The sequence below is a fragment of the Alkalilimnicola ehrlichii genome (assembly GCF_003399765.1).
In the GTDB taxonomy this organism is placed as follows: domain Bacteria; phylum Pseudomonadota; class Gammaproteobacteria; order Nitrococcales; family AK92; genus AK92.
This window is the reverse complement of record NZ_NFZV01000012.1, coordinates 1-57,671: the sequence shown is the minus strand read 5'-3', so window position 1 is coordinate 57,671 and position 57,671 is coordinate 1. Positions and strand designations below refer to the sequence as shown.

The window sequence follows — 57,671 nt, the reverse complement described above, 5'->3', positions numbered from 1 at the left end:
TCGGCCCGCTGCCCGACCAGTCCATGCACGAGAAGACTTCCGTGCCGGAGCTGATCGAAGAGCTCTACACCTTCCTCAAGCAAGCCGACGCCCGGGAATTGAACCACCTCTTCCGTGAGCTTGACGCTGCGCGCGATAAGGGTGACGAGGCTGCTGCGAAGGCGATCCAAGATAAGATCGACAATTTCCAGACCCACGTAGTGCCGATTATTGCCGATATCGATGCCGGTTTCGGTAACGAAGAGGCTACCTACCTGCTGGCTAAGAAAATGATCGAAGCGGGTGCCTGCTGCATCCAGATCGAAAACCAGGTTTCCGACGCTAAGCAGTGCGGTCACCAGGACGGCAAGGTGACGGTTCCGCACGAAGACTTCCTGGCTAAGATCAACGCTGTTCGTTACGCGTTCCTGGAGCTGGGTGTCGACGACGGCGTTATCGTTGCGCGGACCGACTCCCTGGGCGCCGGCCTGACGCAGAAGATTCCGGTTTCCAACGAGCCGGGCGACTTGGCTTCCAAGTACAACTCCTTCTTGGAAGTGACCCCGGTTGAGTCTGCTGACGACGTTGCAGAAGGCGACATGGTTCTCAAGCAAGACGGTAAGCTGGTTAAGCCGGTTCGTTTGCCCAACGGCCTGTATCAGTTCCGCAAGGACACCGGTTTCGACCGCGTTGTTCTCGACTGTGTTACCAGCCTGCAGAACGGCGCCGATCTGCTCTGGATCGAAACCGAGAAGCCGCACGTTGGTCAGATTGCCGAGATGGTCGACGCTATCCGTAAGGAAGTGCCGAACGCTAAGCTGGTTTATAACAACAGCCCGTCCTTCAACTGGACCTTGAACTTCCGTCAACAAGTGTTCGACGCTTGGAAGGCCGAGGGTAAGGACGTTTCCCAGTACGATCGCGAGAAGCTGATGAGCGCCGAGTACGACAGCACGGAGCTTGCTGCGGAAGCCGATCGCTGGACTCAGAACTTCCAGAAGGATGCTGCTGCCAAGGCTGGTATCTTCCATCACCTGATCACGCTGCCGACGTACCACACGGCCGCTCTGTCCACGGACGACCTGGCTAAAGGCTACTTCGGCGACCTGGGTATGCTGGCTTATGTGGAAGGCGTTCAGCGTCAGGAGATCCGCAAGGGTCTGGCGTGCGTTAAGCACCAGGACATGGCCGGCTCCAACATCGGTGACGATCACAAGGAGTACTTCTCCGGTGAAGCTGCACTGAAAGCTGGCGGTTCTTTGAACACGATGAACCAGTTCTAAAGCCTGCTAGGCATTCAACGGTCAGTCTTGGCTGGCCGAAATTCGAAAAAGCGAACCCAATCGGGTTCGCTTTTTTTGCAGACCTCATAAAACGACGTTCGCACTCGCGTCTTTGCCTCGATTGGTGCTCGGGCAGCGTCCACGCGCTGCAACGGGGAGTGGCCGTTGCTGCTGCATCTTCTAGTATTGCTTAACGGAAGCTTTGCGGTCTCTTGGCGATATAGCGAAGGGTTTCGGTTGACGGCATGGTCGTCGTTTAGACTGTAGTCAGTTGTAATGGCCGACTGCCTTTCGCTTTACTGGTTCGGCGGATTTGGGCACACCCAAAAGGAGTGCCAGTTCTGGCCCCTACCAGGGGCGACGGCCATTGCCGGTAGGACACGTCTAGCCAGGAGCCGGGGCGGTCCTCTAAACCGACAGACTAAAAGGCGATCGGCTACTAGTGCTAGTGCAGTTCGCTCACAACGGCGACTGTCCTTATAATGTTTGCAGTAATAAGCCTGCGATTTGCATTAGCCCATGGGGTGAAATGCCCTGTTTGGCATGCAAGGAGTCGCAAGCGGATTAGTGGCGTACGCTAGGGATTGGTCCGATTGGCTCGTTGCTGGCGGTCTTTTAAAATGGAGCGGGTGCACTCAATACAATGGGTGTGAGGATACTATGACGGATCCGAGCAAACACGATTACGATGAGGGCTTGTCGGTCGAAGAGGCAAAGCCCAGACTAAAGCAGCCTCCGTTGTATCGGGTTGTGTTGCTTAACGACGATTACACGCCGATGGAGTTCGTCGTCGAGGTGCTTGAGCGGTTCTTTTCCATGAGTCGTAGCAAAGCGACTCAGGTTATGCTGCATGTACACACGCGGGGGAAGGGTGTCTGTGGTGTCTTTAGCCGGGACGTGGCTGAAACCAAAGTGGCCCAGGTCAATGACTTCTCAAGGCAGCATCAACATCCCTTGCTGTGTACTATGGAGGAGGCGTGAGAGCACCGGGGCGTGAATGCGGGAACTCCGATTGTGAGAACCAGTCCAAGCTTTGACCGCCGCGGCCTAAGACAGGAACGTGTCGCGTGACAACTGAGGTGATGGCGCATGTTGAGTAAAGAGTTGGAGTTCACGCTAAATTTAGCCTTTAAAGAGGCGAGAGAGAAGCGGCATGAGTTTCTCACGGTCGAACACCTCCTGCTGGCTCTGACCGATAACCCGGCGGCTGTCACCGTGTTGCGCGCTTGTGGCGCGGATCTTGACCAGTTAAGGCGAGATTTGGAATCGTTCTTAGATGAGACGACACCGCTCTTGCCAGCGAACGATACCCGCGAAACCCAACCGACTTTAGGGTTTCAGCGGGTCTTACAAAGAGCCATTCTGCATGTTCAGTCAGCGGGTAAAAACGAGGTAACAGGGGCGAATGTTCTGGTCGCGATTTTTAGCGAGCAGGAATCTCAGGCTGTTTACTTTCTGCACAAACAAAATATCTCCCGGCTGGACGTCGTTAATTACATCTCTCATGGGATATCGAGCGTATCCGGCGAGGAGCAGGGCAGTAGCATGGGATCGTCCGAGGAAGAGGTAGTGCAGGAGTCTGGTGCCAAGAGCCCCCTCGAGAGCTTTGCCACCAACCTCAATGAGCGGGCTCAGGAGGGTTTGATCGATCCACTCATCGGTCGCCGACACGAAATCGAGCGTACGGTTCAGGTGCTGTGCCGGCGGCGTAAGAACAATCCGCTTTTCGTGGGCGAAGCAGGTGTCGGTAAGACGGCGATTGCCGAGGGTTTGGCAAAAATGATTGTCGACGGGCAGGTGCCCGAAGTCCTCAAGGAAAGCACGATTTATTCGCTGGATCTCGGCGCCCTGGTCGCAGGCACCAAGTACCGCGGCGACTTCGAAAAGCGGCTCAAGAGCCTGTTGCAGCAATTGAAGAAAGATAAAGGGGCAATTCTCTTTATCGACGAAATTCATACCATCATCGGTGCGGGTTCGGCTTCAGGCGGCGTTATGGACGCCTCGAATCTCATCAAGCCTATGCTCGCGAGCGGCGAACTCAAATGCATCGGGTCGACCACCTACCAAGAATATCGTGGGATTTTTGAGAAGGATCGTGCTCTGGCAAGGCGCTTCCAGAAAATCGATGTGGGAGAGCCGAGTGTCGATGAGACGGTGCAAATTCTCAAAGGGCTGAAATCGCGCTTTGAAGCGCATCATGGGGTGCGCTATACGGAGCCCGCCCTGGTAGCGGCGGCGGAATTATCCGCTAAACATATTAATGATCGGCGTCTTCCCGATAAAGCGATCGACGTAATTGACGAGGCAGGGGCGCGCATACAATTAGCGCCCAAGGGTAAGCGGCGAAAAACGGTGGGTGTTGGCGATGTGGAGAGTATTGTCGCTCACATCGCGCGGATTCCGCCCAAGCGGGTTTCTTCCGAAGATATGCAGGTTCTCGAAGGGCTCGAACGCGAGTTGAAGAGAGCTATTTACGGTCAAGATGCGGCCATTGAGACCTTGGCGGCGACAATCAAGATGTCTCGCGCGGGCCTGGGCGCGCAGACACGTCCGGTTGGCTCCTTTCTCTTCTCGGGACCAACGGGGGTCGGCAAGACCGAGGTGACGCGCCAGCTTGCCGAAGTGCTTGGGATTCACCTGATCCGATTCGATATGTCGGAGTACATGGAGCGGCATACCGTCTCCCGTTTGATTGGTGCGCCACCCGGTTACGTCGGTTTTGACCAAGGGGGGTTGCTGACCGAAGAGGTTATCAAGCACCCGCACTCTGTGGTTCTGCTTGATGAAATCGAGAAAGCGCATCCGGATGTCTTCAACCTGCTGTTGCAGGTCATGGATCATGGAACCTTGACCGATAACAACGGGCGGCAGGCGGATTTCCGGAATACCATCTTGATTATGACGACAAATGCGGGTGCCGAGCAGATGAGTAGAGCATCGATCGGGTTTGCACCGCAGGATCATAGCTCGGATGGGCAGGAGGCTATTCGTCGCCAGTTTAGTCCGGAGTTCCGCAACCGGCTCGATGCTATCATCCCGTTCAATCCGTTGAGCACAGAGGTTGTTCAGCGCGTTGTTGACAAGTTCCTCAACGAGTTGAGCATACAGCTGAAAGAGAAACGCGTTACTTTGGATGTCGACCCCGAGGCACGGATCTGGCTTGCTGAGAAGGGCTATGATCCTAAGATGGGGGCGCGGCCGATGGTTAGGGTTATTCAGGAGCATATTAAAAAGCCGCTTGCCGAGCAGCTCTTGTTTGGCGAGTTGTCTCAAGGTGGCCATGTGCGGATAACGCACGAAGACGATAGGTTAAGCTTAGAGATAGAGCAGGAAGAGGCTGTGCACTAAGGCGAGTGCTTGTCCTTGTAATAGGCTGCCGAGCGCGATAGTCGCTCGGCAGCGCGTCTTGCGTTTTGAATGCCTGGGCAGGAGGAACGCTGCCAGAGGCGATAAGGCCCTTCCGAGCAGCCGTATTAGGCATCTCTTTTCTTGAGTGGGTGAGTGTTTATGCTTCTAGTAGGGCAGAGTTAGTTGGCGCGGCAGGCACAGTCGTAAAACGTCGCGCGAACAATAGCTTTGGGAAGCGAGGAGGGCGCCTTTTCCGCGTTCTGCGGTTAGCGCCTCCGGTCCCTGCTGTACCCATCTCGCGTTTTTTAGTTATGCGAAGCGGCCTGACGGCAGCTTCAACAGGGCTGCCCCGAGCGGCGGTGGCACATAGATGCGAAGTGGCCGACGCTGAAACCTTCCGATACGGGTCGCGTCGGTTACGCAACAGCCACGACGCCCTGCCTAGAGCGTTTTAATTAACGGGCGCGGTACGTGATACGACCTTTGCTTAAGTCGTAGGGCGTTAACTCGACTGTAACCGTATCGCCCGTCAGAATGCGGATATAGTGCTTACGCATTTTGCCGGAAATATGGGCCGTTACGATATGCCCGTTTTCCAGCTCGACGCGGAACATCGTGTTTGGCAGGGTTTCAACGATCTTACCCTGCATTTTGATAGAGTCTTCCTTCGCCATTCAACCTCTCTCTCATCACTATGAATGAACAGGCTCTCTTAGGAGAGCGGGGATTCTAACGTATTCAAGGCATTATGGGCAGTGTTTATGAAAAAACTGCTATCCGCCGCCGAGACGGGGCGAGCGGCCTAACGATCGGTTGAGCATTAGTCTACCCGTAACCAGCGGCCGTTGACGTGTATGTCATGTGGGCGGAAGTCGCTCTTATACCGCATCTTGTCGGATTCCGCTATCCAATAACCAAGATAAACGTAGCGGCGGCGGGTGCGTTTAGCCTCTTCGATAAGCCAAAGTATGGCGAGGTTACCAAGGCCTCTGCCAACCTCGGCGGGGTCGTAGAAGGTGTAAACGGCGGAAAGGCTGTTGGGTAAACAGTCGACAACCGCCACCGCGAGTAGTCTGCCCTGGTCCCGGAATTCGTAAAAGACGGTATCGGACCAATCGGCGGTGAGAAATTCCAGGTATTGCTGCGGGTCTAGGCCGTCCATTTCGCTGCCGCCGTGACGCGTATCGATATAACGTTGGTACAGGGCGAAGTGCTCGTCACGAAATTCGGCCGCGACACCATGTACTGTAACCTGCGCATTCCTCTTTATGCAGCGGCGATGTCGCCGGCTCTGGGAGAAAGCATCTACCGGAATTCGTAACGACTGACACGCCTGGCAAGCCGGACAGTTAGGCCGATAGACGTATTCGCCGCTACGGCGAAAGCCTTGCTTCATGAGCGCGTCGTAGGTAGCCGCATTAATGGATTCGCGCGGATCGAGAAACAGAGTTCGAGCAGTTCTTTCCGGTAAATAGGCGCAGCTGTGCTGGCCTGTGGCATAGACGGAAAGCTGCCGGTAGTGGCCGTTAGGTTTGTCCATATTGCGCTGCGCTATGCCTCCTCGGTCGGCTGCGGCAGCGGTGAAAAACCGGGGTCGAATTGCCAAGGCGAAGGCTGACCGGGCTCCGCCACCGCGACCTTTAAACGGGCGATAAACTCATCCCTCGATACCTCTTCGGCACCTAAGCTGAATAGGTGTGTAGAGGATACTTGGCAATCGATAAGGGCGTAATCCCAGGCGGACAACTGCCTTGTTAACCACAGTAGTGCGATTTTCGATGCGTCGCGTTGGCGGCTAAACATCGATTCCCCGAAGAACGCTTTACCTAAGCCAACGCCGTACAGCCCCCCGCTAACTCGTCGCCGTCCCATACCTCAACCGAGTGAGCGACTCCTTTCCGGTGAAGTTGAGTGTACGCAGCTATCACGTCGTCGCTGATCCAAGTTCCCGGTTGGCCGGGTCTGGGGGCGGCGCAGGCGGTAATAGTATGTTCAAAAGCTTGATCGAACGTCACCCTAAAGCCAGCGTTTTGTGCTCGCTTACGAAGGCTGCGGGTAACCCGTAGTCGCTCCGGAAAAAGCACCATTCTCGGGTCGGGAGACCACCACAGGACGGGCTGCCCTTCCGAGTACCACGGAAAAATGCCGCGCAGATAGGCCTGCTCCAGGCGCTCCGCCGAGAGGTCGCCGCCTACGGCAAGCAGCCCATTTGGCTCCTCCAGGGCCTGCCTGACATCAGGGAAGCTATCTGGGTCTTGTTCGTTCAGCCAATGAAGGCGACGCATGTTAAAGTGTACCGACTCCTACATTGATTGCGTGCTTTCCACGCTCGCCAATAGTGCCGCAGGATTCCTAGTGTACCGTTGATAATAACAAGTCTGCCCTACGATCCCATATAGTTTTCTTAAGCCTCATTGGGGAAGCTGCAACCGGAGGCATAACATGGGCGCCAGGAAAGCGTCCTCAGAGCCGGCTGCGACATGGTTTTATAAGGGTGTGCAGCGGGCACTCGGCGATACGCCGTCGATCTTCGATCAGAGGATCGCCTAACCCATGTATACTGAGCACAGAAACGGTTCTTTTATTAGCTTTGCGTTGGTCGCCATCAATCGGCGACAAGTAGTCGCGGAAAGCGGAGATAGCTATGCGAATAGCGGTGCCGAAAGAGCGCAAACCTCACGAAGGCCGGGTGGCGTTAACGCCCGAGCTGTGCCGGCAACTGATCAATGAGGGAGCGAACGTCGTACTCGAGGTTGGGGCCGGGCAGAGTAGCGGTTATCCGGATCAGTCCTACGCGGACGCCGGCGCGCGTCTGGAACGGAATGCCGAAGCCTTATGGCGGGAAGCGGATCTCGTGCTTAAAGTGAAAGAACCGTTAGCGGACGAAGTCGCTCGATTGCAATCCGGTCAGGTTCTATTCTGCTATCTGCACTTAGCTGCCGCCCCTTGGTTGGCGGAAGCGCTGTGCCGTAGCGGGGCGACGGCGGTAGCATTTGAAACGGTTACGGCCGAACATGGCGATAGTCTACCGTTGCTGGCACCGATGAGTGCTATTGCGGGGCGCTTAGCCGCGCAAGTCGGGGCGACGCTTCTACATAGCCCGCAAGGAGGCCGCGGCGTTCTACTGGGAGGCATACCCGGGGTGACGCGAGGGCGGGTCGTTGTGCTTGGGGCAGGTCATGCAGGATGGCATGCGTCTCATACGTTAGCCGGGCTAGGCGCCGAGGTGGTCGCTTTCGATTTGAAACCGGAGCGGCTTGATGTTGTCCAAGCTATAGGGCCTAACGTTACAGGCCTGTATGCGCATTCGGCAGCGATCGAGGCGGCCGTTAAAGAGGCCGATTTGGTGATCGGTGCAGTACTGGTTCCCGGCGGCAGAGCGCCGATAGTGGTTTCGGAAGCATGCGTTAAGACGATGTTGCCGGGAGCTGTCATTTGCGATATTGCGGTCGATCAAGGCGGTTGTATAGCGACTACCCGGGCTACCGACTATGAGCAACCCACTTATCGGGTTCATGACGTCGTACATTTTGCGGTAACCAACATGCCGGGGGCTGTCGCCAGGACGGCTTCTCAAGCGCTGGCATCGCGGTTGGCGCCATACTTACTACGGCTGCTTGAGCCAGAGTGGGAAAATGATTCCGGTTTGGCGAGTGGAATTAATGTCAAAGCTGGCAGGTTAGTTCACCCCGCGGTGGCTGCTGCGGTTGCAGATGCTAAGAAAAGGGGATAACTTCCAGCACTTACGCGCTATAACTAAGGAAGTACGGAAAGGCGCGGAGCTCATGCCCGCCGAGGGAAGCGTTGAAAGGTACCCGCACCGCTATAAGCGAAGGGGCGGAAAACACAATGTGCGTGTGCCGACGGCGTTTAGTCTAGCCTCTGGCATGTCAGGCGCGTACCTGCGGATAAGGAATATTGTTCGTCTTCTTACAGGTGTTGAGCTTGAATGGAACGGTTAAGTCTTTCGTGTAATGTGCTGACGTCGTTATCGAAAGCGCGTTTGACCGAATACCGTGTATGTTCCTGCCAGCATGTCTAACCGGTTCTGTACATCAGGCAATTTTAACTGTGAAAGGTTGTTGTGGATAAGACGGATGCCCGAAAGAGCTTACCGTCCCCGTTAGGACATCATGTCAGCAGGGGATTGCGTGAGGCTGCGTTATTTTTATTATTGGCGCTAGCGGCCTTCTTGATGGTTGCTTTGGTGACCTATAGCCCGACGGATCCTGGTTGGAGTTATAGTTCGTCCGGCGATCGGATTGACAATGCAGGAGGGGTCGCCGGCGCCTATTTTGCCGATCTGAGCCTGTACCTGTTCGGTTACCTCGCGTATTTATTTCCGGTAATGCTTGCCTATGCCGCTTGGCAGGCGTTTCGTTGGCAGCGTACGGAGCAACGGGCCATCCATTGGGGCGTTATCGCGTTGCGTGGCGTCGGCTTCTTGCTGACCGTGCTCTCAGGGGCCGCGCTGGCGACATTACATTTCGACGCAGTTCAGGGGACGGTCCCCTTAACCAGCGGGGGAATTTTAGGGGATCTCGTTGGAGAGGCCCTGCACTCGGCGTTCAATTTCCTTGGTGCGACCTTATTCTCGTTAGCCGCTTTTCTCGCCGGCGTAACCTTATTTACCGGTTTGTCCTGGGTCACGTTGATGGATGTAACGGGGCGACTCGCGATCATGCTAAGCAGTTTAATGGCTGCTCAGTTGCGCCGGCTTCGCGAGTACTGGCTTGGGCGCCAAGCGCGCAAAGCCCGAACCGAAAAGCGCGAGAAGCACGAACGGAAAGTTAAGGATCGCAAACCGCCGAAGATCGAAGCGTCGGCGCCGAAAGTTAAAGTCAGCAAGAGAGCTGCCAAAGAACAGCAAATGCCCTTGTTCGAAGGCCCTACCTCTGACGGCAGGCCGCCGGCAAGCCTACTGAATCCGGCTCCGGAACAACGCGTGGGATACTCCAAGGAAGCCCTGGAGGCGATGTCGCGCCAGGTTGAGTTGAAACTGGCCGATTTTGGGGTCGAGGTTGAAGTGGTCGAGGTGCACCCTGGGCCTGTTATCACCCGTTTCGAACTGCAACCTGCGGCAGGCGTTAAGGTTAGTCAGATAAGTAATCTGGCGAAGGATCTAGCGCGCGCCTTATCGGTGATCGCGGTTCGGGTGGTCGAGGTTATTCCCGGCAAATCGACCATCGGCTTAGAAATTCCGAACGAAGAGCGTCAGCTCATCGCGCTGAGCGAGATTATCCGTTCGCGCGAATACGAGCGTTCGAGCAGCCCATTAACAATGGCGTTAGGTAAAGATATTGCCGGTCTTTCCGTGGTGGCGGATCTCGCGAAAATGCCGCATTTGCTGGTTGCCGGGACGACGGGCTCCGGTAAGTCGGTCGGTGTTAACGCAATGATTCTGAGCTTGCTCTACAAGAACACGCCGGAATCGGCACGCTTGATCATGATCGATCCGAAGATGCTGGAGTTGTCGGTTTACGATGGCATTCCGCATTTGCTTGCGCCCGTTGTTACCGACATGAAAGAGGCGGCCAACGCCTTACGTTGGTGCGTGGCGGAGATGGAGCGTCGTTATCGTCTGATGGCCTCGCTAGGGGTGCGTAATATCAGCGGTTACAACAAAAAAGTTCGTGACGCGGCGGAGCGGGGGGAGCCGATATCCGATCCGTTGTTCAAGCCAGACGAAAGTGCTCTCAGCGATGAGCCACAGGAGATACCGAAGCTAGAGCCGCTCCCCTATATCGTTGTGGTGGTTGACGAGTTCGCCGACATGATGATGGTGGTAGGCAAGAAGGTTGAGGAACTCATCGCCCGATTGGCGCAGAAGGCTCGGGCGGCCGGCGTTCATCTGATTTTGGCGACGCAACGGCCGTCGGTCGATGTGATTACGGGTTTGATTAAAGCGAACATTCCGTCCCGTATTGCGTTCCAAGTATCTTCCAAGGTTGATTCCAGAACGATTCTGGACCAGATGGGAGCAGAGAATCTGCTTGGGCATGGCGATATGCTTTATCTCGCACCGGGAACCGGGTTGCCGCAACGTGTACATGGCGCTTTTGTTGCCGATAACGAGGTCCATCAAGTCGTCGAGTATTTAAAGACCTACGGCGAGCCCGAATACATCGACGAGATTTTGAACGAACCGGTCGATGCGCCGCCTATACCGGGCTTAAGTGCTGGTAATGGTGGCGGCGACGGCGAGGGCGACCCTTTATACGATCAAGCAGTGCGGGTCGTAACGGAAACGCGTCGAGCTTCGGTTTCCGGCGTTCAGCGCAGGCTTAAGGTTGGATACAACCGCGCAGCGCGCTTGGTAGAAGAGATGGAGGCCGCGGGTGTAGTCGGGCCGTTACAGCCCAATGGGTCGCGCGAAGTGTTGGCGCCGCCGCCGCCCAAAGACTAAGAGGCACTAGTCCGCAGTAAGCGAGTGAGGGAATAATGGCAAAGCGATTCCTATGGTTTTTTTAGTTTGCATCTGGCTAAGCGCGGCGAATGCCGAGCAGAGCGGACTTGAGGCCCTTCAGCAGTATTATGAGTCGGTAGAAACCCTTAGAGGGGAGTTTGTCCAGGCGACTTTCGACGAAGATGGCCGATTGCTCGAGCAGACGTCCGGCGAGCTGGTTCTGCAGCGACCTAACCGCTTTCGCTGGTCTTACGACGAACCCTTCGAGCAAGAAATCGTTGCCGATGGCCGGCGGCTTTGGGTCTACGATATCGACCTTGAGCAAGTAACGGTGCGGCCGCTAGATGAAGTCCTGGGTTATGGTCCTGCATTGCTCCTGAGCGGCGATTTCGAGGGTCTTGAATCGGCTTTCCAAATTGAGGAAGAAGGCGGCGGTTGGTTGAGCCTGGTGCCTAAGGAGTCGGACTGGGAGTTTCAATCTATTAGGATGCAAGTACTTGACGGCGTACCTCGGATTATCGAGGTGGATACCGGGCTTGGTCAAGTGACGCGGCTTGAGCTGGACGAGCTGGAGCTTAACCCTCGCGTTCCCGCGGGGCGTTTCCGGTTTGACCCGCCGGAAGGTGTCGACATTGTGGCACCCGACGGCATGGATCTGTCTGGCCGTTGACCTGTGCTAACCTGGGCACCACTTATTTTTCCTGTTAAGGACCGTTACAATGCGAGGTTTGCAGGACACTTCCGATAGCGACACGCGTGCTAATTGAGCTGCCTGCTTACGTCGGGCAGCGGGCGGGGCCGCAACAGCGAGCTCAAGGCCCGGTGAACATGGCACGTACTCGGTCGTTTTAGCGGGCTCAATAAGGTGCCGCAGCACTGACGGGCGCTTATATCGGCGAGTGTCCGTCGGTTTTAGTCGCACGCAGATATTCGTTTGCGATTATTTCCGTTTCTTCAACTTGCTAAGCGCGCGACAGCATGTCCCAAAACGCTCTTTGCTCTCGGAGCGCGTGTTTTGCTTGTTCGGCGCGTTGAAATAAGGCGATAGATACCGAATGTTGGATTCAAAACAATTAAGAAGTCAGTTGGACGATGTGGCAGCTGCGTTAGCGCGCCGCGGATTTCAGCTCGACGTTCAGCGCTACCGCGAAATCGAAGCGCAGCGAAAATCGCTGCAGGTTCGTACGCAGGAATTGCAAAACGAACGCAACCAACGTTCCAAATCGATCGGTCAAGCCAAGGCGCGGGGGGAAGATATCCAGCCGTTGCTCGAAGCGGTGGGAGACCTCACTCAGCAATTGAAAGACGCGGAACACGAGCTGAGTGCGCTGCAAGACGAGTTAGAAGCCATTCATCTTAGTATCCCTAATTTGCCCCATGAAAGCGTTCCGGACGGCGAGAGCGAAGACGATAACGTTGAAATCCGACGTTGGGGCGACCCCCCGCAGTTTGAGTTTAAACCGCTGGATCATGTTGAGCTGGGAGCGCTCAATGGCAACATGGATTTCGAAACGGCGTCGAAGATAACGACCTCCCGGTTTGTAGTGCTGAAGGGGCCGATCGCGCGTCTGCAGAGGGCACTTATCCAGTTTATGCTCGACCTCCATACTCGCGAGCATGGCTACGAGGAGGTTTATGTTCCGTATATCGTGAACGCAGAGAGTTTACAAGGCACGGGGCAGCTGCCGAAGTTTGAAGCGGACTTGTTCGGGCTGACAGGCGATACGCCGTTATACCTCATTCCCACCGCTGAAGTGCCGGTTACTAATCTGGCGAGAGGGGAGATTCTCAGCGCTGAGCAGGTTCCGGCGCGCTATGTCGCCCATACGCCGTGCTTTCGTTCGGAGGCGGGCAGTTATGGCAAAGATACCCGAGGAATGATCCGTCAGCATCAGTTTGAAAAGGTCGAATTGGTGCAGATGGTGCGCGGCGAGGCTTCTTACGAAGCCCTGGAGACACTGACAGGGCATGCTGAGGAAGTGCTCAAGCGCCTAGGGCTGCCTTATCGCGTCGTCGCGTTATGTGCGGGCGATATGGGCTTCTCGGCGGCTAAGACGTATGATTTGGAAGTCTGGTTACCTGCTCAGCAGAAGTATCGGGAGATTTCCTCGTGTAGCAACTTCGTCGATTTCCAAGCCCGCCGGATGCAAGCGCGGTGGCGAAATCCTGAAACCGGTAAGCCCGAATTGCTGCACACGTTAAACGGTTCGGGCTTGGCTGTCGGTCGCTGCCTTGTCGCTATCCTTGAGAATTATCAGGAAGCTGATGGGCGGGTCCGAATTCCCGAGGCGCTACAAGCTTATATGGGAGGCGCGGAGTACTTGGTCTGAGTATTCCTATAGCGTAGAAACCGCCCCAGCGGAAATTATTCTTCGGACGCATTCGTTCAAACGCGCCGGCAGCCAGCACCAATGGCTGCCGGCGTTTTCTCTTCTGTTAAGCGGGAAAGGCGCGCCTCGTTTCACCGGTGCTGCGCGTTTTGCTGAGTGCTTCGTAGGAAAAATCCTATTGCGTCAGAAAAAACACCTAGAGGGGTCTCGGAGGAATCTCATTTACCCGCAGAGGGTAGCAGATTATTGTTATGTCCACGGGGAGGCGACTGCCAAGGAGTGGCTGGAGACTCGGACAGGAGCTGTCTATCGCCTCGCTGACGATAAAGGAAGGATCCTTTACCCCTTAAGGCGCTTACGGAGGTCATATGGAACAGACACAGTCCACGCCAAATCTTATGAGTTCATTCGCCGAAGCCGCACGAACGGCTTGGCAGCCTTGGATAGCGGCTTCGACAGAAAGCAGCGACTCCAATGTCCTGAAACAGATCGACGATAGCTTTCAAGATAACTTGAAGGCTGGCGAACGGCTTGTAAACGACCTGCTTCAAGCTCAAGCCGAATGGCTCAAGCAAGGCCGTCAATTGACCCAGCAGGGCTCGGGCTCCATCCAGCCAATGAATGAATGGGCGGAAACGAGCTTTAAGTTAATGGACGACATGCTCGAAATGCGCCGGCAAATGTGGTCCCGCTGGTTTGAGCAGGCACGCAGTATGGATTTGGGCATATTAGCTAATCGCGACAATACGGAGAGCAATCCGATGTCCGCTTGGTTCGATATGTGCCGGCAGATGATGGAACGGCAAATGGATGTATGGCAGGGCATGTCTCAAAGCGTGCAAGCGCAAGCCGGCGATCAGAGTGCGAAGGATAGCGAAAGTGACGGCAGTAAACGGGTAGCTCGCGTTAACGCGAAGAAGAGTGCCTAGTAAGCCCGGATTTTGCAGGCAAAGGATGGCCTGTCAGAAGGGGCAAAGGAATCGCCCCTTGCATGGAAGCAGAACGGTAAGGATGCCGTAAAAGCAGTTTGACACTCCGTCACACTTTAGCCTTTAGAATAAGTACCTAAGACTAAAAGAAGAACGCGTTTGCCGAACACCGTATACGTCAGCGCCGTTACTCTTGGTACGCATTCGGATAGCAGCCGGTGTGTGCCGGCTTTCATCATTTGAAGGCTAAAGTGTGATGGAGTGTCGGTACAAGGAGAAACTGATAAGAACAGAGATAGGGATTGTCTCCAGTTCCTGACAGCCTGCTAGCGTGCCGTTTTTATCGTGGTTAGGCCGCGTTTTAAGCGGTGTTTCCCGCACCCTCGCGGCGCTATATTGGCCAGGCTCTTGCCCGGTTTTAGCATGGATGCTTGGCTGGGCGGGCTTAGCGAGGGTGGCAACAGCAAGGCCGTCTTTGGCCTTACTTAGTGCCGATGTCCGGGTCGAGCTCGGCAAAGAGCTTGACCCGTTCTTCTTTGCTTCTCAGCTGTGAGGCCCGCTCAACAATATCGGGCGTTAGGTGGGGGGCGAACAGCTGAATAAAATCATACATATAACGCCTCAAATGGGTGCCACGCCGAAACCCAATATTGGTAATGCTCGACTCGAACAAATGGCTTGCATCGAGCGCCTCTAGTTCAGTGTCCCGCTCTCGATTGTAGGCCATGCTAGCGAGTATCCCGATACCGAGCCCTAAGGAAACATAGGTCTTAATGACCTCAGAATCCGTTGCGGTGAGAACGACTTCGGGTGTCAGGCCGACCTTTTCGAACGCCTGATCCAGCTTTGAGCGCCCCGTAAACCCGAAAACGTATGTAATCAAAGGGTAGCTGGCAACTTTCTCTAGCGTCAGCGGCGGATTGCTCAATAGAGGGTGCCCTTTCGGTACCACAACGCACCGGTTCCACCGATAGCACGGCATCATGACAAGATCTTCGAATAACTCGATCGCCTCGGTGGCTATAGCAAAATCAACCTTGCCCCGAGCTGCTAGCTCGGCGATCTGCATGGGCGTGCCTTGATGTATATGCAAGCTGACCAAGGGATAGCGCTCGCGGAACTGGCGCACCACTTCCGGTAAGGCGTGTCGAGCCTGGGTATGGGTTGTCGCTATCGATAAACTGCCGCGGCTGTCGTCGTCGTAATCCTCTGCAATGGATCGTATGTTCCTTACCTGAGCGAGTATTTGTTCCGCTTCAGCGATGATCTCTTTGCCGGCGGGAGTTATATGGCTGAGGTGTTTTCCGCTGCGCGCAAAAATCTGCACGCCGAGCTCTTCTTCAAGCAAACGGATTTGTTTACTAACACCCGGCTGCGAGGTGTATAACGCTTCTGCAGCCGCAGATACATTGAGTCCGCGCCTGGCGACCTCGCAGATGTAACGGAGCTGGTTGAGTTTCATAGCGCTACCTACCTATAACTATCTGCTATATACCTAAAACATGTCATTCCTTTTGTAAATATGGGCATCACTCTATAGTGCATCGCTCACGGAGTAAAAGGATCGAATTTGCTCGCTGTTTTGCCGTTTACAGGCCATGCGTGGAAGATATGCATCGAACGGTTGGAGCCATGACGCTAAACCCATTTGGTTTGGTGCGGCTTGTATCAAGCCAGGAGCGCCAAGGAAATGCTGAGCGTCTTCTGCGCTTTCGCGATATCTTGCTATATAGCCTTTATCGGCACAGGCACGCGGAGCGTTCATTAAAGCCGGGGAACGATCAGAGTTTTGCCGATATTTCGCAAGGGGAGGGAGGTGCGCCGTGGCGCAAGAGTATGTCTGTGGCCTGCGTTTCGAGGGCGAGCGCTGTCTAGTTATTGGCAGTGGTCAGGTTGCGCTGGAAGAGTTAAAGCGTTTAACGGCGCTGGGTGCCACAGTGGCGTGGTGGCCGGCAAGCGCCGATGCGGAACCAGAGCTTGAGGAGAGCGTGGAGTATCTCGACGGGCCACTCCGTCATAGTTGGTTTGCCGAGTGCCGCTTAGCCGTTGTCGATGCACGCAACCAAGACATCAACCGCCAAGCGCTTGGGGCGGCTAAGGCTTGTGGAGTTCCAGCGCATTGTCCGGATTACCCGCTTGAGAGTAGTTTGCAATTACCCGTTAGACAAACGCGGGCAGGCGTAGACTTTGCGCTGTTCGGCTCCGATCCGGCGCCTTTGAAGCGCTTCCTTTTAGCCGAGGTGTTGCGTGGCGTTTCCAGTCGTTGGGAGCGGATAAGGGATTGGTGTCAGCATCACGACGATCTCCTACACCAACACCTGGACGATGCGGCGAGCCGTTCACGGTTTTGGGAGCAGGCATTGGCAGGTCCTTTGGGCAGTGCGATCGCCATAGGGGCAAATCGCCGAGCCGAAGAGTTATTCGAAGGCGAACTGCAGGCGCTCAAGGACAGAGCCGGCCAACGGGCAACCGGGGAGGTGTACCTGATCGGTGCAGGGCCCGGAGACCCCGATTTGCTGACGTTGCGGGCATTACGCTTGCTACAGCAAGCCGATGTCGTGCTGTATGACCGTTTAGTAGCACCGGCGATCATGGAGCTTTGCTCCGAACACGCCGAGAGAATCTACGTCGGTAAGCGGCGAGCGGAGCATGCGGTACCGCAAGAGTCGTTGAACGCAATGTTGGTGAGCCTGGCGAAAAAAGGGAAGCGAGTAGCACGGCTTAAGGGCGGCGACCCATTCATATTCGGCCGCGGCGGGGAGGAGATCGAGACGCTGATGGAAGAAGGCGTATTGTTTCAAGTCGTGCCTGGAATCACCGCGGCGAGCGGTTGTGCCGCTTATGCGGGAATCCCGTTGACGCACCGCGACTACGCGCAATCCTGCACCTTTGTGACCGGGCATCGTAAGCATGGGCGCCTAGACTTGGATTTTGCTCGGCTTGTTCGACCGGAGCAAACGGTGGTGATCTATATGGGGCTGCAGGGCTTGGCGGAATTAGCCGAAGGCCTGATGGCGCACGGCTTGAAGGCTACAATGCCTGCAGCGCTGATTCAGCAAGGCACCACGGAAAACCAGCGGGTAATCACCGCGCCGATCAGCCAACTGCCTCAAGTTGCAGCGGCCTCGGGTTTGAGGGCGCCGACGTTGGTGATCGTCGGTGAGGTGGTGAGCCTTCACGACAAGTTAGCCTGGTTCGAGGGCAACGGAGAGGGGGCTTTTTGGGGGTAAAAGAGGTTCGCCGCGCTAAGTGAGCCGAAGGCCGAAGACCAGGGAGGGTTTGAGCCAAAAGGAACTCGCTCAGGAGGGCGCAGCAGAACGCTATGCATCGCTATAAGCAATAACGGCTAGGCATAGGTTCTATAGGCAAATTCCTGCCCCCACCAAAAAAACGCCCCGCAGATGCGGGGCGTTCCTGTTTCTACACCTAATTGGCGCGCTGCTAGTTAGTCTTCGCCGAAGAAGGCCATCAGCAGGTGCAACAAGCTGGTGAACAGGTTGTAAATGGCGACATACAGCGTGATGGTCGCCATGATGTAGTTGGTTTCGCCGCCGTTGACCATTTCGCTGGTCTGGTAAAGGATCAGGCCGCACATTAGCAGCATGAACATCGCGCTAACGGCTAAGGCCAACCCCGGCATGGAGAAGAAGTAAGCCGCCAAAGCAGCGATGAAAGCTACCAGGATGCCCGCGAACAGGAAGCCGCGCATGAAGCTGAAGTCTTTGCGCGTGCTCAGCGCATAACCCGACAGGCCGAGGAAGATTACCCCGGTACCGCCAAGCGCCATCATGACCAGCTGCGAGCCGTTGGCCAACGCCTGAATGTACAGGTTAAGGATAGGACCGAGCGTAAAACCCATGAAGCCGGTTAGAGCGAATACCCCCGCCAGACCCCAGATGCTGTTGCGTAGAGCATTCGTTAGGAATAACAACCCAAAGTAACCGCCGAGCACAATGAATATATTCAGCGGCGGGATGTTTGCTGTCATCGCGAACGCGGCCATCGCCGCGCTAAACAGCAAGGTTATCGAGAGTAAGGTGTAAGTGTTGCGGATCAGTTTATTAGTCGCTAACGTTTGTTCGCGGCTAATACTGGCCACACGCATTTGTTCAGCCATGGGCAGCCTGCCTCCTTGGACTTGAATATTGTGTAGACGGTCTACTGGTTAACTTAGGTTCGTAACCAAGCTTATCACAGAGTTTAAAGCATCCCGCATTGTACTTCAGTCATAAAATCATGCGCTAGATCCCATTAACGGTTAGTCTTTGGTCCGCCGCTCTTTTGACTGCCAAATACTAATATAGCTCCATGCTTGTCTTACCGCGCCCCTAGCCGCAACTCCTAGATGATCGCCGGGGAGCGTGCCTGTTTCCCAGGCTATGTAAGGAGGTGTTGAAGAATGTGCAACGTGTGGGAGCGGATGGGAGTCAGTAAGGTTGGATTGTTACCGGCCATCGTGTTTATCGGCTTACTGCTGTTACCTTTTGGCGTACAAAGCGAGCAGGAGCAAGCGGACGTAGAACAAGAAGCGGATGAAGATACCGCGTTATTTGACGACGAACATCAGCTCGAACCGGGAGCGGAACTCTCCGAGATGACGGTAGGGGCCTTGCATGGTGCCGAAGTCGTGAATACCCAGGGCGAGGTCATCGGTACGGTAAGAGATCTAGCCGTTAGTCGCAGCGATGAACATTTGCACGCCATTGTGGACGTTGGCGGCTGGTTGGGCATCGGAGGAACGCAGCTTGCGGTGCCGGTCGAAGAGTTGGAAATACGCGGCGAAGATCAAGTTGCTTATTTGACCAATGCAGGGCAGGAAGAAATCGAAGAGCAAGCCGAAGACTACGATGAAGATCAATTCGTCTCGCTAGGCGAGGAGGATATGCGCCTCAGCGTCTATATGAAAGGGGAACGGCGCGGTTGATAAGCGGATGCCTTCGGGAGGAGTGCGCTTTCACCCGGAGGCTTTACCAACTTCCCGGTGACTGCCCCAGTCGCTAAATTCAGCTTCGGTAGGCATTGTTTGCTTGGTCGGCGTCATCGACTATGGCAGGATAGCCTTTTCTTGTTTATTGAAAGCGGTTTCTAACTTCTATGCCAACAAGCCTTGAGAATCAACTGGTTGTGGCAATTTCTTCGCGCGCGCTATTTGATATGAGCGAGAGCCATCGGATCTTCGTTGAGGAAGGCGTCGATGCATACTGTCGCTATCAAATCGAGAACGAGGACGAAGTGCTAGAGCCCGGCGTCGCCTTCGGCTTGGTCAAAAAGCTGCTAGCGCTGAACAAAAGCCGCGAGCGTACGCGAGTCGAAGTCATTTTGTTGTCGCGCAATAGTGCCGATACCGGCTTACGTGTGTTTAACTCCATCGAACATTACCAATTGGACGTTACACGAGCCGCGTTCACCAATGGCGAGAGCCCTTACCGTTACGTTCCCGCTTTTGGCGCCCATCTGTTTTTGTCCTCCGATCCCGACGATGTGGTGCAAGCGTTGAATCGGGGCTATGCGGCGGCAACTATTCTGCCCGGAGGGGCTGCTATGCAGGAGGCGGGCGCAGCCCCCGAGCAGCTGCGTATTGCTTTCGATGGCGATGCGGTCTTGTTCGCCGATGAGGCGGAGAGAGTGTTTCGTAGCCAAGGGCTTGACGGGTTCTCCGTTAGCGAACGAGAACAAGCGAAACAGCCTTTGCCTGGCGGACCGTTCAAAGGGTTCCTGGCCGCTCTGCACGCTATTCAGGCAGAAGAATCGGCAGAGCATTGCCCGATACGAACAGCGCTGGTTACTGCCCGTGGCGCGCCGGCGCACGAGCGGGTGATTCGTACCCTGCGCAGTTGGGAGATTAGAATCGATGAGGCTTTGTTCCTTGGAGGGCTGCCGAAATCCGAGTTTCTAGCTGCTTTCGGGGCCGATATCTTTTTCGATGATCAGCAAGGCCACTGTGAATTGGCGCGACATCACGTGGCAACCGGTCATGTGCCGCATGGCGTAGCGAATGAGAATGTGATTTCTCAAGCATAAGCCAGAGGTGCTTGCTAGTTTTGGCGCACTGCGCCTTGCGTGCAGGGCGGAAAAGGGCTACCTTGTGCGCCGTTTTAGGCCCGGCAGCGACAGCTTCTCGTCGTTACCTTACAAACGGCCGCAAGAAATCGACACGCCGATAATCAGGAGTATCCGGTGGAAATCGTATGCCTCGACCTGGAAGGGGTTTTGGTTCCGGAGATTTGGGTCAACTTTGCTGAGCTTACCGGTATCGACGAATTACGGGCAACCACCCGGGACGTACCGGATTACGACGAGCTGATGCAGTTTCGGTTGCGTATCCTCGACGAGCACGGACTAGGCATCAATGATATTGAAAAAGTTATTGATGACCTGCGGCCGCTTGAGGGGGCGCAGACGTTTCTTGCCGACTTGCGTCAGCGCTATCAGCTGGTCATCTTGTCCGATACTTTCTATGAGTTTGCTAAGCCCCTGATGCGCCAGCTCGATTGGCCAACGCTCTTCTGCCATCGTTTGGAGGTGGGAGAGAAAGGCCGGATCGTCGACTATAAGCTGCGGATGCAGGATCATAAGCGTAAGGCGGTAGAAGCGTTCCGTAGTCTCAATTTCCAAACCGTCGCAGCCGGCGATTCGTACAACGATACGGCCATGCTCGGCGAGGCGGACACGGGAATATTGTTCTGTCCGCCGCAGAATGTGATCGACGAGTTTCCACAATTTCCTGTTACCCGTAGTTACGACGAACTGCGCTCAGCGATCGATAATGCGTTCGCGAAGTAGATCGTTGGTTACGCAGAACCGGTTATTCTTATGCGAGTCGCGATAGTTTCCGATACCCACGGCTTTCTTGACCCGCGCATTGCAGATGTTGTTAGTTCTTGCGATGTCGCGGTTCACGCAGGGGATATCGGCGGAGCCGATGTTTTACTGGCTCTGCAGCCACGGGAGCAGGTGGTGGCGGTTAAAGGCAATAACGATGTTGCCGAGAAGTGGGCCGCACCTGAAGTGCATGTGCTCGATACACTGCCGCGGGAAGCGATTTTAGATCTGCCGGGCGGAGAGCTAGTTGTGATCCACGGCGATGATGCCGGCAGTGTTGCCGAGCGTCACCAGTGCTTGCGGGAACGTTACCCGACGGCTCGGGCGATTGCCTATGGCCATAGTCATCAACTCCTGGTCGACGACGATGAGACGCCATGGGTGTTGAATCCCGGCGCTGCAGGGCGAACCCGCACCTACGGGGGGCCTTCCTGCCTATTGCTCGATTGCACGGTTTCTGACTGGAAAATCGAAGAGTTTCGGTTGCCGCCCCGCAAGTATCGGGCATTGTAACGGAGCGGAGAGGTTTACTCTCGTGCAATGAAGGATAGATCCGCAGCGCAGGCGTTCGAGGACTTGGCTGAGCGATTGGACCACGTCATGCTCGCCCAGCGCGCCGTCTTAGGTAAGCGGCTGAACGGCCTGCGGCGCCGGGCCCGAAGCGGCCAGCCATATGATCGCGGCCTGGAAAAACTTCAGCTAGCCATAGCCGACGCCGAAGCGCAGCTCGCGACTCGACAGGCCGCTGCTCCCATTATCGACTATCCGGTCGAACTCCCTGTTAGCGAACACCGGGACAAGATTGCCGCGGCACTTACCGACCATCAAGTCGTGGTCGTGTGCGGCGAAACGGGCTCGGGTAAAAGTACCCAGCTGCCTAAGCTCTGCCTGGAGCTCGGGCGTGGCCGCCTGGGAATGATTGCGCACACCCAGCCGCGGCGGATCGCAGCGCGTTCCTTGGCCGCCAGAATTGCAGAAGAACTGGGCGAGGACGTCGGTAAGAGCATCGGTTACAAGGTGCGTTTCACCGACCGAGTAGGTCCTTATACGTTAGCGAAGCTTGTCACCGATGGCATGCTGCTGGCGGAGATTCAAGGCGATCGCGATTTACTGGCTTACGATACGATTATCATCGATGAGGCACATGAGCGTAGTCTCAACATCGATTTTCTGCTGGGTTATCTGAAACAACTCCTGCCGCGGCGGCCGGACCTGAAGGTCATCGTTACCTCCGCTACGATCGATCCGGATCGTTTCTCTCGCCACTTTGACAACGCGCCGATCATTCAGGTGTCGGGACGGACTTATCCCGTGGAGCAGCGCTATCGTCCGTTGGACGAGCGCGACCAGTCTGCGGCAATCGTTGAAGCGGTCGATGAGCTTTCGAGGGAAGGAACGGGCGATATTCTGGTGTTTCTAAGCGGCGAGCGGGAGATTCGGGACGCTGCCGAGGCTTTGCGGAAGCATCATCCGCCACATACCGAGATATTGCCGCTATTTGCTCGGCTCAGTACCGCCGAGCAGGCCCGGATCTTTAAGCCCGGCGGCCGGCGTCGCATTGTGTTGGCGACGAACGTGGCGGAAACCTCGGTCACAGTGCCGGGTATTCGCTATGTTGTGGACACCGGCTTCGCCCGCATAAGTCGCTACAGTTACCGCACCAAGGTTCAACGTCTGCCGATTGAGCCGATTTCGCAAGCCAGCGCTAATCAGCGTTCCGGGCGCTGCGGCCGCATAGCCCCGGGCATCTGTATTCGTTTATATGCGGAAGAGGATTACCTCTCGCGGCCGGAGTTTACCGAGCCGGAGATCATGCGAACCAACTTGGCTTCGGTCATTCTGCAGATGAAGGCCTGGCGTTTAGGTGACGTCGATGACTTCCCCTTTGTCGAGGCGCCGGACGGACGCTTCATTAACGACGGCTTCAAGCTGTTGTATGAGCTTGGCGCCGTTGATCGCGAGCGGGAGTTAACGGAGCTGGGCCACCGCTTAGCGCGCTTTCCTGTAGATCCTCGTATCGGGCGTATGCTGCTGGCAGCCGAACGAGAGGGCTGCCTGCGGGAGCTGTTGGTCATAGGCGCTGCGCTCAGTGTGCAGGATCCGCGGGAACGCCCGCTAGAGGCGCAGCAAGCGGCGGATGAAGCGCACGCCGCGTACCGGGACGAACGATCGGATTTTGTTAGCCACTTAAAGCTTTGGGACGACTTTCGCGAACAGGCCAAGCATTTAAGCCGGCGGAAATTGATGGCTTACTGCCGCGAACGGTTTATAGCGTTCAAAAGAATGCTCGAATGGCAGGATATCCACCGGCAGTTGAAAGAGCTGGTTAAGGGGATGGGGCTACGCGAGAACGAGCTTCCGGCGGATTATAGCCAAATCCATCGTGCGTTGCTGTCGGGGCTGCTCAGTAACGTGGCCTTAAAGGCGGAAGAAGCGGAGTACACCGGGCCGCGAAACGTCAAACTGCATATTCACCCCGGGTCGGGCTTGTTCAAGCGTAAGCCGAAATGGATCATGGCTGCGGAGCTGGTCGAAACCCGCCGCTTGTACGCGCGCGACGTCGCCGAAGTGCGCCCGGAGTGGATCGAACAATTGGCACCCCACCTAGTGCAGCGCTCATATGCCGAGCCGCATTGGCAGCCGAAAGCCGCCAGAGTGGCCGCTTTCGAGAGTGTCAGCTTGTATGGCTTGGTGCTCGTGGCGCGCCGGAAAGTAAACTTCAGCCGTATCGATCCAGTGGCGGCGCGGGAGATTTTTATCCGCGAAGGCTTGGTGTATCAGCGTTACCGCAGCCGCGGTCAATTCCAGTCTCATAACAAAAAGCTGATCGAATCGATTGAGCGGATCGAGGCAAAGGCGCGTCGGCGAGACGTGTTGGTAGACGAAGAGGCCGTTTACGCGTTCTACGACGAGCGGGTGCCGGGCCAGGTCAACAGCGGAGCTGCATTCGAGCGTTGGCGGAGCGAGGCTGAGAAAGAGACACCGAAGCTCTTGTTCATGAGCCAGGAACAGCTTATGCAGCGGCCGGCTCACGAGGTGGGGAGGGAGGCTTTCCCCGATCGGCTAAGCGTGCGCGGTATGCCGCTGCCGTTGGAATACCATTTTGAGCCTGGCGACCCGTTGGACGGGGTTACTGTCAGAGTTCCTCTCCCTGCTCTCAATCAATTGCCCGTCGAGCCATTCGATTGGTTGGTCCCGGGCCTGATTCGCGAGAAGCTTATCGTGCTAATTCGGAGTTTACCGAAGCAGTTGCGGCGGAACTTCGTTCCAGCACCGGATTTTGCCGATGCGGTGTTGGAGGCGGTAACGCCGGGGGAGGGGCGAGTTGCAGAGGTTCTTCGGCAGCAGCTAAAGCGCATTACCGGCGTCGAGGTCCCTTTGGATGCCTGGGATAAACTGGAATTGCCCGCCCACCTGCGCATGAACTTCCGTGTGCTCGGCGGCGACGGTAAGACACTGGCGCTGGGCCGCTCGCTCAATGAATTGAAGGATCGGCTAAGCGGGCATGCAAGCGAAGCGTTCTCCAGTGCTCGCGACAGCGATGGAATCGAGCAACACGGGCTACGGCATTGGAGTTTCGGCGACTTACCGGTAGCGGTCGAATCCGTTCAGCATGGCGTAACGATCAAAGGCTATCCCACCGTGATCGATGAGGGCGATAGTGTCGCGTTGAAAGTTTGCGATGCGCCGGAAGAAGCCGAGCGGGCGTTGCGAGCCGGAGTGCGACGATTGTTCATGCTGGCTTTGAATCAGCAAACGAAGTACCTCCGTCGCAACCTGCCTGGCCTGTCGGAGATGTGTTTGCGCTTTGCCAGTGTGGGCAGCTGCGAGGCGCTGCGAGAGGATATTCTAGCGGCTAGCTTCGACCGCGTTTTTATGCCCGACGGCGTGGCTTTACGAGAGGCGGCAGAGTTCGAGCGGCGGCTTGAGGAGGGGCGATCGGAGCTTGTAGCCACGAGCGAATCCCTGTGCCGAGCGGTTGCGCCAGCGCTCGAACATTTTCATCAGGTACAAAAACAGGTTAAACGGCCTTCCGGGTTTGCTCAGATGGAGAGCTATGCCGACCTTAAGGAACAGCTCGAACATTTGATTTACGTCGGTTTCGTATCGGCCACGCCGTATCATTGGCTCCAGCATCTGCCCCGCTTTCTGGAAGGCGCCGAACGCCGCCTGAATAAGCTCAGGGCTGATCCGGCGCGAGACCAAGCCGGTCTTAGCGTCATTCGCCCGCTATGGCAACGCTATCTTGAGCGGCGCGCGTTGCATGCCAAAAAAGGTATTGACGATCCCGCTTTGCAGCATTTCCGCTGGTTATTGGAAGAGTATCGAATATCCTTGTTTGCGCAAGAGCTGCGGACCAGCGTGCCGATCTCGGGTAAGCGTCTGGAGCAAGCTTGGAAAGACGTCGTGTAAAGAAAAAATGTTAAGTATAAAACTGCCGGTGCCAGGCGCAGGATTGCGGGAAGAGTGAAAAAAAGCGATAAGCTGCTGTATAAGAAACAAAAAGCAGGTGATTTTCCCCGAATGTGACAATTTGTCCTTGTTGCTTCCGCTGCCGGAAAATGATAATTAACGTTCCAATACGTCAAAGCATAACAACATTAGGCGACCACTCAGGTAAGAGGCGAGGCGCCTAATAGAACAGTCACAGCATTTCTGCAGAGCCAAGGGATGGGTTCGATTTCCAAACGCGTTCAGCAAGCCCGAGTAGGATTTCGTAGCCGTCGTATGTTCCGTCCGACGGGCCGCCCGTAGTCATAAGGGGTGTGTATGCACCGAACGCTGCTTGTTGAACGATCCGCAACGTTACGACATGTCTTGAGCAAATTGCTTGAGATGGAAGGTTTTGTCGTGACGGCAGTTGCTAGCAGCCAGGAGGCGTTAGCAGCGCTCGATATACGAGGGGAGCGGTTTGACGGCGTGGTCCTGGAGTGGCCGCTGCGAACCGATCCCATGACGGACGATCTATTAACGTACTTGGACAGCGCTAAACAACGCCCGCTAGCGGTCGTCGTGTTAAGCGAAATGGCGGACCCTGCTCAAATGAGCTGGAGCTCCCGGCGCCCGCGGACTGCGCTGGTGCTATGGCAAGACTATATGGATGTGGCCAGATCCCTTCGCAAACTCATCGAAGCGCGTTTTGAGCTAGGGAGTTGGCTGGATGAGGAGCGAAGGGAGAATGCAGTGTCGGATATACGCATGCTATTTGTGGACGACTCGCCGACCGTCCGCGGTAGCTACCGAAAACTACTGAGTCGTCACGGCTATCAGGTCGACACTGCCGCCTCCGTAGAGGAGGGTTTTGAGCTTGCCTGTTCGGGAGATTACGACATTGCCATTATCGATTACTTTATGCCCGGATCGACCGGGGATGAGCTGTGTCGACGACTAAGGGAGAATCCGGTAACGGCAGAAATGTCCCTGGCAATAATTACGGGCAGCTATCTCGATCGCGTCATTATGGATGCATTGGCGGCCGGCGCTGTCGAGTGCATGTTTAAAAGCGAGGCCGCAGCGCTTTTTCTGGCGCGAGTCGATGCGATGAGCCGGACTATTCATCACCGGCGTTCTATCGAGAAGCAGAGACAGCGCTTGCAAGGTATTTTGTGCTCTGTCGGAGACGGCGTGTACGGCGTTGATAACAAAGGCGCCATTACGTTTATGAACTCTGCGGCGCAGCGTGTTCTCGGCTTCGACACCCCAGAGCAGTATTTAGGCATCTCGCCGCGAGATCTATTCCATGGCTCGGCGGCGGACGGATCGGCGATTCCCGAGGGGGATTGTTTGCTAACGGCAGCTTACGCGCGGGGCGAACATCTCAGCGGTTGGCAAACCAGCTTTTGGACTCGCAGTGGCCGCGCCATTCCCGTCGAGTGTACGGTGCACCCGCTCTATATTGGGGGTGAAAGAGAGGGCTCTGTTGTTGCTTTTCGCGATGTATCCGAACGTAAATTGCTAGAGGAAGAGCTTCGCTGGCAAGCAAATCACGATGCATTAACGAAGCTATTGAACCGTTGCTACTTGGAGAAAGCGCTGGAGGATCGGGTCCAGCGTCTGGGGCAGGGCGATACTCGAAGCGCACTACTCTATATCGACCTTGACCAATTTAAGTACATAAACGATACCGCGGGGCATAGTGCGGGAGACCGGTTGTTAATCGACGTCGGACAGGTTTTGCAGGGACGCGTGCGAGCGACGGATACCTTGGCGCGTTTAGGGGGCGATGAGTTCGCGATCATACTCGGCGATGTCGCCGAAGAGGAGGCCGCTCAGGTGGCGGAGGAGTTTCGCCGTTTGATCGCCAGCGAAACTTTTGTGTACGCTGATAAGCGCTATAACATTAGTGCTTCTATCGGCGTTGCGCTTATCGACGAAAGTTCGGACTCTCCAGGCGAGGTGCTTGCCAATGCCGACTTGGCTTGCCATGTCGCAAAAGAGAAAGGGCGCAATTGTGTGCACGTTTACGAGCCGGAAAGCGATAAAAAACGTGCAATGGATTTGGAACTCGGATGGTCTAGTCGCTTGCACGAGGCGTTAGAAGAAGACCGTTTCGATCTGGCTTTTCATCCCATCGTTGCCATTAAGCATGTCATTGCGCCAACTGTGCCGGGTGGGCAGTGGGAGATTCCCGAAGAGCAGGTCAATCATTACGAGGTTCTGCTGAGATTGCGAGGCGCGGATGGCCAGGTTGTGATGCCCGAAGCGTTTTTACCGACGGCCGAACGTTTCAATCTAATGCCGGCGATCGACCGCTGGGTGTTACGGCGAGCGGTCGAAGAGTTAGCGATCCAACAGGCTGCCGGGCGATCCATTAATTTCTCGATCAACCTCTCCGCCCATACGATAGCCGATCCGGGTCTGGCTAATGAGATCGTTCGTCTCTTGGCCAACCACGGTGTCGATCCGAGCGCGTTGTGCTTCGAGATCACCGAAACGTCTGCGATCACTAACCTTGCTGCGGCGCGTGGCTTGATCGATCAGCTACGAGCACTCGGCTGCCGTTTCGCACTCGATGATTTCGGGAGCGGTTTTTGCTCGTTCGGCCAGCTAAAAAATCTTGCCGTCGATTTCATTAAGATCGACGGCCTCTTTACTAAAGGCGTGGTCAGCGACCCGATAGACCGGGCCGTCGTGCTCTCTATCGTAGAAATTGCGAAGGCCTCCGGGATTCGTACCGTTGCCGAATTTGTCGAAAATGCTGAGGTTCTCCGCTATCTATCGGAAAGCGGAGTCGATTTCGTGCAAGGCAACTTCATCTCCGAACCTCGTAACGACCCGCATCAAGTGGCGGTTTGTGCCTAAGCTCTTTCCCAAGACGGTCAACATAAGCTGTCCTGGTGTAGTAAGATTGCTCCCCTTCGTTTCGAGTGCGTTGTAGCTGCTGACGGCAGCGGCGCGTAGGCATTTAATTGGCCAGAAAGGGCGAGCTTATTCATGTTAGAAGTTAATACGCTTATCCAACAGATCAGCGACCTTCAAGGGCGTTACGAAGCCCTTAGGGGGTACCTTTGACTACGAGGAAAAGCACGCTCGGCTAGAAGAGGTTAGCCGCGAACTGGAGCAGCCGGATGTATGGAACGATCCCGACCGGGCACAGGCGCTCGGCAAGGAGCGAGCCTCTCTGGAGGCCGTTGTCCATGTGCTGAGCCGGTTGGCTAGCGGTTTGGATGATGCTTCGGATTTGCTTGAGCTAGCGAAAGAAGAGGGCGACGACGAGACCATCCAAGCGGTTGCCAACGATTTAGGCGAGTTCGAGCAGGAGCTTTCTACGCTTGAATTTCGCCGGATGTTCTCTGGCGAGATGGACCCCAATAACGCCTTTGTCGATATCCAGGCCGGTTCGGGGGGTACCGAGGCACAGGATTGGGCCAGCATGCTTCTGCGTATGTATCTCCGTTGGGGAGAGCGGCGCGGCTTTAAAACCGAGATGATAGAAGTCTCCGACGGCGAGGTGGCGGGCATCAAGAGTGCGACGATCAAGTTCGAAGGCGAGTATGCTTTTGGTTGGTTGCGCACCGAAACCGGCGTGCATCGGCTGGTCCGCAAGTCCCCTTTCGATTCCGGTAATCGCCGGCATACGAGCTTTGCCTCGGTATTCGTATCGCCGGAAATCGACGACGATTTCGACATCGACATCAATCCGGCCGATTTGCGTATCGATACGTACCGCGCCAGCGGCGCCGGTGGGCAGCACGTTAACCGGACCGAATCGGCGATTCGAATTACCCACAACCCAACCGGTATCGTGGTTGCATGCCAGAACGATCGTTCGCAACATAAAAACCGCGCGACCGCGATGAAGCAGCTCAAAGCCAAACTGTATGAGCTGGAAATGCAAAAGCGACGCGCAGAACAGGATAAGGTCGAAGAAACCAAAGCCGATATCGGCTGGGGTAGCCAGATCCGCTCCTATGTCCTAGATCAATCGCGTATCAAAGACTTGCGTACGAGCGTCGAGGTTGGAAATACTCAGTCGGTCTTGGACGGCGACCTTGACCAGTTTATCGAAGCTAGCTTGAAAGCGGGCTTGTAGACCGCTCCGCGGGTTGGTCGTTAGCGCTTAGCCAGTAGCGGCAGATGTCCACTGCCAAGCAGGGGCTTTCCGCCCCGCGCATTCGACACCCCTTGATGTATCACCGCGGGTTGCGTCCCGCCTCGGACTTGAGTAAAGAAGGCAGCATGAGCAGTCAGGAAGAAAACAAACTGGTCGCGCAGCGGCGGGAAAAGCTAGCCGCGATGAGAGAGGAAGGCCAAGCGTTTCCCAACGACTTTCGACGGGATTCGTTGGCGGCGGACCTGCATCGACAGTATGGCGATTGGGACGACGAGAAGCTTGAAACGGCAGCCGTTCGGGTGCGGGTCGCCGGCCGTATGATGGCTAAGCGGGTGATGGGGAAGGCAAGCTTTACCCAGCTCCAGGATATGTCCGGCCGCATCCAGCTGTTTCTCGCCCGCGACGAATTACCGGAAGGCGTTTACAAAGCGTTTAAAACCTGGGACGTGGGCGATGTTATCGGGGGCGAAGGCGTCTTGTTCCGCACCCGTACCGGCGAATTATCGGTACGCCTTGGCGAAGCGCGCTTACTCACGAAGTCTTTGCGCCCGTTACCGGAAAAGTTTCACGGCCTAACGGATCAGGAAGCGCGCTATCGACAACGCTATGTCGATTTGATTATGAATGAGGACTCGCGCCGGACCTTTGTGTTGCGCAGTCGTATCGTGGCGCATATTCGCGAGTTCCTGAATTATCGGGGCTTTCTGGAAGTCGAAACGCCGATGATGCAGCCGATACCAGGGGGCGCCACCGCGCGTCCGTTTATCACGCATCACAACGCGTTGGATATGCCGCTGTATCTGCGGATCGCGCCCGAGCTATATCTCAAGCGGCTGGTCGTCGGCGGCTTCGAGAAGGTTTACGAAATTAACCGTAATTTCCGCAACGAAGGCGTATCGACGCGCCATAACCCCGAGTTTACGATGCTTGAGTTCTATCAAGCTTATGCCGATTACCATGACCTGATGGACTTGACCGAAGCTATGCTGCGGGAGTTGGCGGTACAGGTTGTCGGTAGTGCCAAGATCGCTTACCAAGGCGAAACCTTTGATTTTGGCAAGGCCTTTGATCGGATTAGCGTTGTCGATGCGATTCTGCAACACAACCCGGATATACGCCGCGACCAGTTGCAAACGCTCGACGCCGCTCAGAGTCTGTGCGAGAGCCTTGGCATTCCGGTTAAGGACGGTTACGGCCTAGGTAAGTTGCAGCTAGAAGTGTTTGAGAAAACCACTGAACATAAGCTGCGCGAGCCGACATTCGTGATCGATTATCCGGTTGAAGTTTCGCCTTTGGCTCGGCCTAAAGACAGCGACCCGTTCGTGACCGACCGGTTTGAGTTATTCATTGGCGGGCGCGAAATCGCGAACGGCTTCTCCGAGCTCAACGACGCGGAAGACCAGGCCGAGCGTTTTCGCCAACAAGTGGCGGAGAAAGATGCCGGCGACGAAGAGGCTATGCACTATGATGCGGATTATATCCGTGCTTTGGAGTATGGCTTGCCGCCGACGGCTGGGGAGGGCATTGGTATTGACCGCCTGGTGATGCTGCTGACCGATTCGGCTTCGATTCGAGATGTGCTGCTGTTTCCGGCAATGCGTCCGGAAGTGGCTGGCGACTAAGCCCTAATCGGTGCCGACGCTTAGGGCGAGCATGGCGCATAGCACCGCTATGCGCCATCTAGTGGCCTTATTCCTGAGGAATCTCGTACGCTTGCGTTAAAAGACCGACCGGAGCTTTACCGACATGTAGGTTGGGGTCTTCGAGACGGTCTATGCGAAGTACGGCAAGCGCTTCGCTACAGCCGTCTTCGTCGCTCGGCGCGGCTAGTACCAACTCGCCCACCAAAGCATCTTTCGCATCCCGAACTTCCCCGCCGGCAGCTATTTCCTGGCTTGCGACCCTGACGCGGTACATCCGGCGCTTTAATTTGCCGAGATAGTGCATACGCGCGACGATCTCCTGCCCAGGATAGCAGCCTTTTTTGAAGTTGATGCCATCGAGCAAATCTAAGTTAACCGTTTGTGGAATAAGGCTTTCTTGAGTCGCGCCGAACACATCGGGTAGACCCGCGCGGATCATCAGCAAGCGCCATGCGGCTGTTCCTACAACGGCGGCGTCGGCAGTCAACGACGGCCAATAACGGCTCATCTCCGCGGGCTTGGCAAGTAACAGGTACAAGCGCTCAGCACTCGGCAGCCGTAGCAGGTAGGCGTTTGTGTCGCGTACTACGCCTTTGCCCTGCGGTAAGTCGCCAAAAAGAGCCTTTAACGGCGCCTCGGTGCGCGCAATACCCAGGGCCAGCATCTCTGTTTCTTCGCTAAGCGTGACTTTAGCGCGTAGCACAAACATCTTCAGGCGGGGAAGAACGGTTGCCATCAACTCCCGTTCTAGCAATAAGAGGAAGTCGTCGCCATCCCGGACAACCCGAAACAGGGCAAGCATCCGCCCCTTCGGATTGCAGTACGCGGCGAGGCACGTTTCGGCCTCGCCTAGCCCCCGGATGTCGTTGCTCAGCTGGCTGTGTAAAAACTCGGCCGCATCGGCTCCGGTTACGCGGATAACCGCTTGGCTAGGCAGCGGAGCGAGAGAAGCTTGGGTTGTTGCCGCTTTGGCGTCCGTTGCCGTATCGGCGATGACCGCTCCTTGCTCGTTGATCTGCGCCGCTGCCGGAAGTAGTGGTAGCCAGGGCTGGGTCATTATGAACTCCTATCGCCAAGTGCAAAATATCATAATCGAACGCGCGATCCGTCCGGTTCGCTCGCACTCGATTTGGCTTCGCTGGCGGGGCAGCGTTCGCGCACGTGTGCGCCGCAAGGCCGCCGTTCCGTCGCCAAGCCGTAGAATACGGATTAGGCCCGATATCGGCCATCAATACACCTAAACACTACGCCTGCCCAGTCACTTGTGCGATAATGCCGCGCGTTCTAACAGCAACCGATTGAATGATGATTATGACGAGCGAAGTGACTAGGAGAGAGCCGGCCCCCAAGCAGGCCGACGAACGCACCCCGCAGGATACCACGACGGCGACACAGCCGCCCATGCCGAAGGAAATCGGCGGACCGAAGGGGCCGGAGCCTACGCGCTACGGCGATTGGGAGCGGAACGGGCGCTGTTCCGATTTTAGGCGTTAAAGCTTGGAATATTCGGCAGTTTGAACATCGAATCTGTCGTGGCTGAACCGTTTTCGACTCCACAAGTTGAGCGACGAACACTTGCTTTAGCGTTCGCAAGCGTTTAGCTTACCCGCCGTTTACCGGCATGACCCACTGCAGAGCGAGTCAATAGATGCAGACGGATAAAAGACCGCTTTCCCCCCATTTACAAATTTATAAGCTAGGCTGGACAGGAATTCCCTCCATTCTCCACCGTATGACCGGCGTCGCGCTGACCTTGGGCAGCGTACTGCTGGTCTATTGGTTGGCTGCTATCGCAAGCGGACCGGAAGCCTACGCTACCGCACAAGCAATCTTCGGTAGCATTATCGGCCAGATTATCCTATTTGGCTTTACCTTCGCGCTGTACTACCACCTTTGCAACGGCATTCGGCACTTGATCTGGGACGCCGGTTACGGTCTGAAGATTGAGACCGTCTTGCGTAGTGCGCGCGTTGTTGCGATCGCCAGTGTCGTACTCACCGTGCTGACCTGGTTGTTGGTCTTCATTGTGGGAGGCGCGTGATGAGCTTACGTACACCGTTGAGCCGGGCAAAAGGCCTGGGTTCTGCTAAAGACGGGGTGCACCATTGGTGGATCGAGCGGCTTACCGCCGTAGCCTTGGTGCCGCTTTACATTTGGTTTGTTTGGGGCCTGATCAGCCACGCCGGCGCGGACTACGAGACTGTCGCTGCCTGGATCGGTTCGCCGGTCACTGCCGTGCTTTTGGTTCTGTTGCTTGCGGTCACTTTCCACCATGCACAGCTGGGGATGCAGGTTGTTTACGAAGACTACATCCACACCGAGTGGCTGAAGCTTACCAGCATCGTTCTCACCAAGTTCATCGCATACGTGCTTGCTGCGGCAGGCATCTTCGCGGTGCTGCGGGTCGCATTCGGAGGCTAGTGGATGTCAGGCGATTACACGATTATTGATCATACGTACGACGTTGTCGTCGTCGGCGCAGGCGGTGCCGGTTTGCGTGCTACGTTCGGTATGGCCGAGAAAGGCCTGAAAACAGCTTGTGTCACCAAAGTGTTTCCGACTCGGAGTCACACTGTAGCCGCGCAGGGCGGGGTTTCCGCTGCGCTCGGCAACATGGGCGAAGACGACTGGCGTTGGCACATGTACGATACCGTGAAGGGGTCCGACTGGCTCGGCGACCAGGACGCTATCGAGTACATGTGTCGGGAAGCCATTCCCGCCATTGTCGAGCTGGAACATTACGGTGTGCCGTTCTCGCGCACCGAAGAAGGCAAAATCTATCAACGCCCGTTCGGCGGAATGACCACCCGTTACGGCGAAGGCCGCGCCCAACGCACCTGCGCCGCCGCCGACCGCACCGGCCATGCCATCCTACATACGCTTTATCAGCAAGCTCTAAAGCATGAGGCCGAGTTCTTCATCGAGTACTTCGCCATCGATCTCATCATGGACGAAGAGGGCGCTTGCCGGGGTGTTATTGCGCTGAATCTGGCCGACGGCACCTTGCACCGGTTCCGGGCTCATATCGTGGTTTTAGCCACCGGCGGTTACGGCCGTTCCTATTTCTCCTGCACCTCCGCTCATACCTGCACCGGCGACGGGAACGGCATGGTGCTACGCGCAGGTTTGCCGCTACAGGATATGGAGTTCGTCCAGTTCCATCCGACCGGTATTTACGGCTCCGGCTGTTTGATTACCGAAGGCGTACGCGGCGAGGGCGGTTACCTGACGAACTCCGATGGCGAGCGGTTTATGGAGCGTTACGCGCCGAACGCAAAAGATCTTGCATCGCGCGACGTCGTTTCCCGCTCCATGACGGTAGAGATTCGTGAAGGCCGGGGTGTCGGTCCGAAGAAAGATCATATCCACCTACATCTGGAGCACCTGGGCGCCGAAGTTATTAACGAGCGCCTACCGGGTATTGCCGAGTCGGCGAAAATCTTCGCTGGCGTAGACGTCACCAAAGAGCCGATCCCGGTTATTCCGACGGTTCACTACAATATGGGCGGCATTCCGACCAACTACCGGGGCGAAGTCGTCACGCTGAAGGACGGCAACCCTGACCAGATCGTTCCCGGTCTGATGGCCATCGGGGAAGCTGCGTGCGTCTCGGTGCACGGGGCTAACCGTCTGGGCTCAAACTCGCTGCTTGACCTCGTGGTCTTTGGCCGTTCGGCGGCTATTCGCGCCGCCGAGATCGTTAAAGACGCCGGCGAGCACCACCGCCCGCTGCCGAAGAACGGCTCCGATCTCGCGCTGGAGCGCCTGGATCGGATTCGCAACGCCAAGGGCGAACGGCCGACGGCGGATATCCGCGCCGACATGCAGCATGTTATGCAGAACTATGCCGCGGTGTTCCGCACCGGCGAAAGCCTGGCCGAAGGTTGCGAGAAGATGGACGAGGTATATCGCTCCTTTGCCGAGGTCGGCGTCAGCGACCGTTCGCTGGTCTGGAACTCGGACCTGATCGAAACCTTGGAGCTGGAGAATCTGCTCGGTTGTGCGGTATCCACCATTCGTTCGGCCGTTAACCGCGAAGAAAGCCGCGGCGCCCACGCCCGCGAGGATTTCCCGGATCGGAACGACGACGAGTGGATGAAACACTCGCTGTCCTGGGTCGATACCCAAGGCAAAGTGGCGATCGATTACCGCCCGGTTCACATGTACACGCTGACCGACGAGGTCGAGGTCTTCCCGCCGAAGGCCCGCGTCTACTAAGCTGCGAGGTTACAGATAATGGCAGAGTTCAAACTCCCTGCTAATTCGAGAGTAGTCGAGGGCAAAGTCTTCCAGGCGCCCCAAGGCGCGAAGAACGTACGTCGGTTCAAGGTATACCGCTGGGAACCTGACAGCGGTAGTAACCCGCGGATGGACGTTTACGAAGTCGACCTCGACACCTGTGGGCCAATGGTTCTTGACGCTCTGATCAAGATCAAGAACGAAATTGACTCTACGTTGACGTTCCGTCGCTCTTGCCGCGAAGGCATTTGCGGTTCCTGCGCGATGAACATCGATGGCACGAACACCTTAGCCTGCACTAAGGCAATCGAGGACGTAAAAGCTCGGGAAGTGGCGATTTATCCGTTGCCGCATATGCCGGTGGTGAAAGATCTGGTTCCGGATCTGACCCACTTCTATGCGCAATTGGCTTCGGTTAAACCCTGGATGCAAACGCAAACGCCGCCACCGCCGGATAAAGAGCGCTTGCAGTCGCGGGAAGACCGGGCGCAGCTGGATGGGCTTTACGAGTGCATTCTCTGCGCTTGCTGTTCGACGGCTTGCCCGAGCTATTGGTGGAACGGCGATCGCTACCTGGGGCCGGCGGTATTGCTGCAAGCGTATCGTTGGATTGCCGACAGTCGCGACGAAGCGACCGGGGAGCGCTTGGATGCGTTGGAAGATCCGTTCAAGCTTTATCGCTGCCATACCATCATGAACTGCGCTAACACCTGCCCGAAAGGTTTGAATCCCGGCAAAGCGATTGCCGAGATCAAGCGTTTGCTCGTGATGCGTCGCTAACAGAGTTCGGGGCTGAAAGGCGTATGCGCTTTTCAGCCCCGAGCAGTTATAGAGAATGGAAACCGATGAGTGAGCTTTCCCGGTTGAGATGGCGCTGTCGGCGCGGTACGAAAGAGCTCGACATCATGTTCGAGCGTTTTCTTGCAGTCGGCTACGAAGGGCTCTCGACAGAGGAAAATCACTCTTCGAACGATTGCTGGACGAGCAGGACGATCAGTTGCAAGATTGGTTCTTAGGTCGTGGACGGCCTCAAGATCAGGAGCTTGCGCGGCTTGTCGAACGTATCGTCAACACACCTCCAGCTTAAGCCACGGCCTTCCCGTTGCTTAACGATAGCGCTTTGGCTTCTTCACTTATTGGCGCTATTGCCGGTTTTTCTCTTATCGCTCCCGGTTTGGGCGACACTCGTATGGTGTTTAGCGTTACTGCTTCATGGGTTGTCGCAAATCCGGCGCTATAAGCGCCAGCTCGCTCTAACTACAGTCTCTTATGGAGCCGGCGGCTGGCGGTTGGCCTACACCGACGGTACCCACGTGCCCGCCCAGCTTGCCAGTTGGTTTGCCCACCCTCGACTCTGTATTTTGCGCTTCGTCCATCCTCGATGTTCGCTCGCGCTTCCCTACGACGCACTGACGGCCGAGGAGCACCGCCGTTTGAGAGTGTTGCTGCGCTTGCAGGATCCTCGACAACCGGCGGCGGAAGCGGAGCCTTGACGCTCGTTCGCCTGCTCCCTATAAAGAGCCGTTGGCCAAAGCCGGTTTAGCGGCAGAATGTTTTTGGATCGAGTATCGTCGGAACGCCAGCTAAGGCAGGGTCTGCTTCGGGATAGTTCAATGTATAGTGTAAACCGCGGCTTTCCGGGCGAGACTGTGCGCTGCGGATAATCAACTCGGCAACCGTGGCTAAGTTGCGCAGCTCTATCAAGTCGCCATCGATACGGAAATTCCCGTAATACTCCTGTATCTCCGATTGTAGTAACTCGACACGGCGTCTTGCCCGTTGCAAACGTTTATCGGTTCGTACGATGCCGACGTAGTCCCACATAAAACGGCGCAGCTCGTCCCAGTTGTGGCTGACCACGACCTGTTCGTCGGAATCGGTTACTCGGCTCTCGTCCCACTGAGGCAGTTTTGGCGGGAGCGGGGTTTGCACCAGCCTATGCGAAATATCGAGCGCTGCACTGGTACCGAAGACGAGGCACTCGAGGAGGGAGTTGCTGGCAAGACGGTTGGCGCCATGTAATCCCGTATAAGCGACCTCGCCAACCGCATATAAGCAGTCGATGTCGGTTCGGCCGTGACGGTCTGTCACAACTCCTCCGCAGGTGTAGTGTGCTGCCGGTACGACAGGGATCGGTTGCCGCGTCATATCGTAGCCATACTCCAGGCACCGGCTGTAGATAGTGGGGAAGTGCGCTTTAACGAAATCCGCCGGCTTATGACTAATATCCAGATAGACGCAGTCCGCACCTAGGCGCTTCATTTCATGGTCGATCGCGCGAGCGACGATATCTCGGGGTGCGAGTTCGGCTCGTTCATCGAAGCGGGGCATAAAACGCTCTCCGCTCGGCAGCAAAAGGTGCCCGCCTTCGCCGCGAACGGCCTCGCTAACGAGAAAGGACTTCGCCCGTGGATGGTATAGGCAGGTTGGGTGAAACTGATTGAACTCCATGTTGCCGACCCGACAGCCTGCCCGCCAGGCCATAGCGATCCCGTCGCCGGTCGCACTATCGGGGTTGCTGGTATACAAGTAGACTTTGCTGGCTCCCCCGGTCGCTAAGACAACGAAGCGCGCAGGAATCGCATCTACCGTTTCGCTGTTGGGGGAGAAGATGTAAGCACCGACACAGCGATTGTCGGTTTGGCCTAGCTTGCTTGTGGTAATCAGGTCTACCGCTATGTGGTCTTCCAGTAGCGTGATATTCTGCCGCGCTCTAACCAGCTGCTCGAGCGTTGTCTCCAGCGCGTGGCCGGTTGCATCCGCCGCGTGCGCTATGCGGCGATGGCTATGGCCGCCCTCGCGGGTGAGGTGCAAGGTTTCGCTGCCATCGTGCTTTTGCTCGGTGGAGAAGGGCATGTTGCCAGCGAGTAGCCAACGGATACACTCCGGCGCTTGTTCGGCAACAAATCGTGCAATCTCAGGATTGCTAAGCCCGGCGCCGGCAACCAAAGTGTCTTCGACGTGGGCGTCGATCGAGTCGTTCTCATCGAGCACGGCGGAAATTCCGCCTTGGGCATAGAGGCTGGAGCCTTCGATCAACGGCCCTTTGGAAAGCACCGCAATGCGCGTTGTAGATGGCAATTGGAGTGCCAACGTCAAGCCGGCGGCGCCGCTGCCAATGATTAGGACGTCATAAGGTGTAGCAGTAATTGGCATTCGGTTGCGTATCATTGGAAGGATCGGCTAATCTCGGTTGCCGCTGCACCGCGTTTGCAGTTGCGCATAGGGTGCCAAGCGAATTTTTCGAGCGTTCCCGCTTCGCTTGTTGCGAGCCGGGAACGGCGACATATTGGTAATATACTCCGAACCCTCGTTTGTGTGCGAACTAACGATGTCTTTAATTGTCTACCGGGATAGATCTGCCAGTTCCGGCTCATGGCATAGGTTGAACACATGACTTCAGCCAACGCCGATAACGAGCTGGTTAAGCGGGTACAAGCAGGCGACAAGAAGGCTTTCGACGTGCTGGTACAAAAGTACCAGCATAAGTTGGTAAAGCTTATCTTGCGCTATGTGCAGGATCCCGTCGAAGCGCTCGACGTTGCTCAAGAGGCCTTTATCAAGGCTTACCGAGCTCTGCCGAAGTTTCGCGGTGATAGTAGTTTTTATACTTGGCTATATAGGATAGGTATCAATACAGCCAAAATCACCTTGTCGCGCAGGGGAGGCGGCCACCGGATAGCGACATCGATGTTCAAGATGCGGAACAGTACGATGTCGACATCCGACTAAAGGATCAAGATACGCCGGAAGGATTGGCGCAGCGTGACGAAGTTGAGCGAGTCATCTTCGATGCCATTGAATCCTTACCGGAGGATTTGCGCACGGCGATTACGCTACGCGAACTCGAGGGATTGAGTTATGAGGAAATTGCTCAAACGATGGAGTGCCCGGTAGGAACAGTCCGTTCGCGGATTTTCCGGGCGCGTGATGCCATAGACAAGCGACTGCGGCCGCTGGTTGAGTAGACCAACAGGTGACGGTCATGAATGATGCGTTGAAAGAACAAGTCTCTGCCCTGGTTGACGACGAGGTGCGGAAGGAAGAACAGCCGCTACTGCTTCGGCAGTTGGCGCAAAATCCCGAGTTAGCCGCTCAGGTTGGGCGATATAGCCTGATCGGGGAGGCGATGCGACGATCCTTGCCGCCGATAGTGGGTAGCGACCTTGCGCGGCGGGTAGCCGAGGAGCTTGCGAACGAGGAAGCGCATAGTACCCCTGTGTCGCGGTTCGGTCGCCAAGCGTTGTTGAAACCGTTGGCCGGTGTTGCGGTGGCGGCCTCGGTGGCGGCCGTATCCTTAGCCGTCTGGCCTACCTTACAAAGTCCCGGCGGCAACGAGCCCCCTATGGCGGAGATGGCCAGTTCGGCGCCTAGCGGTAGCAGTGCTAGTGCTACGACGGGGGCGGCGATGAGCAGCGGTATTAGCCCCATTTCTCCGGTTGCCAGCCCCATGCGGTCGATGGCCGGCTTCCAACAGACGACGATGTCGCCTACCGAAGAGTACGGCCAGTGGGACCGCCTTGAACCTCAGGTGCAACAGCGCCTTAACGATTATCTTGTCAACCATAGCGAGCATACGGCCACCGGGCGTTTTGGCGGCATGCTTAACTACGTCCGTATAACGGGTCATTCAAACGATGAGTGATAAACGGCGCTTTGCCCTGATGGGCTTGTTGAGCGGGCTGTTGTTCAGCATGGCGGGTGTCGGTTGGGCTGCGCAGGCCGAAGAGGCCCAACACTTGCTCGAACGTATGACGCAAGCGGCGAAGAATCTGAATTACAAAGGAACGTTCGTCTATAACCACCAAGGCAAACTGGAGACCATGCGCCTGATTCATCGTGCGGATGAGGATGGTGTCCAGGAGCGCCTTTATTCCTTGACAGGCACTCCCCGCGAAATCATACGCGATAACGAAAAAGTAACGTGTATCCTGCCTGAGGATCAGGCGGTACGGATCGATTGGCTGCAGAATGGCAACCCCTTCTCCGAGCTTATGCCAGCCGATGTGGCGCCGCTACGCGAGCATTACGAATTCAGCCTGCAAGGGCAGGACCGTATTGCGGACAGGGTGGCTAAGGTTGTCGCCATTTTGCCCCGCGACGAGTATCGCTACGGCTATCGACTGTGGATGGATGTTGATAACGGATTGCTGCTGCGGTCCGACCTTCTCAACGAGTCTGGCGAAACGGTTGAGCAGTTGTTATTCACGGAACTCGTCGTCTTCGACTCTATTCCGGATGATTGGTTAAAGCCAGGGATCGCTGGAGACGATTTCGTGCTATACCAACTCGAACGTAAAGAGAATTCGTCGGATACGGCTAAACCGGGTTGGCAGGCTGCCGGGCTACCGCCAGGGTTTAAACTAAGAGAGCATCGTTTACGGCAGTTGTCCGGGCGGCAGGGGAGTGTCGAGCATTTCTTGTATTCGGACGGCTTAGCAACGGTTTCCGCCTACATTGAAAATGCCGCTCCGGAACAGGCTTTTACCGGCGTGTCGCGAGTAGGTGCGGTGAGCGCATTCGGGCGCTGGGAGGAAGGCGTTCAGTTGACGGTGGTCGGTGAAGTTCCTGCGCGAACGGTCACCCGTATTGGAAACTCTTTGAATCCCGCCGATAACTAAGCGATGTTAGAAGAGCGTGCCGTTGTTGTCGCAACCCTGGGCCGGTTCTGTTGGGTGGAGACACAGCGGCGCTCAACCTGCGATGCCTGTGCCGTTAGCAAGGGCTGCGGTACGGCCGCCTTAGCAAAGCTTGGCGGAAGCCGCCACACTAAAGTCCGGGCCTTAAACGACGCGGCGGCCGAAGTTGGCGATACCGTTGTCGTCGGGCTCAACGAGCAGGCATTGCTGCGGGCCTCTTTGGCAGTCTATATGGCTCCCCTATTGTTTCTGTTAGTGTTCGCTATGGCCGGACAGCATATCGTAGTAGGGTTACCCTATCAGGATCTTGCTGTGGCGGGTAGCGGGCTGGTCGGCTTTGGGCTCGGTTTGGCTTGGGTGCGATACTTCAGTCATCGGGTAAGTGCCGATAGCCGCTATCAAGCGACGGTTTTGCGAAAACTATAAGGGACGTTTTGCTAAAGCTTGCCCTAGCTAAGCTTTTCCGATACGGGCGTATTATCGGCTGGGATGCCGTGATTGAGGGGACACTTGAACTATGAGCGAAAGCTTGTACGGCAGGTCTGGGTTGGCAGCGCTGTTTGTGGCGTTTTGCCTTATTCTTTTCGTTTCGAATCAACCTGCCGAGGCCCGTTTTGGGCTGCCCGATTTTACCGGTTTGGTAGAAGAGAGTAGCCAAGCCGTTGTCAACATCAGCACCACACAGCGAGTCGCCAGCGGCGGCCTGCCGCAAGACTACGATATGCCGGATGGGCACCCGTTCAGACCTTTTCTGGATCGCTTCCTGGGAGAAGAGGGGCATCAGCCATTCGACCAATTCGATGCGGAATCCCTCGGCTCTGGGTTTATCACCTCCTCGGACGGCTATGTGTTGACGAACTATCACGTTGTTCGGGGGCGGACGAAATTATTGTTCGCTTGAGCGATCGACGCGAGTTTATTGCCCAGCCCGTTGGTCATGACGAAAGCAGCGACTTGGCGTTACTGAAGATTGACGCGGAAAACTTACCGGTCGTTCGAACGGGCGACTCGTCCGAACTCAAAGTTGGCGAATGGGTGCTTGCCATCGGTTCGCCATTTGGCTTCGAGCACTCGGCAACGGCAGGCATTGTGAGTGCTAAGGGCCGTAACTTACCCGAAGGCAACTACGTTCCGTTTATTCAGACCGACGTAGCCATTAACCCCGGCAATTCGGGGGGCCGTTATTTAATCTCGACGGCGAGGTGGTTGGTATCAACTCCCATATTTACAGCCGCACAGGCGGTTTCATGGGGGTGTCGTTTGCCATTCCGATCGAACTGGCGCTGGATGTTGCGAACCAGCTAAAGACAACCGGCCGCGTCAGCAGAGGCTGGCTGGGCGTTCTGATTCAAGATGTGACCAGAGACCTGGCTGAGTCGTTTGGCATGAATAAGCCGATAGGGGCCTTAGTGGCTGAGGTCATGGCGGGCAGTCCAGCCGAGCTGGGCGGTGTTCAGGTCGGCGATGTTATCGTCCGTTTCGGCGGCGCCGATATTCCCACGTCCGCGGCCTTGCCACCCATCGTAGGGCGGACATCGATTGGGGAAGACGTCTCAGCGACAGTGGTGCGCGACGGCAAGGAGCTTGAGCTAACGATTCCGGTCGGAGAATTACCGCAGCAGGCGACCCAGCGCCTTCCGGAAAACCGGCGCCGAGCCCCCGCCCCGCAACCCGATGCAAAGAGCGAGCGCCTAGGTCTGGAGGTCGAACCCTTATCGGAGGAGCGAAAAGAGACCTTGGGAGTCGACCTGGGCGTACAGGTGTTGGAAGTATTGCCCGGGGCGGCGGCCGAGTCTGGGATCATGGCGGGCGACGTTATCAGGATGCTCAACCACATACAAATCGATAGCGTCGAGAGCTTTCGTACCGTAGTGGATAATTTACCTTCTGGGCGCTCGGTGCCGATATTAATCCACCGAAATGGCAATGCCCGGTTTTTGCGGTCAAAGTGCCGGAATAAGCAGCGCGGTACGTAGGGTTTTTCGGGTTACTAGAACGGATGCCCAGAAGCCCTGACGGCGTCTACGCAAGGGGGCGCAATCGCTCGATTGCTGACATGCCCACTCCGTTATAGCTGGCGACCGTTATAGAGACAACGCATTTTCTGTACGAAATAGGTAGAATAGGCGCCGGCCATATCAGACTTTGGCCGGCGCCTTTTTATTACTGCAAACCCTTGGGGGCTTATGAGTAGCGAGTCCATGGAGCTGATCCGCAACTTTTCTATCATTGCTCACATCGATCACGGCAAGTCTACCCTGGCCGATCGTTTGATTCAGATCTGTGGTGGCTTGACCGAGCGCGAGATGGCCGAGCAGGTGCTCGACTCCATGGACATTGAGCGGGAACGCGGGATTACTATCAAAGCGCAAAGCGTCTCTCTCGCTTACCAAGCGAAGGACGGTAAGACCTATCAGCTCAATATCATCGACACCCCCGGACACGTCGACTTTTCCTACGAAGTGTCGCGGTCTTTGACCGCCTGCGAGGGCGCTTTGTTGGTCGTCGACGCCTCGCAAGGGGTCGAGGCGCAAAGTGTGGCAAATTGCTACACGGCAGTCGATCAAGGGCTGGAAGTCCTGCCTGTACTGAACAAAATCGATCTACCCTCGGCGGAACCGGAGCGGGTAATCAATCAGATCGAGGAAATCATCGGTCTGGACGGTACCGAGACACAGATGATCAGTGCCAAGACGGGGCAGGGCATCGCTGAGTTGCTGGAATTCATCGTCGAGAAAATTCCTGCGCCTACCGGCGAGGCGGAAGCGCCGTTGAAAGCCCTCATTATCGATTCTTGGTTCGACAACTATCTGGGGGTGGTATCCCTGGTCAGGGTTTTCGAGGGCACCCTGAAGAAAGGCGATAAGATCCGCGTTATGTCCACTGGACGCGAATTCCAGGTAGATCAGCTAGGAATCTTTACCCCGAAGCGGAATCCGCGCAATGAGCTGGGGACGGGCCAAGTTGGCTTTGTGGTTGCCGGTATCAAAGATATCGACGGTGCGCCGGTGGGCGATACGCTGACGCACGCACAGCGCCCTTCCGACGCCCCGGTGCCTGGGTTTAAGCATGTGCAACCGCGCGTGTTCGCCGGCATGTTCCCGATCAATGCGGACGACTACGAAAACCTTCGGGAAGCCTTACAGAAACTACGCCTTAACGATGCCGCCTTGCATTTTGAGCCCGAGACATCGCAAGCCTTAGGCTTTGGTTTCCGGTGCGGTTTTTGGGTATGTTACATATGGAGATCGTGCAGGAGCGCCTGGAGCGCGAATACGATCTGGATTTAATTACTACCGCGCCCACGGTTGTCCATGAAGTGCTGACGAAGAAGGGCGAGGCGCAGCCGATCGATAACCCCTCCAATTTGCCGGAAGCAAACTATATCGACGAAATTAGAGAGCCGATTATCGTCGCCAATATTTTGGTTCCGCAAGAATATGTCGGTAACGTCATCAACCTGTGCGTTGAAAAGCGCGGCGTTCAAAAAGACATGCAGTACGTAGGAAATCAGATCTCGCTGGCGTATGAAATGCCCATGGCGGAGGTCGTGCTAGACTTCTTTGATCGGCTTAAGTCGGCTAGTCGCGGCTTCGCTTCGTTCGATTATGAATTCAAGCGTTTCCAGGCGGCGGACCTCGTTAAGCTGGATATCCTTATCAACAGAGAGCGGGTCGATTCCTTATCGGTTATCGTGCACCGCGATATGGCGCAGGTGCGAGGTCGCGAGCTTACCGAACGTTTGCGAGAATTAATCCCCCGCCAGATGTTCGAAGTAGCCATTCAAGCTGCGATCGGTTCGCATGTGATCGCCCGCTCCACCGTAAAAGCCTTGCGTAAAAACGTAACGGCGAAGTGCTATGGCGGCGATATTTCGCGTAAGCGTAAGCTGCTGGAGAAGCAGAAGGCGGGTAAGAAACGAATGAAGCAGGTCGGCAAAGTGGAAATCCCGCAGGAGGCCTTCCTCGCCGTGCTTCAGGTCGATAACAAGTAATAGAAGAACTAGGCTCAATGACGTTTAATTTCGAGTTGCTGCTAGTCATCCTAACCCTGGTTACCGGTGTTATCTGGGCCTGGGACAAATGGCTTCGACCCGACGAACCCGACTGGGTTACCGAGGCGGAGAAAGCAGAGGGGAAAACGCCGCCGGAACCGTGGTGGCTAGATTTGTCTCGCTCTTTGTTTCCGGTAATTCTGGCCGTCTTAGTTATCCGCTCCTTTGTTGTCGAACCCTTCCGCATTCCCTCGGGCTCGATGGTGCCAACCCTGTTGACCGGAGATTTTATCCTGGTCAACAAATTCTCGTATGGCATACGGTTGCCGGTGATTTATACGAAACTCGTGCCCGTCGGCGAACCGCAACGCGGCGATGTGGCCGTATTCCGTTATCCGGAAAATCCTGCGCAGGATTACATTAAGCGGGTTATCGGGCTGCCGGGCGACCGTATCAGCTATCGTAATAAGCAGCTTTTCGTTAATGGCGAGCCGATACCGCAAGTAAACCTCGGACCTTATGTCGGTCCGGAAGGCGGCCCCGGCGCACTCTTGCATAAAGAAGAAGTAGCAGGGGACAGTTACACTATCTTGATTCATCCGCAACTGGCTTTCTGGCAGGATTACGATTATCGGGTGCCGGAAGGAACTTATTACGTTCTGGGCGATAATAGGGATCAAAGTAGCGATAGCCGTTCTTGGGGCCCGGTTCCGGAAGAAAACTTAGTGGGTCGGGCCTTTATTGTGTGGATGAGTTGGGATCCGGCTCGTAATAGGATTAACTGGTCTCGCATTGGCGACCGGATTAACTAAGGAAGTTCCGGCGATAAGCCGGTGACTTCTCGTGCAGCCTAATAAATCAGTCTATAGAACGAAAATGCACGAGGGCATCGTGATGAAAGGCAAAGATAGGAGTTCGAAGCCATTGGCGGGGGGAAAACTTAGCGGCGCCTTGCCTTCTTCCGCGAGCAGGGTGGTACGGCAGCGGGGCGCGAGCCTGATACAGCTGGTGTTCTATGTTGTTCTCGCTTCGTTTTCCGTGGTTGCTACGGTGCGTTTGGCGCCCATTTACATGGATGCGTGGAAGGTGCGCAGTGTAGTCAATAGCATGGGCAGCGAAACGGCCTTGCGCGGCGCTAGCGCTCGGGAGGTTTCCCAGTCTCTGAACCGACGGCTGAATATTAACGGTATTCGCCACATTGAGCGTGACCACATTGCTATTCAGGTTGGCCCGGGAGGTACGGAAGTGGTGATCGACTACGAAGTACGTGTACCTCTGTTCGGCAATCTAGATGCTATTGCACATTTTCGCTACGACACGGTTATATCCAATTGAACGCTGATCTCGAAAAACTACAGAAAGAGCTCAACTACCGATTCAACCAGTCTGCTCTGCTACTGGAGGCGGTTACCCATCGTAGCGCGCAAGGCGCTAATAACGAGCGGCTGGAGTTTTTAGGGGACAGCATCCTCAATTTCGTCATCGCCTCCGAACTTTACCAACGGCGCCCGACGGATACGGAGGGTATACTGAGCCGCTTGCGGGCGAGCTTGGTGAACCGAGATAGTCTCGCCGAGCTAGCGCGCGAGTTAGATCTGGGCGCCTATTTGCGACTCGGTAGCGGAGAGATGAAAGCGGGGGCATCGTCGAGACTCGATTTTATCCGATGCCCTGGAAGCCGTCTTCGGTGCCGTCTATTTGGATGGCGGCTATGACGCCTGCAGAGCGCTTATCGTATGGTTGTACCGCACCCGTTTAGACACGCTTCCTGAAGTGAAGTCGCTAAAAGACCCGAAAACCCGGTTGCAGGAGTATCTCCAGGCGACACGCCAATCGTTGCCCACCTATAGCGTTCTGGAAATTAGCGGCAAAGCGCATGATCAGAGCTTCCGAGTGAAATGCGAAATTGGGGGCGATGACAAAGTGACCGAAGGTGTAGGCAGCAGCCGGAGGCAAGCGGAGCAACGCGCTGCCGAAGCTATGTTGGAGTTACTTGACGCATCATGAATTTCGAATCGGATATCGCTGAAATTAATTGCGGGTTCGTCGCGCTAGTAGGGCGTCCTAACGTCGGTAAGTCAACGCTATTGAATCGACTTATCGGTCAGAAGATCAGTATCGTTTCGCAACGACCGCAAACGACACGACATCGTATTTTGGGGATTCATCATCGCGACGATGCCCAGATCATTTACGTCGATACACCGGGCTTGCATAGCAAAACGCCGAAGGCAATGAACCGCTATTTGAATCGTGCGGCGGCCACCGTATTGGAAGATGTCGATGTGGTGGCGTTCGTTGTCGAGGGCATTCGGTGGACGCCCGATGACGAATTTGTTCTGGAAAAGCTAAAGCGTTTAGATACTCCGGTCATTCTCGTTATCAACAAAATCGACAAAGTCCGCGACAAGAGTTTGCTTTTGCCGCATATAGCGAGTCTTAGCGAAAAGTACGCTTTTGCGGATGTCATTCCGGTTTCGGCGGCAAAAGGCACCCAGCTCGATGCATTGGAAGAGGCCTTTAAGTCGCTCTTACCGATGTCGCCGCCATTATTTCCGGACGAGCAGGTTACGGATCGCAGCGAGCGCTTTATGGCGGCAGAGTTGGTCCGCGAGCAGTTGATGCGCACGCTGGGGCAGGAAGTTCCATACGCGACAACGGTCGAAATCGAAGCGTTTGAACGCGAAGGCCGCTTGTTGAAAGTCGCTGCCTTGATCTGGGTCGAGAGAAGCGGACAGAAGACTATTGTGATCGGCCGCCAGGGCCAAGTATTAAAGCGAGTGGGCAAAAGTGCCCGCGAAGCTATGGAGGGGCTGTTCGATTGCCGCGTGTACCTGCAACTATGGGTTAAAGTGCGCGAAGGTTGGTCGGACGATGAGCGTGCGTTGCAGTCGCTGGGTTATTTCGAAGAGTAAGTATTTCGTTATCGCTGCCAAGTGAAGAAGATGGAGTGCCAGCACCGTGGAGCAACAGCGTTTTGTTCTCGAACCGGGCTTTGTCCTTCATCAGCACGCTTATGGCGAGAACCACGCCATTATCGAATTGTTCACCCGGGAACTGGGGCGGGTGGGGGTCGTTGCGCGGGGTGTGCGTAGCCCTCGTTCACGTCGGCGCGGATTGTTGCAACCTTTCGGCGAGCTACTGTTATCTTGGCAAAGCCGAGGCGAACTCGGTCAGCTAAGCGGTGTAGAGCCGAAAGGGATGCCGATGTCCTTGTCCGGCAAACGCATTCTCAGCGGGTTTTACCTAAACGAGGTATTGCTGCGTCTCGTGCGCCGCGAAGACCCTCACCCCGAGCTTTATGACGCCTATCGGGAAACCCTGAAGCTGTTAGCGGAAGGGGGCGCGGAAGGCGATACGCTGCGGCTCTTCGAGAAACGTTTGCTGGCTGAGCTCGGCTACGGTTTGTTGCTCGATACCGATATCGAAGGCGAACCGATTGAGCCTGACGTGCTTTACGATTACCGCCTCGAACAAGGCCCTGTACGCGCAGGTATGCGGCCTGCATTGCCGATACACGGCACTAGCCTGTTAGCCTTAGCAGCAGAGCAGCTTGATTCGCCTATTCAACGTCGTGAAGTGAAGCATTTGATGCGCCATGCGCTATCGGCACAGCTTGGCGACAAACCGTTAAAGAGCCGGGAGCTGTATGCGCAGCGTCTCGGCCAGCGGCAGGAAGGTCGTAAACGCTAGTGCCAGCGTAAGGTTTGAGGAGATAAACATGAGCGGTAGTCAGCAAGACATCAAACTGGGCGTTAACATCGATCACGTGGCGACTTTGCGACAGGCGCGAGGAACCCGTTACCCGGATCCCGTTCATGCTGCGTTAACGGCTGAGCAGGCCGGTGCGGACGGTATTACGTTGCACCTACGCGAGGATCGGCGACATATTCAAGACCGGGACGTCGAAGTGCTGCGGGAGTTACTGCATACCCGGATGAACTTAGAAATGGCGGTTACCGAGGAAATGCTTGCCATCGCCGAGCGCATCCGGCCGCAAGACTGCTGCCTTGTCCCTGAGCGGCGCGAGGAGCTGACAACAGAAGGCGGGCTCGATGTTGCGGGGCAGCAGGCGCGGGTAAAAGAGGCCTGTCAGCGCTTGGCAGCGGCCGGTATTCAGGTGTCGTTATTTATCGACCCGGAGCCGGATCAAATTCGGGCTGCGGTGGCCGTCGGAGCGCCGGTGATTGAGTTGCATACGGGGGCGTATGCCGAGGCAAACGCGGCGCGTGTACGGGAGAAAGAGCTAACCAGGATCGCTGGCAGTGCCCGTTTAGCGGCGGAGCTGGGGTTGATCGTCAACGCCGGCCATGGGCTGCATTATCACAATGTGAAGCCCATCGCGGCGCTGGCGGAGATTAACGAACTCAATATCGGGCACGCCCTCATAGCCCGTGCCGTATTTAGCGGCTTAGCACAGGCCGTTTCCGATATGAAGCGCTTGATGTTGGAAGCTCGGCAATGAGTAGAATTGCCGGCATAGGCACTGACGTGGTGGAAATCGGCCGGATCGAGGCGATTCTTGAACGGCAGGGCGAGCGTTTTGCAACGCGCCTACTCGCCGCTGGCGAACTCGCGAAGTGGCGCGAGAAAGGCGGATCAGGCCGCTATTTAGCAAAGCGTTTTGCGACGAAGGAAGCCGCTGCTAAAGCGTTGGGAACGGGTATCGCCGACGGTATACGTTTTAGCGATATCGAAACGGTGCATGACGAGCGAGGGAAACCGCTATTGCGCTTCCATGCTGCGGCAGCCCGCCGTTGTGCCGAACTCGGCATTACCGGGAGCGAGCTGAGCGTCAGCGACGAGCGTCATTATGCGGTCGCTTTCGTCGTGCTGACGGGCGATTAAGGCCTCTTGAAAAAGGCCGGCGACATAGCGAAAGGCATACTAGGCGCTTTGGGTAACCTCGATTGATTGTTCGCGGTTGAGAATTACATCGATTTCTTCAACCACACAACGCACTCCAGCCGGAACCATTACCACATCATCTTCAATCAGAGCGCGCTCAAGGTCTGCGCAAGCGGTACCGAGCGCCGTTTGCCGACAAACATTGGCGGCACCGTGCAACTTATGGACGATGTCCTTAAGCTCCGTGAGCTTATTACTGCGATAGGCTTGTTTGATTAAGCGCTTATGCTCAGGCAATTCGTTTTCCAACATCGCTAACAAGTCGTTGGCTAAATTCGATGTTGCGTCCGATGCTGCCGTAGCGGCAGCGATGGTCGACATATCGCCTACGGCTGTTGTATTCGTCTGGGCACAGATATCGTTCAGGATAGCGGCCACCTGCTCTTCGGAGATCGGTTTGATCAGGCAATCGTCCATCCCTGCGGCCAACAAACGCTCGCGCTCGCCCGGCATCGCGTTAGCCGTTAGTGCGACGATGCGAGGTTTCTTCGCCCGATTATTCTGCGCTTGGATCTTCTGAGTTGCCGTCTCGCCACTCATGGTAGGCATGTGAATATCCATGAATACGAGGTCTAAGGGATGTTCCGCCGCGATGTTAACGGCTTCTTGACCGTCTTCCGCTTCCACGACGTCGGCGCCGTGGATGCCAAGAATCGTCGTTACCAACTTCCGGTTGATGGGATTATCGTCGACCACGAGTACCAACGGTCTTTTCCCAGTCGGCGTGGAGGAGCGGTCTGCTTTAGCCCCAATAATGTCGTTTGGCCTTGCCGTCGTCGACACGAGCGACGGCTGCGGGAGCTCGCCGTTACATAAACGACATAGCTCGCGATAGAGCGTCTGTCGTCGTAAGGCCTTGGGTAACGCCGCTTTGGCGCCCTGTTGAAGAAGGCTTCTTAATTCATTGCGATCGACCGTGCTGGCAAGAACCAATATAGGCAATTCGATGTTCTTCATGCGTGGCATGAGGCCGTGGAAGGTTCGTGCGTTAAGTTCGCCGCGGTTATGGCGCCACCCATCTGCTCCACAAGTTTGCGGGAGATGATCAGTCCTAAGCCTGCCCCGCCAAAGCGGCGGGTAATGGAGGTATCGGCTTGTCCGAAGGCTGTAAAGAGCCGGCTTTGGTCTTCTTCGCTAAGGCCAATCCCGGTATCTTCGACCGTGATGCGTAGCAGAGCGTCCTGTTCGCTTTCGTCTTCTAACATCACACGGACGATAACCCGCCCGCTGGGGGTGAATTTAATGGCATTGTGCGCCAGGTTGGTCAGGACTTGGCGAATGCGGATCGGATCGCCAAACAGCTTTAACGGGACATCGGCATAGATCAAATGCAGCAGCTCCAAGGCCTTTCCGTAGGCCGTGGGAGCCAGAAGGGAGAGCACTTCTTCTACGCTGTCCCGCAAGTCGAAGGCGACGCTGTCGATGGCCAGTTTGCCGGCCTCGATTTTCGAAAAGTCCAGTATGTCGTTAACGATCGTTAAGAGGTTGGCGCAGGAGTCTTTTACCGTATTGATGTAGTCGCGTTGTTCTTCATCCAACGGGCTATGAGCCAACAGGTCGGCGAAGCCGAGAATACCGTTAATGGGCGTGCGGATCTCGTGGCTCATGTTGGCCAGAAACTCGGATTTGACCTTACTCGCTTCTAGGGCGCGTTTGCGCGCCAGATCTAGCTCCACGTTCTGAATTTCCACCGCCTCTAGCGTCTCTCGCAACTCCGAGGTGGTTTGCTCTACCTTTTGCTCCAATTCCAATTGCGCACGATTGAGCGCATCGGCCATGGCATTTAGTTCATCCGCAACCGAGGGGAGTGCGCCTCGTCCGTGAACGTCGGTCCGAGCCTCCAGGTTGCCTCGTTTTAAACGTTGGATAGTGTCGTGAATGCTGATCAGCGCTTGCCGTTGACGATGCGCCCGCACCAAGGCAATCGCAGCGAGCAGCACGGCAGCGAATAGCGCAAAGCTAAAAGCCGAGCCCAGGGGCGGAACGCTATAACGGGCAAACTCGTCGGTCGACAGTTCGATCTCGACCCAGCCAAGCGTGCTTTCATCGATATTGGGCGGAATATTGGAGAGTGCCGTAAGAGGTGGGTAGACCGGTGCGCTAAACGTATTCTCGTTCTCGGTCGCCAACATCAACTTGAGCACGTATGCCGATAAGTTACCTTCCGGCGTCAACGCCTGGATCTTGCGTCGAATGTCTACGACCGGCGTTCCATCCCGTTCGTGGATACGCACAGCCTGCACGTTACGACTGCCCAGGGCACCATAGGTGACCTGCTCCAATAGCTGCGGCTCTTCGTTGCTAAGCGTTGCTCGCGCGATATATGCAAGCAATAAAGCCGTCTGCTCGCCTTCCCGGACAAAAGCGTCGCGTTGGGCGCTAACCCATGCCCCCGTGACTAATATAGCGACGGCAACGATCAAGAGAATCGAAGTGAACAAATAGCGCATTGCCGATGCTTCTATCTTTGGTCTGGACATTAGGTCTCAGTCGTTACCGTGCGTTATGGGGTTTATGACGCCGAGCATATAAGTCACCGTGCGAGCTATTCGCAATGCCCTACAATCTCAGTAGGGGATGATACCCGACGATAGCATTTTGCGCAGGCAGCGGAGAACAGTTTGTCATGGCATTGTCCGTAAAAAGCACAGTAAAATGAGCGTATGCAGTACCCAACCCTAGAAGATTTTGTTGGCAATACCCCGTTAGTCCGGTTGCAGCGTATGCTCGACCCGGCGTCCTCTAACCGTATTTTGCTGAAGCTGGAGGGGAACAACCCGGCCGGCTCGGTAAAAGATCGGCCGGCGCTTAGCATGATCCGGCGGGCCGAAGAGCGCGGCGATATTGCGCCGGGGGACACGTTAATTGAGGCGACCAGTGGCAACACGGGCATTGCTTTGGCAATGGCGGCGGCTATTCGTGGCTACCGGATGATCCTTATCATGCCGGACAATATGAGTTCCGAGCGGCGCGCTTCAATGCGAGCCTACGGCGCCGAGCTCGTGTTGGTTCCGCAATCCGAAGGCATGGAGGGCGCGCGCGATTTGGCGGAGCGCATGCAAGCGGAAGGGCAAGGCAAACTGCTGAATCAGTTCGCCAACCCGGATAATCCCATCGCTCATGTACAGGGAACCGGCCCTGAGATTTGGCGCGATACCGGCGGGGAGATCACGCACTTTGTCAGTTCCATGGGGACGACCGGCACCATTATGGGGGTGTCGAAGTATCTCAAGGAGCAAAACCCCGCGATTCAAATCGTTGGTGTTCAGCCCGAAGAGGGGTCTAGTATCCCGGGCATTCGGCGCTGGCCGGAAGCTTATCTGCCCAAGATTTATCAACCGGAAAGGGTTGATCGCATCATCGATGTCAGCCAAGCGGATGCAGAAGAGACGACCCGACAATTAGCCGCTCGCGAGGGGATCATGGCGGGCATCTCCTCAGGAGGGGCGTTGGCGGCTGCCTTAAGGCTTGCCTCAGAAGTCGACAATGCAACTATTGTCAGCATCGTTTGCGACCGGGGCGACCGGTACCTGTCCACCGGCGTGTTTCCGGACTAATAGCCAGCGGTTGCTACGGTTATGAATGTTTTTGTGTTCGACATTGAAACGGTGCCGGATGTAGAAGGTGGGCGTCGCTTATACGGTCTCGACGGCTTAGACGATACGGCCGTCGCCGACGCTATGTTCGCCCGCCGGCGGCAGGAAAGCGGCGGCTCGGATTTTCTCCGTCACCACCTACACAGAATCTCCGTCATTTCCATCGCTGCCCGGTTGGGCGAGCGTTTCAAAGTATGGTCGCTAGGCGATGCCGGCAGCACCGAGAAGGAGGTTATCGAACGCTTCTTCGATGGGATCGACCGCTATACGCCGACTCTCGTTTCCTGGAACGGCAGCGGTTTTGATTTGCCGGTATTGCATTACCGGGCGCTTCGGCATGGTGTCGCAGCTCCCCGTTATTGGGAAAACGGCGCCAACGATCAAAGCTTCCGGTGGAACAATTATCTTAGCCGCTTTCACGAACGGCATACCGATTTGATGGATGTGTTGGCCGGGTATCAGCCGCGGGCCAGCGTACGCCTGGACGAAATGGCCACACTCTGCGGTTTTCCGGGAAAGCTGGGGATGAGCGGCGATAAAGTGTGGGAGTGCATTCGCCAAGGTCAGTTCGGTATCGTTCGGGATTACTGCGAGACGGACGTGCTCAACACCTATCTGCTTTACTTGCGCTTCCAGCTGATGCGCGGTCAGCTCGACGATAACGGTTATCGTCGAGAATCCCGACTTGTGCGCGATACCCTGGAAGCCGAGGAGAAGCCCCACTTTGCCGAATTTCTTGCCGCTTGGGACCCCGAGCCGGCATCCGTAATAGGATGATCTTCCATGGGTAAACGTAGACGAAACCGGCTTCCCAAAGAGCCGGTTACCGCCGATATCGTGGCGTTGAGCCATGAAGGGCGGGGAATCGCACATGTCGATGATCGCACCGTGTTCGTGCACGGCGCGCTGCCGGGCGAGCGCGTTGTTTTCGAGTATACGAAGCGTCGCCGCAGCGTAGGCGAAGGTAAAGTGATAGAGGTTCTCGAAAGCTCGCCGCGCCGTATCGCCCCCAAATGTCCGCATTTCGGCGTGTGCGGCGGTTGTAGCCTTCAGCAGTTATCGCCGGAAGAGCAGATAGCATTTAAGCAGGATGTGTTGCTGGAGCTGTTTGAACGCGTAGGGAAAGTGGCTCCGGATGAGGTGCTGCCCCCGTTGACGGGGCCGGTTTGGGGTTATCGTCGAAAAGCACGGTTAGCGGTGCGCGTCGTCCCGAAGAAGGGCGGCGTGTTGGTCGGCTTTCGGGAGAAGCACAGCCCACTGGTTGCCGATATCGGCGAATGCCATGTGTTGGATGAGCGGGTGGGCATGCAGCTGCCTGAGCTGCGGACGTTGATCGAAGGGTTGTCTATTCGCGACCAGGTGGCTCAGATTGAGGTGGCCATCGGAGATCGTCGCGTTGGTTTGGTTTTTCGTAACTTAGCACCGTTCTCTGCAGAGGATTATCAACGTCTGAAGGCATTTGCCGAGCAGTATGATTTCGCGCTTTACGAACAACCAGGTAATGAAGAGACCGTAACGCCGGTTTGGCCGGAGCATCCAGAGCTTACCTTTGAGCTGCCGAGCGGTCCGACAGAGCTGGCCTTCCGACCGACGGACTTTACTCAGGTCAATGCTCCCATCAACCGCCTGATGGTGGAGCGGGCGATCGAGTTGTTACAGCCTGACCAGGGCGATCGCATTCTCGATCTGTTCTGTGGCCTTGGCAACTTCACGCTGCCCTTGGCACGTTATGCAGGAGCCGTCGTGGGTGTCGAAGGCGAGGCCGGGTTGGTTGCGAGAGCCCGAGAGAATGCCATTCGCAATAACATCGATAATGCGGAGTTTTATGTCGCGGACTTAACGCAGGATGTTAGCGCTTTGCCGTGGATGCAAAAACCGTTTAACAAAGTGCTCATCGATCCGCCGCGCTCCGGCGCGGCAGAGATGATGCCGAAGGTGGCTGCCTTGCAGCCCGATCGGGTGCTTTATATCGCCTGCGGTCCGGCGACGTTGGCGCGAGACGCCGGCATTCTGGTTCATGAGTATGGGTATCGTTTACGGGCGGCCGGGGTTATGGATATGTTTCCGCATACGGCCCACGTCGAAAGCATCGCGTTATTCGAACGAGCTTAAGGAAACGCGAAGGAATCAATCAGTCTTTCCTTGAGGAAGAACCAATGAATAAACGATTCGAGCTATTGGATCGGTCTCTTGCCTACGATGGCTTTTTCCGGATCGAAAAGTACCGCTTACGGCACGGGCTGTTCGATGGCGGGTATGGGCCGGAGCTTACCCGAGAGCTATTCGACCGCGGCCACTCGGTCGGCGTGCTGCCCTACGATGCGGTTCGCGACGAAGTGGTTTTGGTCGAACAGTTTCGGGTCGGTGCGTTAGAAGATCCGCGCGGGCCGTGGTTAATGGAAACTGTTGCCGGGATGGTCGAGGAGGGGCAAACGGCGGAACAGGTCGCTCGTCGCGAGTCGTTGGAAGAAGCCGATTGTCGCCTGGGGGAGTTGATCCCCATTTGCGACTATTACGTCAGCCCCGGCGGCAGCTCGGAAAAGGTCGCCGTCTTTTGCGCACAGGCGAATACAAAAGGTTTAGGCGGCGTGCATGGCTTGGCGGACGAAGGCGAAGATATACAAGTCCATGTGGTCTCTTTCGACGCGGCTATGAACATGATAGAGACCGGCGTGATCAACTCCGCCATGCCAATCATCGCTCTGCAGTGGCTAGCGCTTAACCGTGAGCGGGTTCAGGATTTATGGGGCGACGACTGAACGTTACGTTATCGCCGGCCAGCACGCTAATCGGCATGCTGGCCGGCGATAACCGAATCCAGTCGTTATAGACGCTCTACCCTTAACCAGATTTGATTGTCTTCCAAACCGCGCCGACGGCTTCGATATACCATGCTATCGTCGCTTTGACGTTCCTGCTGCATCGTCTCGCCTACCAAAATCCACTCGCCCACCCGGCCGCTCACCTGGCTGACCAACTGTTGTCTTTGGTGCGGACGCTGAAATTGGCGATCCGGAAACTCGCCGGTATCGACCATTAAATCGATCGTGACATTTTCGCCCTGTAGCCGTGCCCGTGCGTAAAAGCCGTTGGCGGCATGGATGTAGGTCTGCCGCTGCGAGTACTGAATGCCGTCCTGGTCTTGCCCGATATCAAACTCCGTTACCGGTAAGGCGATGGAGCGTGCGATGTGCAAAGGACGACCGGCAACGCCCCGAACGGTTTGGGTACCGCTACCGTCGTCGGCACGACGGGTGCCATAGACACGAACGCTGCGCTCGCTGCTTTGAACCCCACCGCCAGCGTTTTGTTGCGTCATCGAACGGTCGCTCCGAACACTGACCCGGATGGCCTGAGGTGCTCGATCCAGCTGGCTAATAATGGTGCGCAGGCCGTCGATGTCGTGTTGGGAACCGCGTAGGATCAAGGTGCTGCCTTGCCCGCTCAGCGTCACGCCGCCTGCCGCATGGGGTTGCAACAGCGGGATGATTTCTTCGGCATCCTGGTAGGTTAGCTCGATGAGCTCGAGCTCATTCGAGGCTATCGCCGGCGCCGATAGCAGCAATGCGATGAACGCGAGGTAACGATATGGCTGGGGCAACATGTTGACCTCCGAAGCGAGGAGAAATACAGAGAAACACCGTTCGTCGACGAGGGCGACACGGCCCGTTCGGTCGGGGATGCCTGAGCGTCAAGCGGCCCTTCTCTAAGCAATTCCAAATTTCTCTGAGTAGCCAAAGTTATAGATGCAAACGGCGGAAATTAGGATCATGCGTTCCATATTCCCACATTTCATCAAATAGGCCTAATAGACGACGGGCAGCTAGCGGGTCGTGAAAACAAACCCTGCCGTCAAAGCGATCCCCGGTCGGGCGGTGCAGATAGGCAAGGCGGTCGGCAACGAAAAAGCTCTCGTTAAACTCCCGGTACTCATTGCCCATAACCCGCACCTCAAGATAACTGGATAAGCGGCGGATAAGATCCACAAGGCGGTGACGGTT

The 57,671-nt window shown here is 56.1% G+C and carries 46 protein-coding genes and 6 pseudogenes (1 of these 52 running past the window's edge); 41 read left to right on the top strand and 11 right to left on the bottom strand.

Features of this window, described 5'->3' with window-relative positions:
* The 3 genes from CAI21_RS12485 to clpA all read left to right on the top strand — a co-directional run.
* On the top strand, nucleotides 1-1,262 hold the 3' portion of the coding sequence (locus CAI21_RS12485) for an isocitrate lyase (RefSeq protein ID WP_116302597.1). 334 nt of this gene lie to the left of the window's left edge; the window shows 1,262 of its 1,596 coding nt (coding positions 335-1,596); its start codon lies off the left edge, out of view; it ends in the stop codon at nucleotides 1,260-1,262.
* Nucleotides 1,263-1,922: 660 nt separating this feature from the next.
* Nucleotides 1,923-2,243 (top strand): ATP-dependent Clp protease adapter ClpS, encoded by a 321-nt coding sequence (clpS, locus tag CAI21_RS12480; protein ID WP_116302656.1) that lies wholly within the window; start codon nucleotides 1,923-1,925, stop codon nucleotides 2,241-2,243.
* A gap of 108 nt (nucleotides 2,244-2,351) precedes the next feature.
* The gene (clpA, locus tag CAI21_RS12475; RefSeq protein ID WP_116302596.1) at nucleotides 2,352-4,610 is read left to right on the top strand and encodes an ATP-dependent Clp protease ATP-binding subunit ClpA; all 2,259 of its coding nucleotides are present in this window, start codon (nucleotides 2,352-2,354) and stop codon (nucleotides 4,608-4,610) included.
* 455 nt (nucleotides 4,611-5,065) lie between these two features.
* On the opposite strand, the gene infA is transcribed toward clpA, so the two are convergent.
* The 3 genes and pseudogenes from infA to aat form a co-directional block, all read right to left on the bottom strand.
* The gene (gene infA, locus CAI21_RS12470) at nucleotides 5,066-5,284 is read right to left on the bottom strand and encodes a translation initiation factor IF-1 (RefSeq protein ID WP_116302595.1); all 219 of its coding nucleotides are present in this window, start codon (nucleotides 5,282-5,284) and stop codon (nucleotides 5,066-5,068) included.
* Between the two features lie 146 nt (nucleotides 5,285-5,430).
* A complete protein-coding gene (locus CAI21_RS12465) occupies nucleotides 5,431-6,150 on the bottom strand; it encodes an arginyltransferase (protein WP_116302594.1) in 720 nt (239 codons plus the stop codon).
* Nucleotides 6,151-6,161: 11 nt separating this feature from the next.
* Nucleotides 6,162-6,895, bottom strand: a pseudogene (gene aat, locus CAI21_RS12460) (leucyl/phenylalanyl-tRNA--protein transferase).
* Nucleotides 6,896-7,254: 359 nt separating this feature from the next.
* On the opposite strand from aat, the gene ald reads away from it, so the two are divergent.
* The 5 genes from ald (at nucleotide 7,255) to CAI21_RS12435 (ending at nucleotide 14,275) form a co-directional block, all read left to right on the top strand.
* Nucleotides 7,255-8,343 (top strand): alanine dehydrogenase, encoded by a 1,089-nt coding sequence (ald, locus tag CAI21_RS12455; RefSeq protein ID WP_116302593.1) that lies wholly within the window; start codon nucleotides 7,255-7,257, stop codon nucleotides 8,341-8,343.
* 351 nt (nucleotides 8,344-8,694) lie between these two features.
* Nucleotides 8,695-11,016, top strand: coding sequence for a DNA translocase FtsK (locus CAI21_RS12450; RefSeq protein WP_116302592.1), 2,322 nt, complete (start codon nucleotides 8,695-8,697; stop codon nucleotides 11,014-11,016).
* Between the two features lie 52 nt (nucleotides 11,017-11,068).
* Nucleotides 11,069-11,686 (top strand): outer membrane lipoprotein periplasmic chaperone LolA, encoded by a 618-nt coding sequence (gene lolA / locus CAI21_RS12445; protein ID WP_116302591.1) that lies wholly within the window; start codon nucleotides 11,069-11,071, stop codon nucleotides 11,684-11,686.
* Between the two features lie 385 nt (nucleotides 11,687-12,071).
* A complete protein-coding gene (serS, locus tag CAI21_RS12440) occupies nucleotides 12,072-13,346 on the top strand; it encodes a serine--tRNA ligase (RefSeq protein ID WP_116302590.1) in 1,275 nt (424 codons plus the stop codon).
* A gap of 368 nt (nucleotides 13,347-13,714) precedes the next feature.
* Nucleotides 13,715-14,275 carry a hypothetical protein gene (locus CAI21_RS12435; RefSeq protein WP_116302589.1) on the top strand — a complete coding sequence of 187 codons (561 nt, stop codon included), beginning with the start codon at nucleotides 13,715-13,717 and terminating at the stop codon, nucleotides 14,273-14,275.
* Nucleotides 14,276-14,756: 481 nt separating this feature from the next.
* On the opposite strand, the gene cysB is transcribed toward CAI21_RS12435, so the two are convergent.
* Nucleotides 14,757-15,737 (bottom strand): HTH-type transcriptional regulator CysB, encoded by a 981-nt coding sequence (cysB, locus tag CAI21_RS12430; RefSeq protein WP_116302588.1) that lies wholly within the window; start codon nucleotides 15,735-15,737, stop codon nucleotides 14,757-14,759.
* Nucleotides 15,738-16,098: 361 nt separating this feature from the next.
* On the opposite strand from cysB, the gene cysG reads away from it, so the two are divergent.
* Entirely contained in the window at nucleotides 16,099-17,505 is a 1,407-nt protein-coding gene (cysG, locus tag CAI21_RS12425) for a siroheme synthase CysG (protein ID WP_220348141.1), read from the top strand.
* 215 nt (nucleotides 17,506-17,720) lie between these two features.
* Here cysG and CAI21_RS12420 read toward each other — a convergent pair whose 3' ends face one another.
* Nucleotides 17,721-18,392 carry a Bax inhibitor-1/YccA family protein gene (locus CAI21_RS12420; RefSeq protein ID WP_116302587.1) on the bottom strand — a complete coding sequence of 224 codons (672 nt, stop codon included), beginning with the start codon at nucleotides 18,390-18,392 and terminating at the stop codon, nucleotides 17,721-17,723.
* Between the two features lie 282 nt (nucleotides 18,393-18,674).
* Here CAI21_RS12420 and CAI21_RS12415 point away from each other — a divergent pair, with 282 nt between their 5' ends.
* The 8 genes from CAI21_RS12415 to lysS all read left to right on the top strand — a co-directional run bounded on the left by CAI21_RS12415 (nucleotide 18,675) and on the right by lysS (nucleotide 31,273).
* Nucleotides 18,675-19,199 carry a PRC-barrel domain-containing protein gene (locus tag CAI21_RS12415; protein ID WP_116302586.1) on the top strand — a complete coding sequence of 175 codons (525 nt, stop codon included), beginning with the start codon at nucleotides 18,675-18,677 and terminating at the stop codon, nucleotides 19,197-19,199.
* Nucleotides 19,200-19,369: 170 nt separating this feature from the next.
* Nucleotides 19,370-20,296, top strand: coding sequence for a 5'-nucleotidase (locus CAI21_RS12410; RefSeq protein WP_116302585.1), 927 nt, complete (start codon nucleotides 19,370-19,372; stop codon nucleotides 20,294-20,296).
* A 156-nt stretch (nucleotides 20,297-20,452) separates the two neighbouring features.
* The gene (thrH, locus tag CAI21_RS12405) at nucleotides 20,453-21,058 is read left to right on the top strand and encodes a bifunctional phosphoserine phosphatase/homoserine phosphotransferase ThrH (RefSeq protein ID WP_116302584.1); all 606 of its coding nucleotides are present in this window, start codon (nucleotides 20,453-20,455) and stop codon (nucleotides 21,056-21,058) included.
* A gap of 30 nt (nucleotides 21,059-21,088) precedes the next feature.
* Entirely contained in the window at nucleotides 21,089-21,610 is a 522-nt protein-coding gene (locus tag CAI21_RS12400) for a metallophosphoesterase family protein (protein WP_116302583.1), read from the top strand.
* A 27-nt stretch (nucleotides 21,611-21,637) separates the two neighbouring features.
* Nucleotides 21,638-25,510 (top strand): ATP-dependent RNA helicase HrpA, encoded by a 3,873-nt coding sequence (hrpA, locus tag CAI21_RS12395; protein WP_116302582.1) that lies wholly within the window; start codon nucleotides 21,638-21,640, stop codon nucleotides 25,508-25,510.
* A 405-nt stretch (nucleotides 25,511-25,915) separates the two neighbouring features.
* Nucleotides 25,916-28,399, top strand: coding sequence for a two-component system response regulator (locus tag CAI21_RS12390; RefSeq protein WP_181919403.1), 2,484 nt, complete (start codon nucleotides 25,916-25,918; stop codon nucleotides 28,397-28,399).
* 132 nt (nucleotides 28,400-28,531) lie between these two features.
* A protein-coding gene (prfB, locus tag CAI21_RS12385) for a peptide chain release factor 2 (RefSeq protein ID WP_116302580.1) occupies nucleotides 28,532-29,630 on the top strand; the annotation gives its coding sequence in 2 pieces (ribosomal slippage) (nucleotides 28,532-28,606 and nucleotides 28,608-29,630; 1,098 coding nt in all).
* A gap of 146 nt (nucleotides 29,631-29,776) precedes the next feature.
* A complete protein-coding gene (lysS, locus tag CAI21_RS12380) occupies nucleotides 29,777-31,273 on the top strand; it encodes a lysine--tRNA ligase (RefSeq protein WP_116302654.1) in 1,497 nt (498 codons plus the stop codon).
* A 67-nt stretch (nucleotides 31,274-31,340) separates the two neighbouring features.
* On the opposite strand, the gene ygfZ is transcribed toward lysS, so the two are convergent.
* Complete coding sequence (ygfZ, locus tag CAI21_RS12375) at nucleotides 31,341-32,351, bottom strand: CAF17-like 4Fe-4S cluster assembly/insertion protein YgfZ (RefSeq protein WP_116302579.1); 1,011 nt, start codon at nucleotides 32,349-32,351, stop codon at nucleotides 31,341-31,343.
* 245 nt (nucleotides 32,352-32,596) lie between these two features.
* Here ygfZ and CAI21_RS12365 point away from each other — a divergent pair, with 245 nt between their 5' ends.
* From CAI21_RS12365 to CAI21_RS25615, 7 genes and pseudogenes are all read left to right on the top strand, one after another.
* A complete protein-coding gene (locus tag CAI21_RS12365) occupies nucleotides 32,597-32,788 on the top strand; it encodes a DUF1674 domain-containing protein (protein WP_258868943.1) in 192 nt (63 codons plus the stop codon).
* A gap of 154 nt (nucleotides 32,789-32,942) precedes the next feature.
* The gene (sdhC, locus tag CAI21_RS12360; protein ID WP_116302576.1) at nucleotides 32,943-33,335 is read left to right on the top strand and encodes a succinate dehydrogenase, cytochrome b556 subunit; all 393 of its coding nucleotides are present in this window, start codon (nucleotides 32,943-32,945) and stop codon (nucleotides 33,333-33,335) included.
* Complete coding sequence (gene sdhD / locus CAI21_RS12355) at nucleotides 33,335-33,715, top strand: succinate dehydrogenase, hydrophobic membrane anchor protein (RefSeq protein ID WP_116302575.1); 381 nt, start codon at nucleotides 33,335-33,337, stop codon at nucleotides 33,713-33,715. The genes sdhC and sdhD overlap by 1 nt, the downstream gene beginning before the upstream one ends.
* A gap of 3 nt (nucleotides 33,716-33,718) precedes the next feature.
* Nucleotides 33,719-35,512, top strand: a complete 1,794-nt coding sequence (sdhA, locus tag CAI21_RS12350; protein WP_116302574.1) for a succinate dehydrogenase flavoprotein subunit — start codon at nucleotides 33,719-33,721, stop codon at nucleotides 35,510-35,512.
* An 18-nt stretch (nucleotides 35,513-35,530) separates the two neighbouring features.
* Nucleotides 35,531-36,313 carry a succinate dehydrogenase iron-sulfur subunit gene (locus CAI21_RS12345; protein WP_116302573.1) on the top strand — a complete coding sequence of 261 codons (783 nt, stop codon included), beginning with the start codon at nucleotides 35,531-35,533 and terminating at the stop codon, nucleotides 36,311-36,313.
* 23 nt (nucleotides 36,314-36,336) lie between these two features.
* Nucleotides 36,337-36,620: pseudogene (locus tag CAI21_RS25620) on the top strand (FAD assembly factor SdhE).
* Complete coding sequence (locus tag CAI21_RS25615) at nucleotides 36,553-37,026, top strand: protein YgfX (RefSeq protein WP_309544640.1); 474 nt, start codon at nucleotides 36,553-36,555, stop codon at nucleotides 37,024-37,026. The pseudogene CAI21_RS25620 and the gene CAI21_RS25615 overlap by 68 nt, the downstream one beginning before the upstream one ends.
* Nucleotides 37,027-37,072: 46 nt before the next feature.
* Here CAI21_RS25615 and nadB read toward each other — a convergent pair whose 3' ends face one another.
* Nucleotides 37,073-38,689 (bottom strand): L-aspartate oxidase, encoded by a 1,617-nt coding sequence (gene nadB, locus CAI21_RS12330; protein ID WP_116302571.1) that lies wholly within the window; start codon nucleotides 38,687-38,689, stop codon nucleotides 37,073-37,075.
* A gap of 237 nt (nucleotides 38,690-38,926) precedes the next feature.
* Between nadB and rpoE the strand changes: the two are divergent.
* The 13 genes and pseudogenes from rpoE (at nucleotide 38,927) to acpS (ending at nucleotide 50,014) form a co-directional block, all read left to right on the top strand.
* A pseudogene (gene rpoE / locus CAI21_RS12325) lies at nucleotides 38,927-39,501 on the top strand (RNA polymerase sigma factor RpoE).
* 17 nt (nucleotides 39,502-39,518) lie between these two features.
* Nucleotides 39,519-40,178, top strand: coding sequence for a sigma-E factor negative regulatory protein (locus CAI21_RS12320; RefSeq protein WP_116302570.1), 660 nt, complete (start codon nucleotides 39,519-39,521; stop codon nucleotides 40,176-40,178).
* Nucleotides 40,171-41,154 carry a MucB/RseB C-terminal domain-containing protein gene (locus tag CAI21_RS12315; RefSeq protein WP_116302569.1) on the top strand — a complete coding sequence of 328 codons (984 nt, stop codon included), beginning with the start codon at nucleotides 40,171-40,173 and terminating at the stop codon, nucleotides 41,152-41,154. The genes CAI21_RS12320 and CAI21_RS12315 overlap by 8 nt, the downstream gene beginning before the upstream one ends.
* Before the next feature lie 3 nt (nucleotides 41,155-41,157).
* Nucleotides 41,158-41,598 (top strand): SoxR reducing system RseC family protein, encoded by a 441-nt coding sequence (locus CAI21_RS12310; RefSeq protein ID WP_116302568.1) that lies wholly within the window; start codon nucleotides 41,158-41,160, stop codon nucleotides 41,596-41,598.
* Nucleotides 41,599-41,689: 91 nt separating this feature from the next.
* A pseudogene (locus tag CAI21_RS12305) lies at nucleotides 41,690-43,148 on the top strand (DegQ family serine endoprotease).
* A 225-nt stretch (nucleotides 43,149-43,373) separates the two neighbouring features.
* Nucleotides 43,374-45,166: pseudogene (gene lepA / locus CAI21_RS12300) on the top strand (translation elongation factor 4).
* 17 nt (nucleotides 45,167-45,183) lie between these two features.
* Nucleotides 45,184-45,978, top strand: coding sequence for a signal peptidase I (gene lepB, locus CAI21_RS12295; RefSeq protein WP_116302567.1), 795 nt, complete (start codon nucleotides 45,184-45,186; stop codon nucleotides 45,976-45,978).
* Nucleotides 45,979-46,060: 82 nt separating this feature from the next.
* The gene (locus tag CAI21_RS12290) at nucleotides 46,061-46,501 is read left to right on the top strand and encodes a DUF4845 domain-containing protein (RefSeq protein WP_181919402.1); all 441 of its coding nucleotides are present in this window, start codon (nucleotides 46,061-46,063) and stop codon (nucleotides 46,499-46,501) included.
* Nucleotides 46,498-47,173 (top strand): annotated as a pseudogene (rnc, locus tag CAI21_RS12285) (ribonuclease III). The gene CAI21_RS12290 and the pseudogene rnc overlap by 4 nt, the downstream one beginning before the upstream one ends.
* The gene (era, locus tag CAI21_RS12280) at nucleotides 47,170-48,081 is read left to right on the top strand and encodes a GTPase Era (RefSeq protein WP_116302565.1); all 912 of its coding nucleotides are present in this window, start codon (nucleotides 47,170-47,172) and stop codon (nucleotides 48,079-48,081) included. The pseudogene rnc and the gene era overlap by 4 nt, the downstream one beginning before the upstream one ends.
* A gap of 46 nt (nucleotides 48,082-48,127) precedes the next feature.
* Nucleotides 48,128-48,859: a DNA repair protein RecO gene (gene recO, locus CAI21_RS12275; RefSeq protein WP_116302564.1), complete on the top strand. Its 732-nt coding sequence runs from the start codon at nucleotides 48,128-48,130 to the stop codon at nucleotides 48,857-48,859.
* A 28-nt stretch (nucleotides 48,860-48,887) separates the two neighbouring features.
* On the top strand, nucleotides 48,888-49,631 hold the full coding sequence (gene pdxJ, locus CAI21_RS12270; RefSeq protein WP_116302563.1) for a pyridoxine 5'-phosphate synthase: 744 nt from the start codon (nucleotides 48,888-48,890) through the stop codon (nucleotides 49,629-49,631).
* Nucleotides 49,628-50,014 carry a holo-ACP synthase gene (gene acpS / locus CAI21_RS12265; protein ID WP_116302562.1) on the top strand — a complete coding sequence of 129 codons (387 nt, stop codon included), beginning with the start codon at nucleotides 49,628-49,630 and terminating at the stop codon, nucleotides 50,012-50,014. Before pdxJ ends, acpS begins: the two co-directional genes overlap by 4 nt.
* A gap of 39 nt (nucleotides 50,015-50,053) precedes the next feature.
* Here the strand turns inward: acpS and CAI21_RS12260 are convergent, their stop codons facing one another.
* Together CAI21_RS12260 and CAI21_RS12255 are read right to left on the bottom strand one after the other, a co-directional pair.
* Nucleotides 50,054-51,031 carry a response regulator gene (locus tag CAI21_RS12260; protein WP_220348138.1) on the bottom strand — a complete coding sequence of 326 codons (978 nt, stop codon included), beginning with the start codon at nucleotides 51,029-51,031 and terminating at the stop codon, nucleotides 50,054-50,056.
* A complete protein-coding gene (locus CAI21_RS12255) occupies nucleotides 51,028-52,554 on the bottom strand; it encodes a histidine kinase dimerization/phospho-acceptor domain-containing protein (protein WP_116302560.1) in 1,527 nt (508 codons plus the stop codon). Before CAI21_RS12255 ends, CAI21_RS12260 begins: the two co-directional genes overlap by 4 nt.
* A gap of 183 nt (nucleotides 52,555-52,737) precedes the next feature.
* On the opposite strand from CAI21_RS12255, the gene cysM reads away from it, so the two are divergent.
* From cysM to CAI21_RS12235, 4 genes are read left to right on the top strand one after another with little or no spacing between them, the layout of a single operon-like run.
* Entirely contained in the window at nucleotides 52,738-53,631 is an 894-nt protein-coding gene (gene cysM / locus CAI21_RS12250) for a cysteine synthase CysM (protein ID WP_116302559.1), read from the top strand.
* A gap of 21 nt (nucleotides 53,632-53,652) precedes the next feature.
* Complete coding sequence (locus tag CAI21_RS12245) at nucleotides 53,653-54,447, top strand: 3'-5' exonuclease (protein WP_116302558.1); 795 nt, start codon at nucleotides 53,653-53,655, stop codon at nucleotides 54,445-54,447.
* A gap of 6 nt (nucleotides 54,448-54,453) precedes the next feature.
* Entirely contained in the window at nucleotides 54,454-55,782 is a 1,329-nt protein-coding gene (gene rlmD, locus CAI21_RS12240) for a 23S rRNA (uracil(1939)-C(5))-methyltransferase RlmD (protein ID WP_116302557.1), read from the top strand.
* 44 nt (nucleotides 55,783-55,826) lie between these two features.
* On the top strand, nucleotides 55,827-56,429 hold the full coding sequence (locus tag CAI21_RS12235) for an NUDIX domain-containing protein (protein WP_116302556.1): 603 nt from the start codon (nucleotides 55,827-55,829) through the stop codon (nucleotides 56,427-56,429).
* Between the two features lie 65 nt (nucleotides 56,430-56,494).
* On the opposite strand, the gene CAI21_RS12230 is transcribed toward CAI21_RS12235, so the two are convergent.
* Both CAI21_RS12230 and CAI21_RS23200 read right to left on the bottom strand, forming a co-directional pair.
* Entirely contained in the window at nucleotides 56,495-57,274 is a 780-nt protein-coding gene (locus tag CAI21_RS12230) for a hypothetical protein (RefSeq protein WP_116302555.1), read from the bottom strand.
* A gap of 136 nt (nucleotides 57,275-57,410) precedes the next feature.
* On the bottom strand, nucleotides 57,411-57,671 hold a 261-nt coding region (locus CAI21_RS23200; protein ID WP_220348123.1), incomplete at its 5' end, for a DUF7931 domain-containing protein.

Bases quoted from the DNA above. Each gene is read 5' to 3' on its own strand.
- clpS (WP_116302656.1), top strand. From the start codon at position 1,923: ATGACGGATCCGAGCAAACACGATTACGATGAGGGCTTGTCGGTCGAA.
- clpA (WP_116302596.1), top strand. From the start codon at position 2,352: ATGTTGAGTAAAGAGTTGGAGTTCACGCTAAATTTAGCCTTTAAAGAG.
- infA (WP_116302595.1), bottom strand. From the start codon at position 5,284: ATGGCGAAGGAAGACTCTATCAAAATGCAGGGTAAGATCGTTGAAACC.
- CAI21_RS12465 (WP_116302594.1), bottom strand. From the start codon at position 6,150: ATGGACAAACCTAACGGCCACTACCGGCAGCTTTCCGTCTATGCCACA.
- ald (WP_116302593.1), top strand. From the start codon at position 7,255: ATGCGAATAGCGGTGCCGAAAGAGCGCAAACCTCACGAAGGCCGGGTG.
- lolA (WP_116302591.1), top strand. From the start codon at position 11,069: ATGGTTTTTTTAGTTTGCATCTGGCTAAGCGCGGCGAATGCCGAGCAG.
- serS (WP_116302590.1), top strand. From the start codon at position 12,072: ATGTTGGATTCAAAACAATTAAGAAGTCAGTTGGACGATGTGGCAGCT.
- CAI21_RS12435 (WP_116302589.1), top strand. From the start codon at position 13,715: ATGGAACAGACACAGTCCACGCCAAATCTTATGAGTTCATTCGCCGAA.
- cysB (WP_116302588.1), bottom strand. From the start codon at position 15,737: ATGAAACTCAACCAGCTCCGTTACATCTGCGAGGTCGCCAGGCGCGGA.
- CAI21_RS12420 (WP_116302587.1), bottom strand. From the start codon at position 18,392: ATGGCTGAACAAATGCGTGTGGCCAGTATTAGCCGCGAACAAACGTTA.
- CAI21_RS12415 (WP_116302586.1), top strand. From the start codon at position 18,675: ATGTGCAACGTGTGGGAGCGGATGGGAGTCAGTAAGGTTGGATTGTTA.
- CAI21_RS12410 (WP_116302585.1), top strand. From the start codon at position 19,370: ATGCCAACAAGCCTTGAGAATCAACTGGTTGTGGCAATTTCTTCGCGC.
- CAI21_RS12400 (WP_116302583.1), top strand. From the start codon at position 21,089: ATGCGAGTCGCGATAGTTTCCGATACCCACGGCTTTCTTGACCCGCGC.
- hrpA (WP_116302582.1), top strand. From the start codon at position 21,638: ATGAAGGATAGATCCGCAGCGCAGGCGTTCGAGGACTTGGCTGAGCGA.
- lysS (WP_116302654.1), top strand. From the start codon at position 29,777: ATGAGCAGTCAGGAAGAAAACAAACTGGTCGCGCAGCGGCGGGAAAAG.
- ygfZ (WP_116302579.1), bottom strand. From the start codon at position 32,351: ATGACCCAGCCCTGGCTACCACTACTTCCGGCAGCGGCGCAGATCAAC.
- CAI21_RS12365 (WP_258868943.1), top strand. From the start codon at position 32,597: ATGATGATTATGACGAGCGAAGTGACTAGGAGAGAGCCGGCCCCCAAG.
- sdhC (WP_116302576.1), top strand. From the start codon at position 32,943: ATGCAGACGGATAAAAGACCGCTTTCCCCCCATTTACAAATTTATAAG.
- sdhD (WP_116302575.1), top strand. From the start codon at position 33,335: ATGAGCTTACGTACACCGTTGAGCCGGGCAAAAGGCCTGGGTTCTGCT.
- sdhA (WP_116302574.1), top strand. From the start codon at position 33,719: ATGTCAGGCGATTACACGATTATTGATCATACGTACGACGTTGTCGTC.
- CAI21_RS12345 (WP_116302573.1), top strand. From the start codon at position 35,531: ATGGCAGAGTTCAAACTCCCTGCTAATTCGAGAGTAGTCGAGGGCAAA.
- nadB (WP_116302571.1), bottom strand. From the start codon at position 38,689: ATGCCAATTACTGCTACACCTTATGACGTCCTAATCATTGGCAGCGGC.
- CAI21_RS12320 (WP_116302570.1), top strand. From the start codon at position 39,519: ATGAATGATGCGTTGAAAGAACAAGTCTCTGCCCTGGTTGACGACGAG.
- CAI21_RS12315 (WP_116302569.1), top strand. From the start codon at position 40,171: ATGAGTGATAAACGGCGCTTTGCCCTGATGGGCTTGTTGAGCGGGCTG.
- CAI21_RS12310 (WP_116302568.1), top strand. From the start codon at position 41,158: ATGTTAGAAGAGCGTGCCGTTGTTGTCGCAACCCTGGGCCGGTTCTGT.
- lepB (WP_116302567.1), top strand. From the start codon at position 45,184: ATGACGTTTAATTTCGAGTTGCTGCTAGTCATCCTAACCCTGGTTACC.
- CAI21_RS12290 (WP_181919402.1), top strand. From the start codon at position 46,061: ATGAAAGGCAAAGATAGGAGTTCGAAGCCATTGGCGGGGGGAAAACTT.
- era (WP_116302565.1), top strand. From the start codon at position 47,170: ATGAATTTCGAATCGGATATCGCTGAAATTAATTGCGGGTTCGTCGCG.
- pdxJ (WP_116302563.1), top strand. From the start codon at position 48,888: ATGAGCGGTAGTCAGCAAGACATCAAACTGGGCGTTAACATCGATCAC.
- acpS (WP_116302562.1), top strand. From the start codon at position 49,628: ATGAGTAGAATTGCCGGCATAGGCACTGACGTGGTGGAAATCGGCCGG.
- CAI21_RS12260 (WP_220348138.1), bottom strand. From the start codon at position 51,031: ATGAAGAACATCGAATTGCCTATATTGGTTCTTGCCAGCACGGTCGAT.
- CAI21_RS12255 (WP_116302560.1), bottom strand. From the start codon at position 52,554: ATGTCCAGACCAAAGATAGAAGCATCGGCAATGCGCTATTTGTTCACT.
- cysM (WP_116302559.1), top strand. From the start codon at position 52,738: ATGCAGTACCCAACCCTAGAAGATTTTGTTGGCAATACCCCGTTAGTC.
- CAI21_RS12245 (WP_116302558.1), top strand. From the start codon at position 53,653: ATGAATGTTTTTGTGTTCGACATTGAAACGGTGCCGGATGTAGAAGGT.
- rlmD (WP_116302557.1), top strand. From the start codon at position 54,454: ATGGGTAAACGTAGACGAAACCGGCTTCCCAAAGAGCCGGTTACCGCC.
- CAI21_RS12235 (WP_116302556.1), top strand. From the start codon at position 55,827: ATGAATAAACGATTCGAGCTATTGGATCGGTCTCTTGCCTACGATGGC.
- CAI21_RS12230 (WP_116302555.1), bottom strand. From the start codon at position 57,274: ATGTTGCCCCAGCCATATCGTTACCTCGCGTTCATCGCATTGCTGCTA.